Origin of the sequence: Pseudomonas sp. BRM28 (assembly GCF_002939405.1) — a bacterium.
Lineage (GTDB): Bacteria > Pseudomonadota > Gammaproteobacteria > Pseudomonadales > Pseudomonadaceae > Aquipseudomonas > Aquipseudomonas palmensis.
In genome coordinates, this window is the sequence record NZ_PEFV01000001.1 from 508346 (window position 1) to 566016 (window position 57671).

The following is a 57671-nucleotide window of genomic DNA, read 5'->3' on the forward strand; positions in this document are numbered from 1 at the left end:
AGGCGCTCGTAGGCATCCGGAATGCGTGCGCTGTGCCAGGTATCGGAAAAATTCAGCTGCAACGGGCCGCTGCGCAGTTGCATGCCCTTGTCCAGGCCCTGCTCCTTGGTCATCACCCGCAACGAAATGCCTTCGTCCGGCTGCAGGCGGATGATCAGCTTGTTGCCGATCTGCAAACGTTGTTCCGCCGCGAAGATGTAGTGCTGCGGCTCCTTGAAATGGATGACGATCTGCGACAGTTTCTGCGGCATGCGCTTGCCGGTGCGCAGGTAGAACGGCACCCCGGCCCAGCGCCAGTTGCGGATATCGGCCCGCAGCGCGACGAAGGTTTCGGTGTCGCTCTGGGTATTGGAGTTGTCTTCCTCGAGGTAGCCGGGCACAGCCCGCCCCTCGCTGTAGCCCGCTATGTACTGGCCACGCACCACCTGGGTGCTCAGGCCCTCGCCGCTGATCGGTGCCAGTGCCTTGAGCACCTTGACCTTCTCGTCGCGAATGCTGTCGGCCGAGAGGTCGCTGGGCGGGTCCATGGCGATCAGGCACAGCAACTGCAGCAGGTGGTTCTGGATCATGTCGCGCAGTTGCCCGGCCTTGTCGAAGTAGCCCCAGCGGCCCTCGATGCCGACCTTCTCGGCCACGGTGATTTCCACATGGGAGATGGAGTTCTGGTTCCACTGGGTTTCGAACAGGCTGTTGGCAAAGCGCAGGGCAATGAGGTTCTGCACCGTCTCCTTGCCCAGGTAATGGTCGATGCGATACACGCGGTTTTCGGGGAAGTACTGCGCCACCGCGTCATTGACCCTGCGCGACGACTCCAGGTCATGGCCGATGGGCTTCTCCAGCACCACGCGGGTGCGCTCGCTCAGGCCGACCTTGTCGAGGTTCTCGCAGATGCCGCCGTACACCGCCGCGGCGGTGGCGAAATAGGCGATCAGTGGCGCGTCGGGTTGTACCTGTTCGAGCAGCGCCGGGTAGTCCTGAGCCTGAAGAAAATCCACATGCAGGTAGCTCAGGCGCGCCATGAAGCGCTGCAGGGCCAGGGCCTCGATATCGCTGCCCACATGCTTGTGCAGGTGCGCCTCGATCGTCGCCAGGTGCTCCTGGGGGCTGCCGGCTTCGCGGGCCAGTGCCAGCACGCGGGTCTGCTCATTCAGCAGGCCCGCGCGATCGAGCTGGTACAGCGCCGGGAACAGCTTGCGCAACGCCAGGTCGCCGAGGGCGCCGAACAGGGCAAAGGTGCAGGGTTCAACGGTGATCGAAGCCATGATGTTGGTTCTTTTATCAAGTTGACGTAGAAATACCGGTTTCAATCGCAGTTTTCAAGGACTAATGTAGTAAAACTAACAACATATTGCCGTGTATACAGAATCAAGTGGTGCGCCAACCGTGCCATCAGTACGATAGGCCACCGCGTAAAAAGCCGTCTGCCCGTGGCAGCCGGCGGCCTCCCCGACCCAAGGACATACCCCCATGGACCGCGTGCGAAACCTCCTGGAGCAGATCCAGGGCCGCCTCGACGAGCTGAACAAGGCTGAGCGCAAAGTCGCCGAAGTCATCCTGGCCAACCCGCAGCAAGCCACGCGCTTCAGCATCGCGGCGCTGGCCCAGGCAGCCAAGGTCAGCGAACCCACCGTCAACCGCTTCTGCCGTTCGTTCGGCGTCAGCGGCTACCCCGAGCTCAAGCTGCAACTGGCGCAGAGCCTGGCCAGCGGCGCCGCCTATGTCAGCCGTGCGGTAGAAGCCGACGACGACCCTGCATCCTATACCCAGAAGATCTTCGGCAGCGCCATCGCCTCGCTCGACAGTGCCTGCCAGCAGCTCGACCCGCAACTGGTCAGCCGCGCCGTCGACATGCTGATCCAGGCGCGTCAGATCCACTTCTTCGGCCTGGGCGCCTCGGCCCCGGTGGCACTGGACGCACAGCACAAGTTCTTCCGCTTCAACCTCGCCGTGTCGGCGCATGCCGACGTGCTGATGCAGCGCATGCTGGCCTCGGTGGCCCATACCGGCGAGCTGTTCGTGATCATCTCCTACACCGGGCGCACCCGCGAACTGGTCGAAGTGGCGCGCCTGGCGCGGGAAAACGGCGCTTCGGTGCTCGGCCTCACCGCTGCCGACTCGCCACTGGCCAAGGCCAGCAGCCTGAGCCTGAACATCCCGCTGCCTGAAGACACCGACATCTACATGCCGATGACCTCGCGCATCATCCAGCTGACCGTGCTCGACGTGCTGGCCACCGGCATGACCCTGCGCCGTGGCGTGGACTTCCAGCCGCACCTGCGCAAGATCAAGGAAAGCCTCAACGCCAGCCGCTACCCGATCGACGACGAACTCAATTGAGCGAATGCGCCTGCAACTGCAGATGCGCCCGCTCCCCCGGCGCCAGGCTGAGGCTGTCGCTGCTGCCACTGGCGGCCTCGACGCAGATGAAGCCCTGGGTCTCGCTGCCGCTCACGCCCATCAGCGGCCGGCTGCCCGGATGCCACACCACGGTGTCGTCGCTGTCGCCGGTATCGATGCACAGCTGACGCTGCCAGGCCGGGTCGTTGACCTGCAGGGTCGCAGCATTCTGGAACACCCGCTGACAGCCGCCCTGCACTTTCAAGGCGCCCTTCTGCTGGCATGCCTGACGCCTCAGATGATCGTACCCCCTCGCATTCTCGAGCCCAGATAGCGCTATCTCGGAAACGTCACTAATACGCCAGTAGGCCAGCAGAGCATGACTCAACTGGCATGGCAGGCTGTCCTGGTGCTCGGTGCTCAGTTGCAACTGCATGCGCTGGCCCAGGTTGGCCACCAGGTCGACCTGCCAGTCGCACAGTTGCAGGCGCCACGTGAGGGTCACACCCTCGTCGCTTTCGCTGCTGTCGATCAGTTTCCAGTCGAGCAGGCGCGCCCAGCCGTGGGCCGGCCACATGTCTTCACTGGGGTGACGGCCGTACCAGGGCCAGCACACCGGCACACCGCCACGAATGGCGCCGACCTGCGGCCACTGCGCCGCGCACCACAGCCACGGGCGTTCGCCACGGGGCTGGAAGTGCAGCAGTTGCGCGCCCTGGCGACTGAACACCGCCTGGCACTGGGGGTGATCGATGATCAGCACGTCGCGCTGCTGGTAACGCTCCCACTCGAAGGTCGGTCGCGGCCGCTGCGAGGTGAAGAAGCGTTGAAGCGGGTGCTCGGACATGTTTCGGGACTCTTGTTGTTAGGGGGGCCTGTTCGCCGGCAACGCCGGCTCCTACAGAAGTCGACCTTGCCGGCAAAACGCCGAATTGGCGTAAATTTACAACATATCCCCTCAGAACGACGACTGAATCTTCAGCCCGGCGACGACCGCGTTGTCCACCTCGCTCACCCCGCCCGGGTGACGGATGTACTGAAGGTTGGGGCGCACGGTCAGCCAGTTGGTCACGTGCACGCCGTAGTACAGCTCGGCGTTGTACTCGGTACGCTGGATCGGCACGAAGCCCATGTCGTTGTAGTCATCGATACCGCTGACCCCATTGAGCTGCTGCGCACGCTTCTTCACGTCATCGTTGACATGAATGCGCGCCACGCCGAAGCCGATGTCGTCCTTGGGCCGCGAATCGAAGGCGCCCTTGTACACCATGCCCACCTGCTGGTAGTTGTCGACCACGTTGGTGGCCTTGTCGTGCACGGTAAAGTTGGCGAACAGGCTCAGGCCGCGATTGGCATCGCCGTTGTGCGCAGTAACCTGCTGCTGCGCCACCACCCACCAGCCATGCTTGCTCGAATGCGACTTGGGGTCTGCGCCAGTCAGGCCCTGGGGTTGGCCATTGACGTCCTCGTAGATGTCATCGGCCTTGGCAGTGCTGTAGTAGTAACCCAGGCGGTACTCGCCGGGCAGGCCGTTGACCCTGGGGGCCCACACCAGCTCCACCGGCAGGATCATGCCCTTGGTGCCGCTGCCGCTGAGCTTGAAGCCATTGCCCGTCTCAAGGTTCGAAGGGTTCTGCTCGAACACCCCGACCTGGGCGAAGAACTCCGGCGTGAGGTTGTACTTGGCGCGCAACGCCCACTGGCTGACCGGCCAGTTGTACCAGATGCTGCCCACCCAGTTGCCCACCTGCGAGCCGCAGAAGGCCAGGTTCTGGAAATCGCAGGGGAAGCTGTTGAACTCCTCGCCCGGGCCGAAGCGCCCCGCCTTGAGGTCGAGCTTGCCGTCGAAGTAGGTCTGCTTGACCCACATCTGGGTCAGGCGCCAGGTCTGCCCGCGGCCCCACACCTCCTGCACCGAGCTGAACTGCCCGGCCCGAGGGTCGCTGATGCGGTCGTTGGACAGGTTGCGCCCGCTGCGCTCGGTGATCGCCAGCTTGAACTCGGCGTCGTGCCAACCCAGGATCTTCTCCAGGTCCATCTTCACGCCCAGGGCGAACTGGTCGCTGTAGCGCGCCGTCTTGTCGTTGTTGTAGCCACCCTTCAGGTTGCCGGCAACCTCGCCCACGTAATCCAGCGAAAAATCGTAGCCCTTGTCCAGCAACTCGGTGCGCGTGCCGCCCCAGTCGCCACTCATCCACTTCGACTCCGGGTCGAAGGCGCCGGCAGCGTGCGCCCCGCAACTGACCCCGAAGGCCGCCAGCAGGGTCATGCAGCCCCGCGGCAAAACACGTTTGAAATGATCCATCCCCTGTGTCCTCGTCTTATTGTTTTCGATGGTGTCCATGCTTTACAACGAATTCAGCGGCCCCTGAATTGGGCAATGTTGTCGGTGCCGACCGTATCGAGCGGTGCACGCCCGCGCCCCAGCCGTTCGCCCGTTTCTGCATCGAACAGCAGCACCCGCGCAGGATCGAACTGCAAGCTCAGGCTTTCGCCGACCTGCGGCGCGAACTCCGGTGCCAGTCGGCAGCACACCTTGGTCTGGTTGAGGGTCACGAACACCAGGGTGTCCGGCCCGGTCGGCTCGGTGACCTGCACCTGGGCGCGAATGCTCGGCAGGCCATTGCCTTCGACCGCCGCCAGGCTGATCTGCTCCGGGCGAATGCCCAGGATTACCTCGCGCGCCTCCAGCCCCGCCTCGCCGATGCCCAGTGGTAGCTCGCAGCGCCCCTGGCCGCTGTCGAGCAGGGCCAGCAGGCGACCCTCCTGGCGTTGCAGGCGCAAGGGTATGAAGTTCATCGGCGGCGAGCCGATGAAACTCGCCACGAACAGGTTGGCCGGGTCGTTGTAGATCTGCTGCGGGGTGCCGAACTGCTGGATCAGCCCATCCTTCATCACCGCCACCTTGTCGCCCAGGGTCATGGCCTCGATCTGGTCGTGGGTCACGTACACCGTGGTGGTCTTCAGGCGCTGGTGCATCAGCTTGATCTCGGTGCGCATCTCCACCCGCAGCTTGGCGTCGAGGTTGGACAGCGGTTCGTCGAACAGGTAGATCCTGGGCCGACGCGCCAGCGCCCGGCCCATGGCCACGCGCTGCTGCTGCCCACCGGACAGCTGGCCGGGCTTGCGCCCCAGCAGGTGCTCGATCTGCAGCAGCTTGGCCACCCGCGCCACCTCCTCGTCGATGGCCGCCGGGGTCATCTTGCGAATCTTCAGGCCGAAGGCGATGTTGTCGCGCACGTTCATGGTCGGGTACAGCGCATACGACTGGAACACCATGGCGATGTCGCGATCCTTGGGGCTCATGCCACTGATGTCGGCGTCGTCCACCAGAATCGCCCCGCCGCTGATCTGCTCCAGCCCCGCAATGCAGTTCATGAGGGTGGATTTGCCGCAGCCCGAAGGGCCCACCAGGATCAGGAACTCGCCCGAGCCGATCTTCAGCTCGATGTTCTTCAGCGTGTCCGGCAGGCCGCTGCCGTAGGTCTTGTTGACGTTGCGCAATTCAAGCGTTGCCATGTTCTACCCCTTGACCGCGCCGGCGGTGAGCCCACGCAGGAAATACTTGCCAGCCAGCACATAGACCAACAGGGTCGGTAACCCGGCGATCATCGCCGCCGCCATGTCGACGTTGTATTCCTTGGCCCCGGTGCTGGTGTTGACCAGGTTGTTGAGGGCCACGGTGATCGGTTGCGCGTCGCCACTGGCGAACACCACGCCGAACAGAAAGTCGTTCCAGATCTGGGTGAACTGCCAGATCAGGCACACCATGATGATCGGGATCGACATGGGCAGCAGGATGCGCCCGAAGATGGTGAAGAACCCCGCGCCATCCAGCCGCGCCGCCTGCACCAGGGCCTGGGGCACGCTGGTGTAGTAGTTGCGGAAAAACAGCGTGGTGAAGGCCAGGCCGTACACGATGTGCACCAGCACCAGGCCGGTGGTGGTACTGGCCAGGCCCAGCTTGCCGAGGGTGAACGAGGCCGGCAGCAGCACCGTCTGGAACGGCAGGAAGCAGCCGAACAGCAGCAGCCCGAAGAACAGCTGCGAGCCGCGAAAGCGCCACATCGACAGCACGTAGCCGTTGAGCGCTCCCACCAGGGTGGAGATCAGCACCGCCGGCACGGTGATCTTCACCGAGTTCCAGAAATAACCGCCCACCGCGTCCCAGGCCTTCACCCAGCCGATGCCGGTGATCACCTCGGGCCAGCTCAGCAGGTTGCCGGTGCGGATGTCGTCGGGGCTCTTGAAGCTGGTCAGCAGCATCACGATCAGCGGCACCAGGTACACCAGGCAGGCCGCGATCAGGGTGGCGTAGACCGCCAGGCGGCTCAGGCTCGGTCGACGAGCAGCAAGTGAATTACTCATGGCGCTTGCTCCTGAGTTCCGAATACAGGTACGGCACCAGGATCGCCAGGATCGCACCCAGCATCAGGATCGCGCTGGCCGAGCCCATGCCCATCTGGCCGCGGCTGAAGGTGAACGAATACATGAACATCGCCGGCAGGTCCGAAGCGTAGCCCGGGCCACCGGCGGTCATTGCCGCCACCAGGTCGAAGCTCTTGATCGCGATGTGCGCCAGGATCATCAATGCACTGAAGAACACCGGGCGCAGGCTGGGCAGCACGATGCGCAGGTAGATGGTCGGCAGGCTCGCGCCATCGACCTGGGCGGCGCGGATGATCGACGGGTCGACCCCGCGCAGCCCGGCCAGAAACAGCGCCATGACGAACCCCGAGGCCTGCCACACGGCAGCAATCACCAGGCAGTACACCACGCGATCGGGGTCGACCAGCCAGTCCAGGCGAAAGCCTTCCCAGCCCCAGTCGCGCAGCATCTTGTCCAGGCCAAGGCCGGGGTTGAGCAGCCATTTCCAGGCGGTGCCGGTGACGATCATCGACAGTGCCATGGGGTACAGGTATACGGTGCGGATAAAGCCTTCGCGGCGGATACGCTGGTCGAGCAGCACCGCCAGCAGCACGCCGACCACCAGGCTGATGCCGATGAACATGCCGCCGAACAGCAGCAGGTTCTTGCTGGCGACCCACCAGCGGTCGTTGTCCATCAGGCGGGCGTACTGGGCCAGGCCCACCCACTTGTAGCTGGGCATGAAGCTTGAATTGGTGAATGACAGGACGAAGGTCCACAGGATGTAGCCGTAGAAGCCCACCAGCACGATCAGCATGCTCGGCGCCAGTACCAGTCGGGGCAGCCAGCGCTGCAATGCGTCGAGGGGTGAGGCCTTGTTGAGGACGGCGATAGTGCTCATCGGAAGGTTCTCGGTTGGAAAGGCGGCGCGTTGCGCCGCATCGCGGGACAAGCCCGCTCCCACAAAGTCATCGCAGTACCTGTGGGAGCGGGCTTGACCCGCGATGAGGCCCGAAAGATTCAGCGGATCATTTAGCCGACTTGATCGCCGAATCCAGCTGCTTGACCGCCTTGGCCGGGTCGGCCTTCGGGTCGTTGAGGAAGTTGGTCACCACATCGAAGATGGCGCCCTGCACCGCCAGGCTGGTGGCCATGTTGTGCGCCATGCTCGGTTGCAGGCCATCGCCCTGCTCGGCCGCCTTGAAGTCCGCGGCGGACTTTTGCGTGCAGGCATCGAACGGGCCCATGTCCATGTCCTGGCGTACCGGCAGCGACCCCTTGTTCTGGTTGAACACAGTCTGGAACGCCGGCTCCAGCGCCACCTTGGCCAGGTCGTTCTGGGCCTTGATGTCGTTCTCGTCCTTGAGCCTGAACATCACCAGCGAGTCGATGTTGTAGGCGAAGCTGCCCTGGGTACCGGGGAACGCTACGCACTCGTAGTCCTTGCCGGCGATCTTGCCCGCAGCGGTCCATTCGCTCTTGGCCCAGTCGCCCATGATCTGCATGCCGGCCTTGCCGTTGATGACCTCGGCGGCCGCAACGTTCCAGTCACGCCCGGCACGGTTGGGGTCCATGTAGGTGCCCAGGCGCTGCAAGGTGCTGAACGCCTTGATCATCTGCGCACCGGTCAGGGTCTTTTCATCCAGCTCGACAAAGGCGGCGTGGTAGCCCTTGGGCCCGAGAATGCTCAGCACCACGTCCTCGAACACGGTACTGTCCTGCCACGGCTGGCCGCCGTGGGCCAGGGGCACGAAGCCGGCAGCCTTGAGCTTGTCGGCGGCGGCGAACAGTTCGTCCAGGGTGGTCGGCACCTTGGCCCCGGCCTTGGCGAACACCTGCGGGTTGATCCACAGCCAGTTGACCCGGTGGATGTTCACCGGCACGGCCACGTAATGACCGTCGTATTTCATGATGTCGGCAACCTTTCTGGGCAGCAGCGCGTCCCAGTCGTTGGCCTTGGCCACATCGTCCAGGTTGGTCAGCAGGCCCAGCGCGCCCCAGTCCTGGATGTCCGGGCCCTTGACCTGGGCAGCGGCTGGCGGGTTGCCGGCCACCGCGCGGCTCTTGAGCACGGTCATGGCGGCCGCGCCGCCGCCCCCGGCCACAGCGTTGTCCTTCCACACAAAGCCGTCCTGTTCGATCTGCTTGCGCAGCGTGTCCACGGCCGCCTTCTCGCCACCGGACGTCCACCAGTGGGTCACCTCGACCGTGCCGGGCTCGGCAGCCAGGGCGCTCAATGGCAACAGGGAAGCAAGGGAAACAACGGCGGCGAGGCGATTGATCGCATTCATCAAGGGAAACCTTTCTTGTTGTTATGCCGGTGCAAGTCATGCTGCTTGCGCGTGAATCGAAGTCTAGCCACCCCCTGGGGCGGCAGAAGTAACGAAGGGATGCGCGAATGTCACCGACCTGTGACATTCACCCGCTGGCCCGCACTGCGCGGCAGGCTCAGGGTGACCCGCAGGCCGCCTTCGCGCAGGTTGCGCAGGCTCACCTCGCCGCCGTGGCTGTGGGCGATGTTGCGCGCGATGCCCAGCCCCAGCCCGTAGCCCTGCTGCTGGCCGGCCAGGCGCACATGTGGCTCGAACACCTGTTCCTGGCGCTGCTCCGGCACGCCGGGGCCCTCGTCGTCCACCTGCAGCACGAAGCCGGTAGCACTGTCGATGATGCGCAGGTGCGCACGCTCGCCGTACTTGAGCGCGTTGTCGATCAGGTTGCCGATGCAGCGCTTGAGCGCCAGCGGCTTGCCCGGATACGCCGCCAGCGCCCTGCCCTGCACGGTGACGCGCGCACTGGCCAGGTAGGGCTCCACCAGGCAGTCGAGCACCTGGTTGAGGTCGATGGGTTCGATGTTCTCGTGGATGTCGGTGTCCTTCACGCACTGCAGCGCGCCCTTGACCAGCAGCTCCAGCTCGTCCAGGTCACGGCCGAACTTGTGTTGCAGCTGTTCATCCTCCAGCAGCTCGACGCGCAGGCGCAGGCGCGTGATCGGCGTGCGCAGGTCGTGGGAGATCGCGCTGAACAGTTGGCTGCGCTCGATCAGGTAGCGGCTGATGCGTTCGCGCATGGCATTGAAGGCGCGCCCCACCTCCACCACTTCGCTGCCGCCGCCCTCCACCTCCGGCGGCGCGTCGGCGCCCAGCGACAGCTCCCGCGCCGCGCGTGCCAGGCGCTTGAGCGGACGGGTCTGCCAATGCACCAGCAGGCCGATGAACAGCAGCAGAAAGAAACTGGTCAGTGCGATGAACCCCACCTGCTGGCGCGGCAGGCCCTCGGCCTCGAGGCTGGTGTAGGGCTCGGGCAGCAGCGAGGCGATGTACAGCCACTCGCCCTCGCCCAGGCGGATCTGGGTCACCAGCACCGGCGGGTTGACCGGCTCCAGGGTCAGCGAGTAGTGCGCCCAGGAGCGCGGCAGTTCATCGAGCTTGAGCCCGCTGTTGAACAGACGCAGTTGCTCGGGGCCGACGAACTCCACCAAGATTTCCATCTGCTCGCCCAGGCGCTCGTGCAGTACCTGCTCGAACGCCTCGATCACCGCCTGCTTGCGCGGGGTCACCGGCAGCACCTGCATGTCCAGCGGCCGGTCGTTGAGCGACACCACGAAGCGCGTGCCCCCCATGCTGCGCAGCTGGTCCAGCACCAGCGGCCGGTAGGCCAGCGGCAGCGAACGAAAGTAACTGACACTGGCGGTCATCGAATGCGCCAGGCTGCGCGCGCTGGCCAGCAGCCCTTCGAGCTGGCTGGCACGCAACTGCGACACCCAGATCACGCTGGACAACCCCTGGGCCGCCGTCACCACCAGCAGGGTCAGCAGCAGCATGCGCCCCAGCAGCGAGCGTGGCAGCGGCAGGCGCCAGCGCCGCTCAGTGAGCGGGCGCAACACTGGCCGCCAGCAGGTAGCCGCTGCCGCGTACGGTGCGGATCAGTCGCGGAGGTTTTTCGGTATCGCGCAGACGCTGGCGCAGGCGGCTGACCGCCATGTCGACGATACGGTCAAGCGGCATCGGCTCGCGACCACGGGTGGCATTGCCGATGGTGTCGCGGTCGAGGATCTGTTGCGGGTGGTCGAGGAACAGCTTGAGCAGGGCGAAATCGGCGCCAGACAGGATCACCTCTTCGCCGTCGCGGTGGAACAGGCGGTGGCTGACCGTATCCAGGCGCCACTCGTCGAAGGTCAGCACGTCACCGCCGGGGCGTTCATGCATGAAGCCGGCGCGGCGCAGCAGGGCCTTGATGCGGGCTTGCAGCTCGCGGGGGCTGAAGGGTTTGCCCAGGTAATCGTCGGCGCCCAGTTCCAGGCCGATGACGCGATCGGTTTCGTCGGAACTGGCGGTGAGCATGATGATCGGCACCCGCGCCTGACGCGGATGCTGTCGCACCCAGCGGCACAGGCTGAAACCGTCTTCGTCGGGCAGCATCACATCGAGGATCACAAGGTCGGCGCCGTGTGTGTCCAGAGCCTGGCGAAAACCCTGGCCATCGGCCTGGGCCTGCACCTGGAAGCCGCATTTGCTCAGGTAGGCCTGCAGCAGTTCACGGATGTCCTGGTCGTCATCGACCAGCAGAATCGACTTGGTCACGGTTGTTGTCCTTGTCAGTGCATTCCTTGGCGGCCCCATCGCGGGTCAAGCCCGCTCCCACAGGTACGGCATCGAACCTGGTGGGAGCGGGCTTGACCCGCGACAGGGACCGGCCAGTCACTCCAACTCAGGCGTGCTGGGCCAGTGCCTGCTGCAACGCCACTCCCGCCCCTTCCAACCCGGAATACTCCGCCGTCACCAGCCACACCGGCACCCCTTCAAGGTAGGCGCTCATGCAGCCCTTGTCGGCAAAACTCGCGGCAAAGCCGCTGCGCAGGAACAGCTCGGCAAAGCGCGGAATCACCCCGCCCACGATGAACACCCCGCCACGCCCGCCCAGGGTCAGCACATTGTTGCCGGCCACCCGCCCCAGAAAACGGCAGAACTGCTCGATCACCTCCAGCGCCACCGGGTCGCCGTGCAACGCCGCGTCGGTGATCTGGGCCGGCGTGCCCAGCGTGGGGGCATGCCCGTCCAGTGCACAGATGGCGTGGTACAGGCGCAGCAGCCCGCCGCCACTGAGCACGGTTTCGGCGCTGACGTGGCCGGTGTCCAGCGCGATCGCCTGGCGAATCGCCGCCTCGCGCGCACTGCCCACCGGCAGGTCGACATGCCCGCCCTCACCCGGCAGCGCCAGCCAGCGCTGCTCGCCCAGGCCAAGCAAGGTCCCGACACCCAGGCCGGTACCCGGCCCGATCACCACCGCCGGACGGGTGGTGTCCGGCGTGCCGGCGCACACATTGCGCACTTCATCCGGCTGCAGGCGGGTCATGCCCAGCGCCATGGCGGTGAAGTCGTTGATCAGCAGCAGGTGCTCGACCTGCAGGTTGGCGCAGAATGCCTTGCGGCTCAGGCGCCAATGGCTGTTGGTGAAACGAAATTCATCGCCGCTGACCGGCCCGGCCACCGCCAGGCACACCGCCGCCACCTCGCCCTTGGCCAGGCCCTGCGCGGCCAGGTACACGCCGATGGCCTGCTCGGGGCTGGTGTAGTCAGCCGTGGGGAACACCTGCACCGCGTGCAGCGCGTTGTCGCGCCACAACGCGAAGCGGGCATTGGTGCCGCCTATGTCACCGACCAGTGCGACCTTCATTTGAAGTTCTCCAGGGCCGAGGTGAAGGCGCTGGCGCCCTGCTCGGCCGAGCTCAGCGCCACGCGCAGGAAGCCGAACAGCTCGCGCCCGCAGCCCAGGTCATTGCCCAGCGGCGCTGCCGGCAGCTCGCGAGCGGCCAGTTCGGCCGGCTCGACGCGCACCTGCAAGGTGCCGGCCACGCCGTCCACGCGCACGATGTCGCCATCGCGCACCCGCGCCAGCGGGCCGCCATCGAACGCTTCCGGGCACACATGAATGGCCGCCGGAATCTTGCCCGAAGCTCCCGACATGCGCCCGTCGGTCACCAACGCGACCTTGAAGCCGCGGTCCTGCAGCACACCCAGGAACGGGGTCATCTTGTGCAGTTCGGGCATGCCGTTGCAGCGCGGGCCCTGGAAGCGCACCACGGCGACGAAATCGCGCTCCAGCTCGCCGGCCTTGAACGCATCGGCCAGTTCCTGCTGATCGTGGAACACCCGCGCCGGGGCTTCGACCACCTGGTGCTCGGCCGCCACCGCAGACACCTTCATCACCCCACGGCCAAGGTTGCCTTGCATCACCCGCAGGCCGCCCTCGGCGGAGAACGGTTTGGCCACCGGACGCAGGATGCTTTCGTCAAGGCTGGCCTCGGGGCCTTCGCGCCACACCAGCCTGCCGTTGTCCAGGAACGGCTCCTGGGTATAACGGCGCAGGCCGGGGCCAGCCACGGTGTTCACGTCTTCGTGCAGCAACCCGGCATCGAGCAGCTCGCGGATCAGGAAGGCCATGCCGCCCGCCGCCTGGAAGTGGTTGATGTCGGCCTTGCCGTTGGGGTACACGTGCGACAGCGTTGGCACCACCTCGGACAGGTCGGCCATGTCCTGCCAGGTCAGCTGGATGCCGGCCGCCTGGGCAATCGCCGGCATGTGCAGGGTATGGTTGGTGGAGCCGCCGGTGGCGTGCAGCGCGACGATGGAGTTGACCAGCGACTTCTCGTCGACGATCTCGCCCAGCGGCATGAAGTTGCCACTGGCCCTGGTCAGGCGCGTGACCTGCTGCGCGGCCTCGACGGTGAGCGCATCGCGCAGCGGCGTGTACGGGTTGACGAACGAGGCACCGGGCAGGTGCAGGCCCATCACTTCCATCAGCAACTGGTTGGTATTGGCCGTGCCGTAGAAAGTGCAGGTGCCGGGGCTGTGGTAGGACTTCATTTCCGACTCCAGCAGCTCTTCGCGACTGGCCTTGCCCTCGGCGTAGCGCTGGCGCACGTCGGCCTTTTCCTTGTTGGAGATACCCGAGGGCATCGGCCCGCCCGGCACGAACAGCTGGGGCAGATGGCCAAAGCGCAGCGCCCCCATCAACAGGCCCGGCACGATCTTGTCGCAGATACCCAGCAGCAGCGCCGCGTCGAACATGTTGTGCGACAGCGCAATCGCGGTAGACATGGCGATCACTTCACGGCTGGCGATGCCCAGCTCCATGCCCGGTTCACCCTGGGTGACGCCGTCGCACATGGCCGGCACCCCGCCGGCAAACTGGCCCACCGAGCCGATTTCGCGCAGCGCCTGCTTGATCTGCTGGGGGAAGTGCTCGTAGGGCTGGTGCGCCGAGAGCATGTCGTTGTAGGCCGAGACGATGGCGACGTTGGCCGCGTTCATCATGCGCAGGCTGTGCTTGTCGTCGCTGCCGCAGCCGGCCACGCCATGGGCGAAGTTGGCGCATTGCAGCTTGGCGCGCATCGGGCCGTCGCTGGCCGCCCCGCGAATCAACTGAAGGTAGCGCTCGCGGGTAGGACGGCTACGGGCGATCAGCCGTTCGGTGACCTCAAGAATGCGCGGATGCATGTACTGGACTCCAGGCTAAGGGGCAGCAACCTCTGCGGCGGTTTCCCTTACAAACGATTGCGACCTAGGCTCAAGGCAGGGGCGCGAATGTCGGTGGGTAACGGCTTGGCCGGTCACTCGTTGTAGATTGAACAAAATACTGCCAGCAAAAAGGCTTGTTTTCTATTTTTTTACGAATAATCTTGTAATTCCAACAACAAAATCAGATTCAGGCTCTTTCCGGGGCTCAGACAGTCTGCCAGAGGTAGCTCTATGACATTACGTATCGCAATCAATGGTTTTGGCCGCATCGGCCGCAACATTCTTCGCGCACTGTATACCCAAGGCTACCGTCAGGACCTGCAGGTCGTCGCCATCAACGACCTGGGCGACAGCTCGATCAATGCGCACCTGCTCAAGTACGACAGCGTGCACGGGGCATTCGATGCACAGGTTCACAGCGATGGCGAGAGCATCACGGTCAACGGCGACCGAATTGCCGTCAGCGCGATTCGCAACCCCGCCGAGCTGCCGTGGCAGGCGCTGGGTGTGGACGTGGTGTTCGAATGCACGGGCCTGTTCACCGAGCGCACCCGGGCCGCGGCCCATCTTACTGCCGGGGCACGCAAAGTCATCATCTCGGCCCCCGGCAAGGGCGTGGACGCAACGGTGGTGTACGGGGTCAACCACGACATCCTGCGCCCCTCGCACCAGATCATCTCCAGTGCTTCGTGCACCACCAACTGCCTGGCGCCGGTGGCGCAGGTACTGCACCGCGAACTGGGCATCGAACAGGGCCTGATGACCACCATCCATGCCTACACCAACGACCAGAGCCTGACCGACGTGTACCACAGCGACCCGTACCGGGCGCGGGCGGCCACCCAGTCGATGATCCCGAGCAAGACCGGCGCAGCCGAGGCCGTGGGCCTGGTGTTGCCGGAACTGGCCGGCAAGCTGACCGGCATGGCCGTGCGGGTGCCGGTGATCAACGTGTCGCTGGTGGACCTGACCCTGAACGTGACACGCGAGGCCAGCGTGGAAGAGGTCAATGCGCTGATGAAAGAGGCCAGCCAGCACTCGAAGATCCTCGGTTACAACACCCTGCCGCTGGTGTCGTGCGACTTCAACCACAACCCGCTTTCGTCGATCTTCGACGCCAATCACACCAAGGTGGCCGGCAAGATGCTCAAGGTGATGGCCTGGTACGACAACGAATGGGGCTTTTCCAACCGCATGCTGGACAACTGCCTGGCGCTATGGGAGGCGCGATAGTCTCAAGCCGCAAGCTTCAGGCGGCAGGCAAGCAGGGGGTAAGCCTGCTTTTCCTCCTGCCGCCTGGCACTAAAAGCTTGCCGCTGCTTTTCCCCCTTGACCAACAGCATTGATGATAAGCATTATCATTCGCTGAAATCCCGGTCAGGTATCGCTGTGAGTCAGTCCCACTTCAACGCCGTCTTCCTCGCCCAGCGGGTCACCCTGCTACGCACCCTGCAGCGCATGGTCGACAACCCCAGCACCGCCGAAGACCTGCTTCAGGAAACCTACCTGCGCGTCACCCGCGCCCTGGGCGAACGCCCCATCGAGCACCTCGAACCCTTCGTGTTCCAGACCGCCCGCAACCTCGCCCTGGACCACCTGCGCGCCCGCCGCGTGCAAGCCCGCACCCTGCTCGACGATGTGCCCGAGGCGGTGCTGCACAACGTGGCCGCCAGCCACGGCAGCGCCGAGGACGCCACCCACGCGGAGCAGTTGCTGCGCCGCCTGAGCACCTCGCTGGGCGAGCTCAGCGCCCGCCAGCAGCGCATCTTCATCCTCAGCCGATTGCACGGCGCCAGCTATCTGGAAATCGCCGAACAACTGAAGGTGTCCGCCAGCACGGTTCAGAAGGAACTGAAACTGATCATGGCCATCTGTGTAGGCGTAGCCGATCGTCTCAATCGCGATTGAGCCTGCTTGCCTCACATGCCGATACACTTGATCATTACCTGATACACAAGCATGCCAAGGACCCTCCGTGACCGACAGTGCCCCTGACCGCCCTGCGCCGCCAGACCCGGCTGCCTGCGACAGCGCCATGGACCAGGCGCTGGACTGGCTGATACGCCTGCAATGCGCCACGCCCGAAGACACCCGGGCCTTCGAGGCCTGGCTCGAGGCCGACCCGGCCAATGCCCCGGCCTACGTGCAGGCCGAAGCCCTGTGGCACGGCGACAGCGTGCGCGCCGCCGCGCTGCAGCTGCAGCAACGTCAGCGCCCCTCACGCCTGGCCCGCCTGCGCCCGCACTGGAAGCCGCTGGCCACCGCCGCGGTGCTGCTGGTGGGTGTGTTCACGGTCGGCAACCTGCCCATGCGCCTGCAGGCCGATCACCTGACCGTGGTCGGCGAGCGCCAGCGCCTGGAACTGCAGGACGGCTCCAAGGTACTGCTCAATACCAATTCGGCGTTCTCCAGCAACATCAACGACCGCCAGCGCATCGCCCGGCTGTACCAGGGCGAAGCCTACTTCCAGGTCCCCGGCGGGCAGCAGCCCTTCGAGCTGCGCGCCGGGCCGTTGCGCGCCAGCGTGCGCGACACCGATTTCGCCGTGCGCTACCTCGACGGCCAGGCACAGGTGCGGGTGCAGCGCGGCGACGTCGACCTGCTGGGCAACAGCGACCAGCGCATCCGCCTGTCGGCCGGCGACAGCATCAGCCTCGGCCCCAACGGTTTCAGCCAGCGCGAGCGCCTGGACGGGCAAAAGGATCTGGCCTGGATCGAGGGCCGGCTGGTGTTCGAGAACTGCCCCCTGAGCCAGGTGCTGGCCGAGTTGGGGCGCTACTACCCGGGCTGGATCATCAATACCAGCGAGCGCCTGCAGAACGTCGCCGTCACCGGCAACTACCGCCTCGACCAACCCCTCGAAGCGGTGCGCTCGCTGGCCCACATCACCTCCGCACGCCTGCAGGAGTACCCGGCGCTGGTGATTCTGAACTGAATCGGAATCTTTTTTTACGCGATGCCCCGTGGTCACACGTCTCGTTATAGCCAATGCAACTGATTCTTATTTTTGAATCGGCCGCACCTATAACATTCGCGCGACAGGGAGCGCTTTCGATGTCCAGAGGTTTCACTCGCCGGTCTACCGTCTCCACCCGCACAGCGGGCCTGCAACGTTGCACGCTGTCGCTGCTGACCCTGGCCATGCTGGCCGGCGGCGTCTGCAGCCTGCCGGCGCTGGCCGCCGAGCCCGCCCAGGCAGCCAACCCGCGCATGGGTGACTACCGCTTCGCCATTGCCCAGCAGCCGCTGGTGTCGGCGCTCAACGCGTTTACCGCCGTCACCGGCTGGCAGGTGGGGTTGTCCGCCGAGCTGGCCGAAGGTGTCGCCTCGCCAGGCGTGCGCGGCTCGATGCCGCCCGAGCAGGCCCTGCGCCAGATGCTCGCCGGCACCCAGCTGAACTACCGCAAGCTCAGTGCCGGCAATGTGGTGATCGAGCGCGCCGCCTCCAATGCCATCACCCTGCAGCAGGTGACCGTCAGCGCCACCCGTACCGCGCAGGACGTGAACCAGGTGCCAAGCACGGTGAGCGTGCAGACCCGCGAGCAGCTGGACCGCAGCAACGTCAACACCATCAAGGACCTGGTGCGCTACGAGCCAGGCGTCTCGGTCAGCGGCGTCGGCCAGCGCAGCGGCCTCAACGGCTACAACATCCGCGGCATCGATGGCGAGCGCGTACTGACCCAGATCGATGGCGTGTCGATCCCCGACAGCTACTTCTACGGCCCCTACGCCCAGACCCAGCGCAACTACGTCGACCCCGAGATCGTCAAGCGCGTGGAGATCCTGCGCGGCCCGGCCTCGGTGCTGTACGGCAGCAACGCCATCGGCGGCGCGGTCAGCTACTTCACCCTCGACCCGGACGACATCATCAAGCCGGGCAAGGACGTGGGCGCACGCCTCAAGGCCGGCTACAGCTCGGCCGACGAGAGCTGGCTGACCTCGGCCACCGTGGCCGGGCGCGAGGGCGACTTCGACGGCCTGCTGCACCTGAGCCAGCGCAACGGCCACGAGACCGAGTCCTACGGCAGCCACAGCGGCGATGGCCTGGCGCGCACCGAGGCCAACCCGCAGGATGCGCGCACCACAAACGTGCTGGCCAAGCTGGGCTGGAACTACGCCGACGACGCGCGGCTGGGCCTGACCTACGAGCGCTACAAGGATGATCGCGATACCAACCAACTGAGCGCAGTGGGTGGGCCGTTCATTCCCGGCTTTGGTGCCTCCAACTCCTACCGCGTACGTACCGGCAACGACACCGTCACCCGCGAGCGATTTGCCATCAACCACGAATTTGCCCTGGGCAGCCTACTGGCCGACAACATGAAGTGGAGCCTGAACTACCAGATCGGCAAGACCGACCAGCGCACCGAAGAGGTGTATGCGGCCAGAGGGCGCGAGGTGTTCCGTGATCGCCAGACCCTCTACCAGGACCGTCAGTGGGTACTCGACGCCCAGCTCGACAAAGCCTTCAGCCTTGGCGATACCGAACACCTGCTGACCTACGGCACCACGCTCAAGCAGCAGAAGGTCACCGGTTCGCGCAGCGGCACGGCAACCTGTCTGAATGTGGGCGGTACCTGCCGCGCCGTTGGCGATGCCAGCCCTGGGGACGCCCAGGTCAAGGTCAGCGACTTCCCGGACCCGACCATCAACACATACAGCCTGTTCGCCCAGGACGAGATCCGCTGGAACGACTGGACTTTCCTGCCGGGTGCACGCTATGACTACACCCGCCTCAAGCCCGACATGACCGACGAGTACCTCGGTGCACTGGGCAGCGCCAACAGCGTCAATGACGCCGAGAAGAAATGGCACCGCGTCTCGCCCAAGCTGGGTGTGACCTACGCCTTCAACGACAACTACACCTGGTACGGGCAATACGCTGAAGGCTTCCGCACGCCGACGGCCAAGTCGCTGTATGGTCGCTTCGTGAACCTGGCAGGCGGGTATACCGTGGAGCCGAACCCGAACCTGGAGCCGGAAAAGAGCAAAAGCTACGAAACCGGCCTGCGCGGCAACTTCGATGCGGGGCACTTCGATGTGGCGGTGTTCTATAACAAGTACCGCGACTTCATCAACGAAGACGCCGTGCAGTCGTCCGACCTGGGCAACACCTTCGCCGCCAACAACATCAAGCACGCGACCATCAAGGGCGTCGAGTTCAAGGGCCGCCTGAGCCTGGCGCCTTTTGGCGCGCCAGAGGGCCTGTATGCTCAGACCTCCCTGGCCTATGCCAATGGCCGCAACGACGACACCGGCCAACCGCTCAACAGCGTCAACCCGCTGACCGGGGTGTTCGGCCTGGGCTACGAACAACGCGACTACGGCACCCTGCTCAGTTGGACCGTGGTCAAGCGCAAGAACCGCGTCGATGACACCAACTTCTTCGCCCCCGACGGCAGCAGCGGCCGCTTCCGCACCCCGGGCTACGGCACGCTGGATCTGAGCGGGTTCTACAAGGTTACAGACGACATCACCATCAATGCCGGGGTGTACAACCTTGCCGACAAGAAGTACTGGCAATGGGATGACGTGCGCAGCTACGCCACCGTGGGCAAGGATGGCCTGGGTGAAGCGGCGGTTACCCAGCCGGCCAATCTGGACCGCCTGACCACACCGGGGCGCAACTTCGCCATCAACCTGGTGTGGGATATCTAGACGCTACGCCGGCAAGGCCGGCTCCCACAGGGAGCTGGCCTGCCGGCGAATGGCGCGCAACCTTTTTTACTATTTCCACGCCCCTCATTCGTCTAGTTACTAACGTCTAGTCACCCGCTCACCATTTCCCAAGGATGCCCCATGACCGCAACCGCCGAACGCCCTGCCCTGCGCTCGCAGCGCCTCAACCAGCTCACCCATGCGCCGCACAGCGAGCTCGATGCGCTGGTCAAGTCCCATGCCCCCTTCGACACCCGCGAAAGCTTCGCCCGTTTCGTGGTCGCCCAGTACCTGTTCCAGTCCGAACTCCAGGCGCTGTACAACGACCCGCAACTGATCGCCATCGTGCCCGACCTGGCCGAGCGCTGCCGCGCCGAACAGGCCCGCCTCGACCTCGCCGACCTCGACACCGCAGTACCGGCCGCCTTCCCCGGCGCCGTGCACAAGCCGAGCCTGGGCGCCGCCATGGGCTGGATATTCGTCTCCGAAGGCTCCAAACTCGGCGCCGCGTTCCTGATCAAGCGCGCCGTCGGCCTGGGCCTGTCGGACAGCTTCGGTGCCCGTCACCTGGGCGAGCCGGCCGGTGGTCGCGCCGAGGGCTGGAAGCAGTTCACCCGCATCCTCGACGGTCTGGAGCTCAGCGCCGAAGAAGAAGCGGCCGCTGAACAAGGCGCCGTGGCTGCGTTCGAACGTTTTACCGAGTTGCTCAAACACGCCTACGCCACCGCGCCCAAGGCCGAGCTGGCCTGATGCGTGCCGGGCCGGCCAGCCGCGCTGGCAGCCGGCCCTCACCTGTGCAGTCAATGGACCCCATGACCCGCCCATCCACCTCCAAGCTGTCCCGCGTGCTGTTCGGCCTGCTTGCCTATGTAAGCCTGGGCATCGGCCTGGTGGCCATCGTGATCCCCGGCCTGCCGACCACCGAGTTCATCCTGCTCGCGGCCTGGGCTGCCACGCGCAGCTCGCCGCGCCTGAGCGCCTGGTTGGAAAACCACCGGTTGTTCGGGCCGATCCTGCACAACTGGCGCAACGGCAAGGTGATTCAGCGCCGGGCCAAGGTCAGCGCCACGCTCAGCATGCTGCTGTGCGCCGGCCTGATGCTGGTGTTCATCGGCCTGCGCTGGCCGGTAGGGCTCGCCATCGGCGGCATGGCCCTGGGCAACCTGTGGATCTGGTCGCGCCCCGAGCGCGTGCCTGCCGCCCCGCATTTGACCAATCAGCCCTGATGGTCTGCAATGGCCCACCAACGGGAGGGCCAACCATGAGTCATGTTCTCAACAGCATCGTCAGCGCCCTGGGGCTTGCCCAGGATGCGCTTGAGCACCTGCACCTGCACACTGCAGGAGCCCTGCCATCGACCTTCGAAGTCACCGAACTGGCCAGTGCCAGCATTGCCGCCACGGGCCTGGCCATTGCCGACCTGCTCGCCGGCCAGACCGGCACGCGCCCCGGGGTGCAGGTGGACCGACGTCTGAGTTCCCTGTGGTTCGCCACCAGCATTCGCCCCCAGGGCTGGAGCCTGCCGCCGCTGTGGGACGCCGTGGCAGGCGATTACCCGACCCGCGATGGCTGGATCCGGCTGCACACCAACGCCGCGCATCACCGCGCCGCTGCCGAACGGGTGCTGGGAGCGGTACACGACCGCGATCAGATGGCCCGGCGGGTTGCCGGGTGGGAGGCAGAGGCGCTGGAAACTGCCGTGGTGGCTGCGGGCGGATGTGCCGCGCAGATGCGCAGCTGGCAGCAATGGTCGGCGCACCCGCAGGGCATGGCGGTCAATGCCGAGCCGCTGATCGATCGCAAGGTTGGGCCGGCTGGCGAACTCAAGGGCTGGACCGGCACCGCGGCGCAGCCGCTCAAGGACGTACGCGTGCTGGACCTGACGCGCATTCTTGCCGGGCCCGTTGCCAGCCGCCTGCTGGCGGGGTTCGGTGCCGACGTGTTGCGCATCGATCCGCCGGGCTGGGAGGAGCCCTCGGTGGTGGCCGAGGTGACCTTGGGCAAGCGCTGCGCGCGCCTGGACCTGCATGCTGCAGAGGACCGCGCGGTGTTCGAAGGCCTGCTGGCAGGTGCCGATATCCTCCTGCACGGCTACCGCGCCGACGCGCTGGAGCGCCTCGGCTATGGCGCCGAACAACGGCGCAGGCTCAACCCCGGGCTGATCGATGTCAGCCTCAATGCCTATGGCTGGAGCGGCCCGTGGCAGCATCGTCGCGGCTTCGACAGCCTGGTGCAGATGAGCAGCGGGATCGCTCGCGAGGGCATGCGCTGGCGTCAGGGCGAGCGGCCGGTGCCGTTGCCGGTGCAGGCCCTGGACCATGCCACCGGCTACCTGATGGCGGCTGCCGCGATCCGTGCACTGGATGAGCGGCTGCGCAGCGGCTGTGGCGGCTCGGCGCGTCTGTCGCTGGCGCGCACGGCCAAGCTGCTGGTGGACCAGGGCACGGTGATCGAGGACTTGCCGTTGGCCGGCGAAACCGAGGCAGACCTGGCCCCGGCCGTGGAGCAGACGCCGTGGGGGCCGGCCAGGCGCCTGCAGGCGCCGTTGCAGGTGCAAGGCGCGCCGCTGGTATGGGCGCGGGGGGCTTGCGAGCTGGGGTCGGCCGAGCCTCGCTGGTGACCGCCAGAGGCTCTTCGCCGGCAAGGCCGGCTCCTACAGAAGGTCGCACCAACCTGTAGGAGCCGGCCTTGCCGGCGAACACCTCGACACCGCTCTAAAGCGTCAACCACCCCGCATACAACGCATACGCCGCCACCCCCGCCCCCACCAGCACCGCCGCGAAAATCAGCTTCTCCCACCCGGTGAACAGCGGCTGCCCCTGCTCGTGCTTGGCGCGGTAGAACAGGATCACCCCCGGCGCGTACAGCAGCGCCGACAGCAGCAGGTACTTCAGCCCCCCGGCGTAAAGCAGCCAGATCGCATACACCAGCGCCACCCCGGCCACCAGCAGGTCCTTGCGCCGCGCCCCGGGGTGGCGCTCATAGGTTTCCCCGCGCAGGGCCAGCAGAAACGCATAGGCCGCCGACCACAGGTACGGCACCAGGATCATCGACGACGCCAGGTAGATCAGGCTGGTGTAGGTGCCCGCCGAGAACAGCGTGATCAGCAGGAACAGCTGGATCATGCAGTTGGTCATCCACAGCGCATTGACCGGCACATGATTGGCATTCTCGCGGGTCAGAAACCGCGGCATGGTCTTGTCGCGGGCGGTGGCGAACAGGATCTCGGCACACAGCAACGCCCACGACAGCAGCGCCCCCAGCAGCGACACCGCCAGCCCCAGGCTGATCAGCAGCCCGCCCCAGGGCCCGACGATATGCTCCATCACCGAGGCCAGCGACGGGTTCTGCAAGCCGGCAAGCTCCGGCTGGGTCATCACCCCCAGCGAAAGCACGTTGACCAGCACCAGCAGCGCCAGCACCCCGAGAAAGCCGATCACCGTGGCCTTGCCCACGTCCGAACGCCTTTCGGCACGGGCCGAATACACGCTGGCGCCCTCGATGCCGATGAACACGAACACGGTCACCAGCATCATGTTGCGCACCTGGTCCAGCACCCCGCCGAACTTGGGGTTGCTCAGCCCCCAGATGTCGCGGGTGAAGATATCGGCACGAAACGCCACCGCCGCGATCACGATGAACATCACCAGCGGCACCACCTTGGCCACGGTGGTCACCAGGTTGATGAACGCCGCCTCCTTGATGCCGCGCAGTACCAGAAAGTGCACCGCCCACAGCAATAGCGAAGCGCAGGCGATGGCGATCGGCGTGTTGCCCTCCCCGAACACCGGAAAGTAGAAGCCCAGGGTGCTGAACAGCAGCACGAAGTAGCCCACATTGCCCAGCCAGGCGCTGATCCAGTAACCCCAGGCCGACGAAAAGCCCATGTACTCGCCAAACCCGGCCTTGGCATAGGCATATACACCCGAATCGAGCTCGGGCTTGCGGTTGGCCAGGGTCTGGAACACGAACGCCAGCGCCAGCATGCCCACGGCGGTGATGCCCCAGCCGATCAGCACGGCGCCGACGTCGGCCCGCGCGGCCATGTTCTGCGGCAGCGAGAAGATACCGCCACCGATCATCGAGCCCACCACCAGCGCGACGAGCGCACCCAAGCGCAGTTTCTGTCCTGGTTCGGACATGCAGTTCCCCTTTTCGTCCCGCGTTGTCATGGTGCTGTTACACACTAGGCCTAAATATAAGCACAGCCCTGACGTTTATAGTGGATTGTCTTCAAAACTATAACCTTCATAACTAGTACGTCTATGCCGAGGCGAACTAAACAGTGAGTTTTGCGTACCCCATCTACTTCATCAAGCAAACAAGATCTTTTCTCGTCAAAAATTTGCTAAACCCGTAAAAGCGACTAGCTTCAAATCTCGCAGCCATTCAGAGCGAATGCTCTAGAAAAAGGCTGGAGGTGCCATTGCACAAGGCTTGCGGGGTGTCGGCGAGGCGCCGGCTGCAGCGCTTCAAGTCCTTCAACAACAATGGAATGTATCAATGAACTGACCTGAATCAGCTCTCGTCACGCTTGCTGGATTTATTCTGGCATCTCTCTTCTCCTGGAATGGAGTTATCCAATGTCAGACACTCCCGGAAAACTACGACTGGGTGCGTTAGTCGCACTTGTAGTGGGTTCCATGATCGGCGGCGGTATCTTCTCGCTGCCGCAGAACATGGCCGCCAGCGCCGATGTCGGCGCCGTGCTGATCGGCTGGGGCATCACCGCCATCGGCATGCTGACCCTGGCCTTCGTGTTCCAGACCCTGGCCAATCGCAAACCTGACCTGGACGGCGGCGTATACGCCTACGCCAAGGCCGGTTTTGGCGACTACATGGGCTTTTCGTCCGCCTGGGGCTACTGGATCAGTGCCTGGCTGGGCAACGTGGGCTACTTCGTACTGCTGTTCAGCACCCTGGGCTACTTCTTCCCGATCTTCGGCGAAGGCAACACCCCGGCGGCGATCATCGGTGCCTCGATCCTGCTGTGGGCAGTGCACTTTCTGGTGCTGCGCGGCATCAAGGAAGCAGCGTTCATCAACCTGGTCACCACCGTGGCCAAGGTCGTGCCACTGGCGCTGTTCATCCTGATTGCCCTGTTCGCGTTCAAGCTGGACATCTTCACCGCCGACATCTGGGGCACGATGAACCCGGACCTGGGCAGCGTGATGAACCAGGTGCGCAACATGATGCTGGTCACCGTGTGGGTGTTCATCGGCATCGAGGGCGCCAGCATCTTCTCGGCCCGCGCCGAAAAACGCTCCGACGTGGGCAAGGCCACCGTGATCGGCTTCATCACCGTGCTGCTGTTCCTGGTACTGGTGAACGTGCTGTCGCTGGGCATCATGACCCAACCGGAACTGGCCAAGCTGCAGAACCCGTCGATGGCCGCCGTGCTGGAGCACGTGGTCGGTCACTGGGGCGCGGTGCTGATCAGCGTCGGCCTGATCGTCTCGCTGCTGGGGGCCCTGCTGTCGTGGGTACTGCTGTGCGCCGAAATCATGTTCGCCGCAGCCAAGGACCACACCATGCCGGAGTTCCTGCGCCGCGAGAACGCCAACCACGTGCCGGCCAACGCCCTGTGGCTGACCAACGCCATGGTGCAGATCTTCCTGGTCATCACGCTGTTCTCGGCCAGTACCTACCTGTCGCTGATCTACCTCGCCACCTCGATGATCCTGGTGCCCTACCTGTGGTCGGCGGCCTATGCGTTCCTGCTGGCACTGCGCAGCGAAACCTATGAACAGGCCCTGGCCGAACGCAAGAAAGACCTGATCATCGGCGGTATCGCACTGCTCTATGCCATCTGGCTGCTGTACGCCGGTGGCGTCAAGTACCTGCTGCTCTCGGCCCTGCTGTATGCCCCTGGCGTGGTGCTGTTCGCCAAGGCCAAGCGCGAGGTGGGCCAACCGATCTTTACCAACGTGGAGAAGCTGATCTTCGCCGCCGTAGTCATCGGCGCCCTGGTGGCGGCCTATGGCCTGTACGACGGCTTCCTGACTCTGTAACCCCCCGTATTCGCAACTTGGAGGAAATGAACCATGTCCACGGAAAAAGCTAAGTACGGCGTACATTCCGAAGCCGGCAAACTGCGCAAAGTGATGGTTTGCTCCCCAGGCCTGGCTCACCAGCGCCTGACCCCGAACAACTGCGACGAACTGCTGTTCGACGACGTACTCTGGGTCGCCCAGGCCAAGCGCGACCACTTCGACTTCGTGACCAAGATGCGCGAGCGCGGCATCGAAGTGCTGGAAATGCACAACCTGCTGACCGACATCGTCGCGATGCCCGAAGCACTGGACTGGATTCTGGAGCGCAAGGTCACCGCCGACTCGGTGGGCCTGGGCCTGATCAACGAAGTGAAATCCTGGCTGCGCAGCCTGGAGCCGCGACACATCGCCGAGTACCTGATCGGCGGCGTCTCGGCCGATGACCTGCCCGACAGCTTCGGTGGCAAGACCATCCAGATGTTCCGCGACTTCCTGGGCCACTCCAGCTTCATCCTGCCGCCGCTGCCCAACACCCAGTTCACCCGCGACACCACCTGCTGGATCTACGGCGGCGTGACGCTGAACCCGATGTACTGGCCGGCGCGTCGCCAGGAGACCCTGCTGACCACCGCCATCTACAAGTTCCACCCGCAGTTCACCAATGCCGATTTCGAGATCTGGTACGGCGACCCGGACAAGGACCACGGCAACTCCACCCTCGAAGGCGGCGACGTGATGCCTATCGGCAACGGCGTGGTACTGATCGGCATGGGCGAACGCACGTCGCGTCAGGCCATCGGCCAACTGGCGCTGAACCTGTTCAAGAACAAGGCCGTGGAACGCGTGATCGTGGCCGGGCTGCCGAAGTCCCGCGCTGCGATGCACCTGGACACCGTGTTCAGCTTCTGCGACCGCGACCTGGTCACGATCTTCCCCGAAGTGGTGAACCAGATCGTCGCCTTCACCCTGCAACCCGACGAAAGCAAGCAGGGCGGCATCGACATCCGCCGCGAAGAAGCCAGCTTCCTCGATGTGGTGGCCAAGGCCCTCAAGCTGCCCAAGCTGCGCGTGGTTGAAACCGGTGGCAACAGCTTCGCCGCCGAACGCGAGCAGTGGGACGACGGCAACAACGTGGTGGCCGTGGAGCCGGGCGTGGTCATCGGCTACGACCGCAACACCTACACCAACACCCTGCTGCGCAAGGCCGGTGTCGAGGTCATCACCATCAGTGCCGGCGAACTGGGCCGCGGACGTGGGGGCGGCCACTGCATGACCTGCCCGATCGTGCGCGACCCAATCGACTACTAAAACGACCATCGTCCGGCCGTGCCCACAAGGCGCCGGCCGGGCCGATCAGCCCTTTGCGTTCTAAAAGAACAGGAGCAACATCATGGCGTTCAACATCCACAACCGCAGCCTGCTGAGCCTGGAACACCACACCCCGCGCGAGCTGCGCTACCTGCTGGACCTGTCCCGTGACCTCAAGCGTGCCAAGTACACCGGCACCGAGCAGCAGCACCTCAAGGGCAACAACATTGCGCTGATTTTCGAGAAGACCTCGACCCGCACCCGTTGCGCCTTCGAAGTGGCCGCCTATGACCAGGGCGCCAACGTCACCTACATCGACCCCAACTCCTCGCAGATCGGCCACAAGGAGAGCATGAAGGACACCGCCCGCGTGCTCGGGCGCATGTACGATGCCATCGAGTACCGTGGCTTCAAGCAGGAAGTGGTCGAGGAGCTGGCCAAGTTCGCCGGCGTACCGGTGTTCAACGGCCTCACCGACGAATACCACCCCACCCAGATGATCGCCGACGTGCTGACCATGCGCGAGCATGCCGACAAGCCGATCCACGACATCAGCTACGCCTACCTGGGCGATGCGCGCAACAACATGGGCAACTCGCTGCTGCTGGTCGGCTCCAAGCTGGGCATGGACGTGCGTATCTGTGCGCCCAAGGCCCTGTGGCCGCATGACGACCTGGTGGCACGCTGCAAACAGTACGCAGAGGAAAGCGGTGCCCGCATCACCCTCACCGAAGACCCGAAAGCTGCGGTCAAGGGCGTGGACTTCATCCACACCGACGTGTGGGTATCGATGGGCGAGCCGGTCGAAGCCTGGGGCGAACGCATCAAGCAACTGCTGCCATACCAGGTCAACGCCGAGCTGATGAAGGCCACCGGCAACCCACGCACCAAGTTCATGCACTGCCTGCCGGCGTTCCACAACTCCGACACCAAGGTCGGCAAGCAGATCGCCGAGCAGTACCCGCACCTGGCCAACGGCATCGAAGTGACCGATGACGTGTTCGAGTCGCCGGCCTGCATCGCCTTCGAGCAGGCGGAAAACCGCATGCACACGATCAAGGCGATCCTGGTGTCGACCCTGGCCGACCTGTAACCCCGCCGGGAGCCGGCGCTGCCGGCTCCTGCACCCTAGAAAGGACATCATCATGCGTATCGTTGTTGCATTGGGCGGCAACGCCCTGCTGCGCCGCGGCGAGCCCCTTACCGCCGACAATCAGCGCGCCAACATCCGTATCGCCGCCGAACAGATCGCCAAGATCCACCCCGGCAACGAACTGGTCATCGCCCACGGCAACGGCCCGCAGGTCGGCCTGCTGTCGCTGCAGGCGCAATCCTACAAACCCGACGAAGCCTACCCGCTGGACGTGCTCGGTGCCGAAACCGAAGGCATGATCGGCTACATCATCGAACAGGAGCTGGGCAACCTGCTGGACTTCGAGGTGCCCTTCGCCACCCTGCTGACCCAGGTGGAAGTGGACGCCAACGACCCTGCCTTCAAGGACCCGACCAAGTTCATCGGCCCGGTCTACGGCAAGGAAGAAGCCGAGCGCCTGGCCAAGGAAAAAGGCTGGGTGGTCAAGGCCGACGGCGACAAGTTCCGCCGCGTGGTGGCCAGCCCCAAACCCAAGCGCATCTTCGAGATCCGCCCGATCAAGTGGCTGCTGGAAAAGAGCAGTATCGTGATCTGTGCCGGGGGTGGCGGCATCCCCACCATGTATGGTGAGAACGGCAAACTGCAGGGCATCGAGGCGGTGATCGACAAGGACCTGTGCTCGTCGCTGCTGGCCGAACAGCTGGACGCCGACCTGCTGGTGATTGCCACGGACGTGAACGCGGCGTATGTCGACTTCAACAAGCCGACCCAGAAAGCCATCGCTCAGGCCCACCCGGACGAACTGGAGCGCCTGGGCTTTGCCGCAGGCTCCATGGGGCCGAAGGTGCAGGCCGCTTGCGACTTTGCCCGGCACACCGGCAAAGTAGCGGTTATCGGCTCGCTGGCCGATATCGAAGACATCGTCAAGGGCACTGCCGGCACTCGGGTGAGTACGTCCAAGCCGGGTATCGACTACCGTTGATGCAGTTGGGCGGATCTGCAGGTCCGCCCGTTTCAACCTTCCAGAGGAGCCGCCATGGCCATATTCGAACCCGGTCATCTGCACATCGAGCGCCATGCGCTGAACAAGGCCGATTACAGCTACAACCTGTGCATCGACTACAAGGTTGAGCAGGATCCCAAGGAAGGCAAAGGCATGAGTTTTCGCATGCATGGCACCATCGAGGACAAGCCGATGGACGAAACCTTCTTCATGCCCAAGGACCAGGCCTTCGACTTCGCGCGGCAGGCCTCAATCATCGCGCAGAAGTACGGCATGCCCAAAACCGCCAGCATCAGCTCGCTGCACAAGATCTACGACATGATGTTCGAGGATGTGCGCGCACAGCTCGATGTGAAATCGGGCGACCCGGTCAAGCCCGAGCACCTGGGCTAGCCCACCACGACCTCATCGCGGGTCAAGCCCGCTCCCACAAAAATCACCTGCGCCTGTGGGAGCGGGCTTGACCCGCGATTCGACCGCGCAGCGGTCGCAGGGCATACTTGCCATCCCGGCAAGCCAGAACATCCCCCATGCGTATCCACGTCAGCTTCATCGACCGCGTCGGCATCACCCAGGAAGTGCTGGCCCTGCTCGGTGCCCGCCACCTCAACCTGGACGCCGTGGAGATGGTGCCGCCCAACGTCTACATCGACGCCCCGACCCTGAGCCCCGACGTGCTCGAAGAGCTGCATGACGCGCTGTTCAACGTGCACGGCGTGCAAAGCGTGAAAGTGGTCGACATCCTCCCCGGCCAGCGCCGCCACCTGCAACTCGATGCCCTGCTCGCCGCCATGAGCGACCCGGTCCTGGCCCTGGACAGCGCCGGCCATGTGCTGCTGGCCAACCCCGCATTGATCGCCCTGTGCGGCCAGGACCCGGAGGGCCGCTCGGTGGGTGAGCTGTTCGGCGACCCGCAACTGCTCGATGCGCTGATCGAACAGGGTTTCCACCTGCCCCTGCGCGAAGTCACCCTCAACGGCCAGACCCTGCTGCTCGACGCCACCCCGATCACCAACGCCGGCGCCCTGCTGACGCTGTACCAGGCCAACCGCATCGGCGAACGCCTGTCGGCCCTGCACCACGACCATGCCGAAGGCTTCGACGCGCTGCTCGGCGACTCGCCGCCCATCCGTACCCTCAAGGCCCGCGCCCTGCGTGTGGCGGCGCTGGATGCGCCGCTGCTGATCCACGGCGAGACCGGCACCGGCAAGGAACTTGTAGCCCGTGCCTGCCACGCCATCAGCAGCCGCCACAACGCACCCTTCCTGGCACTGAACTGTGCGGCGCTGCCGGAGAACCTGGCCGAGAGCGAGCTGTTCGGCTACGCCCCCGGTGCCTTCACCGGCGCGCAACGCGGCGGCAAGCCGGGGCTGATGGAGCTGGCCAACCAGGGCACCGTGTTTCTCGATGAAATCGGCGAGATGTCGCCTTACCTTCAGGCCAAGCTGCTGCGGTTTCTGAGCGATGGCAGCTTTCGCCGCGTGGGCGGTGATCGCGAGGTCAAGGTCAACGTGCGCATCCTCAGCGCCACCCACCGCGACCTGGAAAAGATGGTTGCCGAAGGCAGTTTTCGCGAAGACCTGTTCTACCGCCTGAACGTGCTCAATCTGGAAGTGCCGCCGCTGCGCGAGCGTGGCCAGGACATCCTGATGCTGGCGCGTGCCTTCATGCGCCAGGCCTGCACGCAGATCCAGCGTCCGCTGTGCCGGCTGGCGCCGGGCACCTACCCGGCGTTGCTGGGCAACCGCTGGCCGGGCAACGTGCGCCAGTTGCAGAACGTGATCTTTCGCGCTGCGGCCATCTGCGAGAGCAGCCTGGTGGATATTGGTGACCTGGACATTGCCGGCACCTCGGTGGCGCGCCAAAGCGATGGTGAAGTGGCCAGCCTGGAGCAGGCCGTGGAGAACTTCGAGCGTGGCCTGCTGGAAAAGCTCTACGTCACCTACCCCTCCACCCGCCAGTTGGCCAGTCGCTTGCAGACTTCGCACACAGCTATTGCGCATCGGCTGCGCAAGTATGGCATTCCCGGAAAGGAAACCCTTCCGTAGCGAATTCGATACACCGTATCGAATTCGCTACATCGCCCGTTTGCCACTGTAATGCAAGGTTTTGATCCCTCTGCGCTTTTTCAATACTCGACAGGTGTAGCGATTTCGCTACGACCTGCATAACGAGCAGCGCCGACAAATGCATAACTAATTGATTTGTAAGCATTTTTTATAAATGGCCACGAACTTGCTAAGGAGATGTCAGTTCCGGGCTGGCCTGATGGTGAGCCCTACCGCCCCCCTGAGGAGTTCCCATGAGCGAGTTGCGTTTTACCGAAGATCACGAATGGCTGCGCGCCGAAGCCGACGGCAGCGTCACGGTCGGGATCACCGCCTTTGCCCAGAACGCACTGGGTGACGTGGTCTATGTGCAACTGCCGGAACTGCAAACCTACGAAGCCGGGGCCGAAGCCTCCACCGTCGAATCGGTCAAAGCCGCCAGCGGCGTGTACATGCCGCTGACCGGTGAAGTGGTGGCAGTCAACGAACAGCTGCAGGACAGCCCCGAGCTGGTCAACGAAGACCCGCTGGGCGAAGGCTGGTTCTTCCGCTTCATCCCGGCCGATGCCGGCGCCGTCGCGCAACTGCTCGACCAGGACGCCTACGACCGTCTGATCAAAGCCAACGCCGACGCCTGAGGAAATCACCATGACCATCAACCTCGGCACCGCCAATCAGTTCATCGCCCGTCATATCGGCCCGCGCGACACCGACGAGCAGGCCATGCTCGCCACCCTGGGCTTCGACTCGCTGGAGGCCATGAGCGCCGCCGTGATCCCCGACAGCATCAAGGGCACCAGCGTGCTCGAGCTCGGTGACGGGCAGAGCGAAGCCGATGCCCTGGCTTCGCTCAAGGCCATCGCCGGCAAGAACCAGCTGTTCAAGAGCTTCATCGGCCAGGGCTACTACAACACCCACACCCCGGCACCGATCCTGCGCAACCTGCTGGAAAACCCGGCCTGGTACACCGCCTACACCCCCTATCAGCCCGAGATTTCCCAGGGCCGCCTGGAAGCGCTGCTGAACTTCCAGACCCTGATCAGCGACCTCACCGGCTTGCCGATCGCCAACGCCTCCCTGCTCGACGAAGCCACGGCCGCCGCCGAAGCCATGACCTTCTGCAAGCGCCTGAGCAAGAACAAGGGCAGCCACGCCTTCTTCGCCTCGGTGCATTGCCACCCGCAGACCCTCGACGTGCTGCGCACCCGTGCCGAGCCGCTGGGCATCGAGGTGGTGGTGGGCGACGAGCGCGAGCTGGGCGAGGTGAGCGCCTTCTTCGGCGCCCTGCTGCAGTACCCGGCCAGCAACGGCGAGGTGTTCGACTACCGCGAACTGGTGGAGCGCCTGCACGCCGCCAACGCGCTGGTGGCGGTAGCCGCCGACCTGCTGGCGCTGACCCTGCTGACCCCGCCGGGTGAGTTCGGCGCCGACGTGGCCATCGGCAGCGCCCAGCGCTTCGGCGTGCCGCTGGGCTTCGGCGGCCCGCATGCGGCGTACTTCTCCACCCGCGATGCGTTCAAACGCGACATGCCCGGGCGCCTGGTCGGCGTGTCCATCGACCGCTTCGGCAAGACCGCCCTGCGCCTGGCCATGCAGACCCGCGAGCAGCACATCCGCCGCGAGAAGGCCACCAGCAACATCTGCACCGCCCAGGTACTGCTGGCCAACATCGCCAGCATGTACGCCGTGTACCACGGCCCGCAGGGCCTCAAGCAGATCGCCCAGCGCACCCACCAGCTGACCGCGATCCTGGCCAGCGGCCTCAAGGCACTGGGCGTGAACGTGCAGAACGCCGCGTTCTTCGACACCCTGACCCTGGCCACCGGCGGCGCGACTGCCGCGCTGCATGAACAGGCGCGCGCCCGCCAGCTCAACCTGCGCCAGATCGATGCCGACCACCTGGGCCTGTCGCTGGACGAAACCAGCACCCAGGCCGATGTCGAGGCCCTGTGGCAGCTGTTCGCCAATGGCCAGGCCGTACCGAACTTCGCCGCGCTGGCCGCTGCCACGCCAGCACGACTGCCGGCCGCCCTGCTGCGCCAGTCGGCCATCCTCGAACACCCGGTGTTCAACCGCTACCACAGCGAAACCGAACTGATGCGCTACCTGCGCAAGCTGGCCGACAAGGACCTGGCGCTGGACCGCACCATGATCCCGCTGGGCTCGTGCACCATGAAGCTCAACGCCGCCAGCGAAATGATCCCGGTGACCTGGGCCGAGTTCGGCAACCTGCACCCCTTTGCCCCCGCCGAGCAGAGCCAGGGCTACCAGCAACTGACCGACGAGCTGGAGGCCATGCTGTGCGCCGCCACTGGCTATGACGCCGTGTCGTTGCAGCCCAACGCCGGTTCGCAGGGCGAGTACGCCGGCCTGCTGGCGATCCGCGCCTACCACCAGAGCCGGGGCGATGCCCGCCGCGATATCTGCCTGATTCCCTCGTCGGCCCACGGCACCAACCCGGCCACCGCACACATGGCCGGCATGCGCGTGGTGGTCACTGCGTGCGATGCCCGTGGCAACGTCGACATCGACGACCTGCGCGCCAAGGCCATCGAGCACCGCGACCAGTTGGCCGCGCTGATGATCACCTACCCGTCCACCCACGGTGTGTTCGAGGAGGCCATCGGCGAGATCTGCGCGATCATCCACGACAACGGCGGCCAGGTGTACATCGACGGCGCCAACATGAACGCGATGGTCGGCCTGTGCGCCCCGGGCAAGTTCGGCGGCGACGTGTCCCACCTGAACCTGCACAAGACCTTCTGCATCCCCCACGGCGGTGGCGGCCCGGGCGTCGGCCCGATCGGTGTCAAGGCGCACCTGGCGCCGTTCCTGCCGGGCCATGCGCACCTGCACAACCCCCAGGGCGCGGTATGCGCGGCGCCGTTCGGCAGTGCCAGCATCCTGCCGATCACCTGGATGTACATCCGCATGATGGGCGGCGCCGGGCTCAAGCGTGCGTCGCAGATGGCGATCCTGAATGCCAACTACATCGCCCGCCGCCTGGAAGAGCACTATCCTGTGTTGTACACCGGCGGCAATGGCCTGGTGGCGCACGAGTGCATCCTGGACCTGCGCCCGCTCAAGGACAGCAGCGGCATCAGCGTCGACGACGTGGCCAAGCGCCTGATCGACTTCGGCTTCCATGCCCCGACCATGTCGTTCCCGGTGGCCGGCACGTTGATGATCGAGCCGACCGAGAGCGAGGCCAAGGAGGAACTGGACCGCTTCTGCAACGCCATGATCTGTATTCGCGAAGAGATTCGCGCAGTGGAGAACGGCAGCCTGGACAAGGACGACAACCCGCTGAAGAACGCCCCGCACACCGCGGCCGAACTGGCCGGCGAATGGCCCCACGGCTATAGCCGCCAGCAGGCGGTGTACCCGCTGCCATCGCTGGTGGAGGCCAAGTACTGGCCACCCGTGGGGCGTGTCGACAACGTGTTCGGCGACCGCAACCTGATCTGCGCCTGCCCGTCGATCGAAAGCTATCAGGACGCCTGAGGGCCTCTTCGCCGGCAAGGCCGGCTCCTGCAGAGCCCGCGCGCATCTGTAGGGGCCGGCCTTGCTGGCGAAGCTTTTCAACCTGCACGAGGGTACGACCATGTCACTCAGCGTCTTCGACCTGTTCAAGATCGGCATCGGCCCCTCCAGCTCCCATACCGTCGGGCCGATGCGCGCAGCCGCGCGTTTTGCCGAGGGCCTGCGCCGCGACGACCTGCTGGCCAGTACCGCCAGCGTCAAGGTCGAGCTGTACGGCTCGCTCGGCGCCACCGGCAAGGGCCACGGCAGCGACAAGGCGGTGCTGCTGGGGCTTGAGGGCGAACACCCCGACAGCGTCGACACCGACACCATCGCAGCGCGCCTGCAGGCGATCCGCAGCAGCGGGCAGCTCTACCTGCTGGGCGAGCACGCCATCGAGTTCAACGAAAAACAGCACCTGGCGATGATCCGCAAGCCGCTGGCCTTTCACCCCAACGGCATGATCTTTCGTGCCTTCGACGCCGCCGGCCTGCAGGTACGCAGCCGCGAGTACTACTCGGTGGGCGGCGGTTTCGTGGTCGACGAAGGCGCCGCCGGGGCCGATCGTATCGTCGAGGACAGCACCACACTGCCCTACCCGTTCAAGACGGCCCGGGAACTGCTTGGCCACTGCACCACGCATCACCTGAGCATCAGCCAGGTGATGCTGGCCAACGAATCGGCCTGGCGCCCCGAGGCCGAGACTCGCAGCGGCCTGCTGCACATCTGGCAAGTGATGCAGGACTGCGTGGCTGCCGGCTGTCGCAACGAGGGCATTCTGCCCGGCGGGCTCAAGGTCAAGCGCCGCGCTGCGGCCCTGCACCGCCAGCTGTGCGCCAACCCCGAGGCGAGCCTGCGCGATGCGCTGTCGGTACTCGACTGGGTCAACCTCTATGCCCTGGCGGTCAACGAAGAGAATGCCTCCGGCGGTCGCGTGGTCACCGCACCCACCAATGGCGCTGCCGGCATCGTGCCGGCGGTGCTGCACTACTACATGCGCTTCATCGGGGGTGCCAGCGAAGACGGCGTGGTGCGCTTTCTGCTCACCGCCGCTGCCATCGGCATCCTGTACAAGGAAAACGCCTCGATCTCGGGGGCCGAAGTGGGCTGCCAGGGTGAGGTCGGGGTGGCCTGTTCGATGGCAGCCGGGGCCCTGTGCGAGGTGCTGGGCGGCAGCGTGCAACAGGTCGAGAACGCCGCCGAAATCGGCATGGAACACAACCTGGGCCTGACCTGCGACCCGATTGGCGGGCTGGTCCAGGTGCCCTGCATCGAACGCAATGCCATGGGCTCGGTCAAGGCGATCAACGCGGTGCGCATGGCCTTGCGCGGCGACGGGCAGCACTTCGTCTCGCTCGACAAGGTGATCCGCACCATGCGCCAGACCGGCGCCGACATGAAAAGCAAATACAAGGAGACCGCCCGCGGCGGTCTGGCCGTCAACATCATCGAGTGCTGACAACCTCAAGCCTCTAGAAGGAGTCATCAATGTCCACCGACACACTGCTGCAAACACCGCTTCATGCCCTGCATCTGGAACTGGGCGCGCGCATGGTGCCGTTCGCCGGCTACGACATGCCCGTGCAGTACCCGCTGGGGGTGCTCAAGGAGCACCTGCACACCCGCGAACAGGCCGGCCTGTTCGACGTGTCGCACATGGGCCAGATCCGCCTGGTGGGCGCCGATGCCGCCAAGGCCCTGGAAACCCTGGTGCCGGTCGACATCATCGATTTGCCGGTGGGCATGCAGCGTTACGCGATGTTCACCAACGAACAGGGCGGCATCCTCGACGACCTGATGGTGGCCAACCTGGGCAACGACGAACTGTTCCTGGTGGTCAACGCCGCCTGCAAGGACCAGGACCTGGCCCACCTGCGCCAGCACATCGGCACGCTGTGCCAGGTGCAGCCGCTGTTCGAAGAGCGCGCCTTGCTGGCCCTGCAGGGCCCGGCGGCGGTCAAGGTGCTGCAGCGCCTGGCCCCCGAGGTGGCGGACATGACCTTCATGCAGTTCAAGCCCGTGGTGTTGCTGGGCGTGGACTGCTACGTGAGCCGTTCGGGCTACACCGGCGAAGACGGCTTCGAGATCAGTGTGCCCAGCGCCAGCGCCGAGGCCCTGGCCCGCCACCTGCTGGCCGAGCCGGAAGTGGCCGCCATCGGCCTGGGCGCGCGCGACTCGCTGCGCCTGGAAGCCGGCCTGTGCCTGTACGGGCATGACATGAATGCCGACACCACGCCGATCGAGGCGAGCCTGCTGTGGGCCATCTCCAAGGTACGCCGCGCCGATGGCTCGCGGGCGGGAGGCTTCCCCGGCGCTGCTGCGATCTTCGCCCAGCAGCACAGCGGCGTGGCGCGCAAGCGCGTCGGCCTGCTGCCGCAGGAGCGCACCCCGGTGCGCGAAGGGGCCGAGATCGTGGATGAGGCCGGCACGGTGGTCGGCAGCATCTGCAGCGGAGGCTTCGGGCCCACGCTGGGCGCGCCAGTGGCGATGGGATATGTGGACCAGGCCCATGCAGCGCTCGATACACCGCTGTGGGCCATCGTGCGCGGCAAACGGGTGGCGATGAAGGTCAGCAAGATGCCGTTCGTTGCCCAGCGCTACTATCGCGGCTGAAACAGAGCAATTGAAACAAGGTGTCATGGCGCGTTCGGGATATTCGTTTTCGAACGCGTTTTATAACTTTCGAACACGCCCGACAGCGGCCCGCAAACAGCCCCGGAAATCTCCCGCCAGGCCCCGTGGTGCGGCGCTCTGCGGGACTTGTTTTTGCAATCGAAATGAGTGTAGATTCACTGCACTGTGTTTGCATGGGTCGCTATGGTTCGTGACCTGGGCAGTAGCGCCGAGTTTTGCTACAACCCGTTCGACGTCTCTTACTTTCCTGCAACCCAGCCCAGTACTCTTTCAATGAAAGAAACTGTTACTAATTCTAAGTTTCAAAGGAAATAAGACAATGTCCCAACGTCAGAGCGGTACCGTCAAGTGGTTTAACGACGAGAAAGGTTTTGGTTTCATCACTCCAGAAAGCGGTCCGGATCTGTTCGTACACTTCCGCGCTATTCAGGGCAACGGCTTCAAGAGCCTGAAAGAAGGCCAGAAAGTGACCTTCGTTGCTGTGCAGGGCCAAAAAGGCATGCAAGCCGACGAAGTTCAAGCCGAAGCCTGATCTTCATCAACGAAAGAGCCCCTGCTGGCAACAGCAGGGGCTTTTTTGTGCGCGCAATTCCGTAGAATGGGCGCTTTGTCACCCGGAGCCTGAGCGCATGCCCAAGCAACTTCTTCAACCACAGGGCGAGTTCCCCGTGGTCGGCCTGGGCCGTCGCCTGGCCGCGATGTTCTATGACTTCCTGTTGTGCACCGCCCTGCTGATGGTAACCACGCTGGTGTACAAGATGGTGCAGATGGCGATCATCGGCGAGACGCGCATGCGCGCCCTGACCGAGGCGGGGGCGCTGGATGGCGATCCGTTGCTGTCGACCGTTCTGCTGTTCATGCTGTTCGGCTTCTTCGCCAAGTTCTGGACCCACGGCGGCCAGACCCTTGGCATGCAGGTATGGGGCATCCGCGTGCAGAATGCCGACGGCAGTGCCATCAGCCTGTGGCAGGCACTGCTGCGCTTTGTGGTGTCGATTGCGTCGTGGCTGTGCCTGGGCCTGGGGTTTCTGTGGTCGCTGGTGGACAAGAAAAAACGCGCCTGGCATGACATGTACTCGGAAACCCAGCTGGTGCGAATTCCCAAGCGCAAGAAGTAGAACCGCAGCGCACCGTTCGCCGGCACAGGCAACCAATGAAAAAGCCGACCCTGAGGTCGGCTTTTTGTTGGCCAGGGTAATCGCTACCCCGCCCTGCGTAGCAACCACACCCCCGCCAGCGCACAGATTGCCGCCGGGATCACCACCGCCAGCAGCGGCGGGAAGCCGAACACCTGGCTCGAAGGGCCCAGCAGGTCCTGGGCGATGCGGAACACGAAGCCCACCAGCACCCCGGTGAACACCCGCTGGCCCAGCGTCACCGAACGCAGCGGGCCGAAGATGAACGACACCGCCATCAGTACCAGCGCCGCCGTGACCACCGGTTGCAGCACCTTGGTCCAGAACGCCAGCCAGTAGCGCGCGTTGTTCAGGCCCTGGTCGGAGAGGTAGTGAATGTAGTCCCACAGCCCGCTGATCGACAGCGACTCGGGCGCCAGTACCACGGTGCTGAGCAGCTCGGGGGTCAGGGCGACGTCCCAGCGCTCCTCGGCATTGTGGATGACTTCGGTGTGGTCCCCACGGAAGTGCGTGGTGGTCACGTCGGTCAGTTCCCAGTGGCCCTGGGTGTATTGCGCCCTGCGCGCAAAGCTGGAGGTCTGCATGTGACGCTCGTTGTCGAAGCGATAACGCGTCACGCCCAGCAACAGCCCATTGGGCTGCACGGTGTTGATGTGCACGAACTCTTCGCCCTGGCGGTGCCACAGGCCGCGCTTGGAGCTTTGCGCCTCACCGCCACCCTGCGCCAGCGAACGGTCGGCCTGGGCCTTGTTCTCGGTCACGGGTGCCAGGTACTCGCCCATCAGCACGCCGATCAGCATCAGTACCAGCATCGGCTTCATGACCGCCCACACGATGCGCCCGATGGACACGCCGGCAGCGCGCATGATGGTCAGTTCGCTGCTGCTGGCCAGGCTGCCCAGGCCGATCAGGCAGCCGATCAGCGCGGCCATCGGCAGCATGTCGTACAGGCGCCGTGGCGCGGTCAGCAGCACGTAGTTGCCCGCGTCCCACAAGGTGTAGGTATCGCTGATGTCGCCCATCTCGTCGATGAAGGCGAACAGCGACGCCAGGCCGAGGATGATCCCCAGCACGGCGATGATGGCCATGAACACGCTCTGGCCGATGTAGCGATCGAGTTTAGCCACGGGCCACCTCCGCACGACGGCTGGCGCGCTTGAGGCGCAGCGGTTCCCAGAACATCAGGCCCAGGCCGATCAGCAGGAACAGCCCATGCACCGGCCACAGGCCCAGGCCGATCGGCAACTTGCCTTTCTCCAGGGCGCCGCGGGCGGCAATCAGAATCGTCAGGTAAGCCATATACAGAAGGATCGCCGGCAGCAGCTTGAGGAAACGGCCCTGGCGCGGGTTGACCCGCGACAGCGGCACCGCCATCAGGGTCACGATGAACACCAGCAGCGGCAGCGACAGGCGCCACTGCAGTTCGGCACGCTCGCGCAGCCCGGTACTGCCGATCAGTTCGGACGTCGGGATGGCCTCGCGCTCGGTGACTTCCTGGCTGACCTCCGGCTTGGGCAGCAGCACACCGTAGGTGTCGTACTTGATGGCGCGGTAATCGGCCTGGCCCGGGTTGCCGTCGTAGCGGTAGCCGTTTTCAAGGATCAGGTAGCGGTTGCCGTCGGCCTGCACTTCCTGACGGCCCTTTTCGGCCACCAGCACGGAGATGCCACGGTCCTTGCTCTTGTCCTGGGACAGTCGCTTCTCGGAAATGAACACGCCGGCCAGCTTTGAACGGTCATCCGACAGCTGCTCGGTGTAGGTGACCCGCGAACCGTCGCGCAGGTTCTGGAAGCGGCCCGGCACCAGGGTGTCGAACTCGGTCAGCGCATCCTGCTGGTTGATGATCTGCGATACCTGGGTCACGCCCTGGGGCGCCAGGCTCAGGCTCAGCCAGGCTACCAGCACCGCGATCAGTGCAGCCGGCATCAGGGTCATGCCCAGCAGGCGCTGCTGGCTCATGCCGGTTGCCGAGAGCACGGTCATCTCGCTTTCCAGGTACAGCCGGCCGTAGGCCAGCAGGATGCCCAGAAACAGGCCCAGCGGCAGGATCAGTTGCAGAAAGCCCGGCAGGCGGTAGCCCATGATCAGGAACAGTACGCCCGGATCGAGCATGCCCTGGGCCGCCTGGGCCAGGTATTTGATGAAGCGCCCGCTCATGATGATGACCAGCAGCACAGCGCTGACGGCACTCAAGGTCACCAGGACCTCGCGGGACAGATAACGGAAGACGATCAAACCAGACACTCCTGGGTTGTCAGGCTCGGACAGCCGAACAAGGGAAAACGTTGCAACCAAGATAGTCGCCCGCCCGCCAAAGGCGAACCCGGACAAAAGTGCGCGCATTATCCTGTGAATGGCCGTGCCTGTCACTTGGCGCCGTGCAAAGCTTCATCTCGGGGTTGTCAGCGCGCCCGCCGCAGGCTCAAACTGGGCGCTTTCTGACTGGCCCGCCACGGCGCGCCAGGCCGCTTCGAGCGCCTGCACCGCCAGCGCGCACTGACAGTTCATTCGGGGACCCTGACATGGAATTGGTTGTAAAAAGCGTAGCCGCAGCATCCTTGAAAACCGCCACCCTGGTACTGAGCGTGGGTGAAGGCCGCACACTGGGCGCTACCGCCAAGGCCGTGGACGACGCCAGCAACGGCGCCCTGAGCGCAGTGCTCAAGCGCGGCGACCTGGCCGGCAAGGTCGGCCAGACCCTGCTGCTGCAAGGCCTGGCCGGGGTCAAGGCCGAGCGCGTATTGCTGGTGGGGACCGGCAAGGACGCCCTTGCCGACCGCGCCTGGCGCAAGCTGGCGGGCAGCGTGCTCAACGTGCTCAAGGGCCTGGCTGGCAGCGATGCGGTGCTGGCACTGGACGACGTTGCCGTGACCGGCCGCGATGCCAACTACGGCAAGGTACGCCTGCTGGCCGAGAGCCTGCTCGATGGTCAATATGTATTCGATCATTACAAGAGCAAGAAGGCCGAGCCGATCGCCCTGAAGAAGATCACCCTGCTCAGCGACAAGGCCGGCCTGGCCGAGGTGGAGCGCGCCGTCAAGCACGCCACCGCGATCGCCAACGGCATGGGCTTCACCCGCGACCTGGGCAACCTGCCGCCGAACATCTGCCACCCAAGCTACCTGGCCGAACAGGCCAAGGCGCTGGGCAAGGAGTTCAAGGGCCTCAAGGTCGAGGTGCTGGACGAGAAGAAGATCAAGGACCTGGGCATGGGCGCGTTCTACGCCGTGGGCCAGGGCAGCGATCAGCCGCCACGCCTGATCGTGCTCAGCTACCAGGGCGCCGCCAAGAAGAGCGAGAAGCCTTACGTACTGGTGGGCAAGGGCATCACCTTCGACACCGGCGGCATCAGCCTCAAGCCCGGTGCCGGCATGGATGAAATGAAGTACGACATGGGCGGTGCAGCCAGCGTGTTCGGCACCCTGCGTGCCGTGCTCGAACTCAAGCTGCCGATCAACCTGGTGTGTGTACTGGCCTGTGCCGAGAACATGCCCAGCGGTGGCGCCAGCCGTCCGGGCGACATCGTCACCACCATGAGCGGGCAGACCGTCGAAATCCTCAACACCGACGCCGAAGGCCGCCTGGTGCTGTGCGACGCACTGACCTACGTGGAGCGCTTCAAGCCGCAGGCAGTGATCGACATCGCCACCCTGACCGGCGCCTGCATCGTCGCCCTGGGCAGCCATACCTCGGGCCTGATGGGCAACGACGACGAACTGATCGGCCAACTGCTGGACGCCGGCAAGCGTGCCGACGACCGCGCCTGGCAACTGCCGCTGTTCGACGAATACCAGGAGCAGCTCGACAGCCCGTTCGCCGACATCGCCAACATCGGCGGCCCGAAGGCGGGCAGCATTACCGCCGGCTGCTTCCTGTCGCGCTTTGCCAAGGCCTACCACTGGGCCCACCTGGACATCGCCGGCACGGCCTGGACCAGCGGCGGCAAGGACAAGGGCGCCACTGGCCGCCCGGTACCGCTGCTGACCCAATACCTGCTCGATCGCGCCAACGCCTGAGGCGCCGTCCACCGGCCGCACTGCAAGGCGTAGCCGGTGGGCCACCCCACCATGAGCAAAGTCGACTTCTATATCCTGCCCAGCCCCGCGCCTGCCGCGCGGCTGGATTTCGCCTGCAAGCTGTGCGAAAAGGCCTGGCGCCTTGGGCACCGCGTGTACCTCAACTGCAGCGATGCGGCCCAGCGCGACGAGCTGGATGCGCGGCTGTGGGCGTTCAAGGGCGAGGCCTTCGTGCCCCACAGCGCGCTCGAGGACGACCCGCACGGCGCGGTGGCGCTGGGGGTCGGTGACGACCCGGGCGATCATCAGGACCTGCTGGTCAATCTCGACCTGAAGGTACCCGGTTTTGCCGCACGCTTTGCCCGCATTGCCGAGATCGTGGTGGAGGAGCCGGCCATTCGTGCGGCGGCGCGGGAGAGTTTCCGTTTCTACCGTGAACAGGGCTATGCTCTGCAAGACCACCGTTTACAGCGACTCTGATGATGGACAAACCTGCCCCCATGCCAAAACCTGCGCATTTGCTGGACGATCTGGAGTCGATTCGCCAGTTGCTGGGTGACGATGCCCTGGAACCGCCACTGCTGACCGAGACCGTCGAGGAGCAGATACCGTTGCTGCTCGAGCCGGCCGAACCGGCAGCGCGGGCCCCGGTGGCTGCCGAGCCGGCTGCCGAGCCCGACCCGCAGGCGCGCCGCCAGGACACCCTGCTGCACCTGGACAGCGAACTGCGCGCGGCGGCGCAGTTGATCATGCAGGATGTGATCAAGGACTTTACCCCGCATATCGAGAACGAGATCAAGCGGCGCCTGGATGCCCGCCTGGAGCGGTTGTTGAACTCACGCTCGTAATCAAAAACGGGGGGCGAGCCTTTGGCTCGCTTCGCCGGCAAGGCCGGCTCCTACGCGAAGAATTCCCCACAGTTTTTTGCCCCACTCCCGCACCTCACGCTACGCCCCGGCCCTTATCCCCGCTATACTTCTCGGCTTTCCTGAATAAATGCCATAGGGTCCCGCCGCGCATGGATAAGACCTACCAGCCGCACGCCATTGAAACTTCCTGGTACAACACCTGGGAGTCAGAGAATTATTTCGCCCCGCAAGGCGCGGGCGATTCGTACACCATCATGATCCCGCCGCCGAACGTGACCGGCAGCCTGCACATGGGTCACGGCTTCAACAACGCGATCATGGACGCCCTGATCCGTTTTCGCCGCATGCAGGGTCGCAACACCCTGTGGCAACCAGGCACCGACCACGCCGGCATCGCCACGCAGATGCTGGTGGAGCGTCAACTGGAGGCCAAGGGCCAGAACCGTCACGACCTGGGCCGCGACAAATTCCTCGAGAAAGTCTGGGAATGGAAGGATCAGTCCGGTGGCAACATCAGCCGCCAGATCCGCCGCCTGGGCTCGTCGGTAGACTGGAGCCGCGAGCGCTTCACCATGGACGACGGCCTGTCCGAAGCGGTCAAGGAAGCCTTCGTGCGCCTGCATGAAGACGGCCTGATCTACCGCGGCAAGCGCCTGGTCAACTGGGACACCAAGCTGCACACGGCGATCTCCGACCTCGAAGTGGAAAGCCACGACGAGAAAGGCCATCTGTGGAACCTGCGCTACCCGCTGGCCGACGGTGCCACCACGGCCGACGGCAAGGACCACCTGGTGGTCGCCACCACCCGTCCGGAAACCCTGCTCGGCGACGCCGCCGTGGCCGTCAACCCGAACGACGAGCGCTACCAGGCGCTGATCGGCAAGTTCGTCAAGCTGCCGCTGGTCGGTCGCCTGATCCCGATCATCGCCGATGACTACTGCGACCCCGAATTCGGCACCGGCTGCGTGAAGATCACCCCGGCCCACGACTTCAACGACTACGAAGTCGGCAAGCGCCACAACCTGCCGCTGCTCAACATCTTCGACAAGAACGCTGCGGTGCTGCCGGCAGCCCAGGTGTTCAACCTCGACGGCAGCCTGAACGAAAGCCTGGACGCCAGCCTGCCTGCCGCCTACGCCGGCCTCGACCGCTTCGTGGCGCGCAAGCAGATCGTTGCCGACCTGGATGCCGCAGGCCTGCTGGTCAGCGTCGACGACCACGCCTTGAAAGTGCCCAAGGGCGACCGCTCCGGCACCATCATCGAGCCATGGCTGACCGACCAGTGGTACGTGTCGACCAAGCCGCTGGCCGAGCCTGCGATCGCCGCTGTCGAAGACGGCCGCATCCAGTTCGTGCCCAAGCAGTACGAGAACATGTACTTCTCCTGGATGCGCGACATCCAGGACTGGTGCATCAGCCGCCAGCTGTGGTGGGGCCACCGCATTCCGGCCTGGTACGACGTGTCGGGCAAGGTCTATGTGGGGCGCAGCGAAGAAGAAGTGCGCGCCAAGCACCAGCTGGGCGACGACGTGGTCCTGAACCAGGACAACGACGTGCTCGACACCTGGTTCAGCTCGGGCCTGTGGACCTTCTCCACCTTGGGCTGGCCGCAGCAGACCGAATTCCTCAAGACCTTCCACTCCACCGACGTGCTGGTGACCGGTTTCGACATCATCTTCTTCTGGGTTGCCCGGATGATCATGTTGACCATGCACCTGGTGAAGAACGAGGACGGTACCCCGCAGGTGCCGTTCAAGACCGTGTACGTGCATGGTCTGGTTCGTGATGGCCAGGGGCAGAAGATGTCCAAGTCCAAGGGCAACGTGCTCGACCCGCTGGACATCGTCGACGGCATCACCCTGGACGCGCTGCTGGAGAAACGCACCAGCGGCCTGATGCAGCCCAAGCTGGCCGACAAGATCGCCAAGCAGACCAAGGCCGAGTTCCCCGAAGGCATCGCCAGCTACGGCACCGATGCCCTGCGCTTCACCTTCTGCTCGCTGGCGTCCACCGGTCGCGACATCAAGTTCGACATGGGCCGCGTCGAAGGCTATCGCAACTTCTGCAACAAGATCTGGAACGCCGCGCGCTACGTGCTGGACAAGGGCGAGGACTGCGGCCAGAACGGCGAGGCCTACGAGCTGTCGCTGGCCGACCGCTGGATCATCTCGCAGCTGCAGCGCACCGAAGCCGAAGTGACCCGACAGCTGGACCAGTTCCGCTTCGACCTGGCCGCCCAGGCGCTGTACGAGTTCATCTGGAACCAGTACTGCGACTGGTACCTGGAGCTGTCCAAGCCGGTACTGTGGGACGAGAACGCACCGGTCGAACGCCAGCGCGGCACCCGTCGCACCCTGGTCCGCGTGCTGGAAGTGGCGCTGCGCCTGGCGCACCCGTTCATGCCGTTCATCACTGAGGAAATCTGGCAGCGCCTGGCGCCGCTGGCCGGTATCGAAGGCAAGACCATCATGCTGCAGCCGTGGCCGGTGGCCAACGAAAGCCGCATCGATGAAGCGGCCGAAGGCGATATCGAGTGGCTCAAGGAACTGATGCTGGGCGTGCGCAACATCCGTGGCGAAATGAACATCGGCCCGGGCAAGCCATTGCAGCTGTTCCTCAAGAACGCCAGTGCCGAAGACGTGCGTCGCCTGCAGGAAAACGAGGCACTGCTCAAGAAGCTGGCCAAGATCGAATCCTTCACCGTGCTGGGCGAGCAGGACGAGGCGCCGCTGAGCGCCACCGCCCTGGTCGGTGACCTGCAGGTGCTGGTGCCGATGGCCGGGCTGATCGACAAGGATGCCGAGCTGGCGCGTCTGAACAAGGAAATCCAGCGCCTGCAAGGCGAAGTGCAGCGGGTGGGCGGCAAGCTGTCCAACCCGGCGTTCGTCGACAAGGCGCCGCCTGCGGTGATCGACAAGGAGCGCGCCAAGCTGGCCGAGGCCGAACAGGCCCTGGCCAACTTCACCGAGCAGCATGCGCGGATTGCCGCCTTGTAATACTCACTGACTGTAGGAGCCGGCCTTGCCGGCGAAGCAGGCGACACTGCCCTGCTACCTGCACTGGCAAGGCTGCGCCTTGCATCGCCGGCAAGGCCGGCTCCTACAGGGGGCCCGTCTTGCCGGCGTTTTTTATGGGACTTTCATGACCACACCCAACAAACCCACCCTGCACCCGCGCAACCGCCACCAGGGTCGCTACGACTTCCCGCAACTGATCAAGAGCAGCCCGGAGCTGGGCCGCTTCATGATCACCAACCCCCACGGCAAGCCGAGCATCGATTTCGCCGACCCCGAGGCAGTGCGCGTGTTCAACCGCGCCCTGCTCAAGGCCCAGTACGGCATCCAGCACTGGGACATCCCGGCCGACTACCTGTGCCCGCCCATACCCGGCCGCGCCGACTACCTGCATGGCCTGGCCGACCTGCTGGCCACCGACAACGGTGGCGAGATTCCGCGGGGTGCGATGATCCAGGCACTGGATGTGGGGGTCGGGGCCAACTGCATCTATCCGCTGCTGGGTCACGTCGACTACCGCTGGCGCTTCCTGGGCTCGGACATCGACCCGGTGGCCCTGGGCGCCGCCAAGGCCATCGTGCAGGCCAACGGGCTGGGCAAGGTCATCAGCCTGCGCCAGCAGGGCAATGCGCGGCAGATCCTCGCCGGCCTGCTCAAGAGCGACGAACGCTTCGACGTCACCCTGTGCAACCCGCCCTTCCACGCCTCGCGTGACGAAGCCACCCGTGGCAGCCAGCGCAAATGGCGGGCGCTGGGCAAGGCCGACCCCAAGCGCAAGCTGCCGGTACTGAACTTTGGGGGGCAGAACAACGAGCTGTGGTGCGAGGGCGGTGAAATCCGCTTTGTCAGCCAGCTGGTGAATGAAAGCGTGGCCCTGGGCCAACAGGTGCTGTGGTTTAGCAGCCTGGTGTCGAAGGCATCGAACCTGCCGGGTATCGAGGCGGCCCTGAACAAGGCCGGCGCAGTAGAGCACCGCGTGCTGGAGATGGGCCAGGGGCAGAAACAGAGCCGCCTGGTGGCCTGGACCTTCCAGACACCTCAGGCGCGCGCAGCGTGGCGCCAGCTGCGCTGGACGAAACCCGCCCCCTAGGGGCATGCGCAGCACCCACAAAAAAACCGCGCCTGGCTCGCACCGGACGCGGTTTTCAGAAGCTGTTTACAATTACTTGTTTACAGCGTCGGTCAGCACTTTGGCTGGAACGAACTTGACGACTTTCTTGGCAGCGATTTCGATGGCAGCGCCAGTCGAAGGGTTACGACCGGTACGGGCAGGACGCTCGGTGATCTTCAGCTTGCCGATACCCGGCAGGGTGATTTCGCTGCCATTTTCCAGTTGATCAGCAACGATCTGGCCCAGTTGCTCCAGAGCGTTACGCGCGGTGGTTTTCGGCGCGTCGATAGCTTCGGCGATATCGGCGATCAGTTGGTCTTTGGTCAATGCCATGGTGGTGTTCCTTCCCTATCAAATTCAGTTGGTTTGCAGAGTGCAGCGTCAGCCATCGGCCCAGACCCGCGAGTCTTCGGCGGTCCGGGGTATATCCATTGCCAATCGCGTATGTAGATACACAAAAATGCGTTTGGTTCGACGTGACATCAGCGGTCTGCCAGCAATGCGCCACACGCGGTGCGCAAGACCGGGCAAAACTACCACACGAAGCGATAAATATCCGCCTCCCACAGGCCAAATGTTCTGGTTTTTCGGGGGTTTGCAGCAAATTTCGCAAAAAATCGCACAAAAAATGAACAACCCTTGCGTCGACACACATCCATACCCTGCTCAAGCCCCCGGCTGGGTTACACTTGGCCGCTTTGCAGCGCCGTATGTCGCGCCCTATTTTCAGCCGAGAATCCCATGCCGATCCGTCATTGCATCGTCCACCTGATCGACAAGAAACCCGATGGCAGCCCTGCCGTGCTGCACGCACGCGACTCGGAACTGGCCGAGTCGACCGCCATCGAGAACCTGCTGGCCGACCTCAACGACAGCTACAACGCCAAACAGGGCAAAGCCTGGGGCCTGTTCCACGCCGAGTCCGGCGCCCATCCGTTCAGCGGCTGGTTGAAGGAATACCTGGATGAAGGCAAGACCTTCACCGCCTTCAGCCGCGTGGCCGTCGAGCACCTGCAGAAACTGATGGAAGAGTCGAACCTGTCCACCGGTGGCCACGTACTGTTCGCCCACTACCAGCAAGGCATGACCGACTACCTGGCCATCGCCCTGCTGCACCACAGCGAAGGTGTGGCGGTGAACGCCGACCTGGACGTGACCCCCTCGCGCCACCTGGACCTGGGCCAGCTGCACCTGGCTGCTCGCATCAACATCTCCGAGTGGCAGAACAACAAGCAGTCCAAGCAGTACATCTCGTTCATCAAGGGCAAGAACGGCAAGAAGGTCTCGGAGTACTTCCGCGACTTCATCGGCTGCCAGGAAGGCGTCGACGGCCCGGGAGAGACCCGCACCCTGCTCAAGGCCTTCAGCGACTTCGTCGAGAGCGAGGACCTGCCCGAGGAAGCCGCCCGCGAAAAGACCCAGACCCTGGTCGAGTACGCCACCAGCCAGACCAAGGCAGGCGAGCCAGTGACCCTGAGCGAGCTGTCGGAACTGATCGACGAGGACCGCCCACGGGCCTTCTATGACCATATCCGCAACAAGGACTACGGCCTGTCGCCGGAGATCCCGGCCGACAAGCGCACCCTGAACCAGTTCCGCCGCTTCACCGGCCGCGCCGAGGGCCTGTCGATCAGCTTCGAGGCACACCTGCTGGGCTCGAAGATCGAGTACGACGAAGAGGCCGGCACCCTGATCATCAAGGGCCTGCCCACCCAGCTCACCGATCAGCTCAAGCGTCGCAAGGACTGAGCCCCGTCCAGGAGGCCACCAGTGCCTCCTTGGCCGACTTGCGCAGCTTCTTCACCAGGCGTTCCTGGCGCAGCGCCTCGGCCTTGTCCGGCCAGGCTTCCACATACACCAGCGCCACTGCCGGGCTGGTGCTGAAGTAACGCGCACCGCGGCCGCTCTGATGCGCATTGAAACGGCGCTCGGGGTTGTCACTGATGCCGCAGTACAACGAACCGTTGGCGGTGCGTACCAGATAGACATACCAGGGTTTGCGAGAGGTGGGGGTTTCGGTCACGGGCATCTGCGTACAGGGGTGAAGGCGACAGCTTACCCCGTCAACGCCCGGCCTGAAATGCGCGCAGGCCTTTTGCCGCCTGTTGGCGAATCTTGCCCTGTACCAGCGGTGTCCAGCCCAGCAGCAGGCCCTTGGTACCCAGCGCCTGGCGGGCCCAGCGCCACAGGTCGAAATGATCGTGATGCTCGACGATCAACCCGTCGCGGATCACGAAACGTGCCTGGATGTCGTTGACCACTACGCGACCGGTCTGGCTGAACAGGTAGGTGGCCACCCAGTGCGCAGTGGCGCTGCGCTCGTCGGCGCGCACGCTGTCGAAGGTCAGGGAGAAATCCTTGGCGCGACTGGCGAGCATGCGCCACATGTCGGCGGCGTCCTTGCCACGCAGGGTACCGAAGGCCGGGTCGCTGAACACCACCTCGGGGCTGTAGCAGGCGACCATGGCCTCGGCGTCGAGGCGCTGGAAGGCCTGGTAGAAACGTGTGATCAGCGCGATGTTGGCGTCGCTCATGGGCGCGGTCCATTACAGGGGAACGGACGTGAACGATAGGCCGAGTGATGGCTGAAAGCTACGGGTATATACGGTGCGAATGATGTGCCCCATCGCGGGTCAGGCCCGCTCCCACAGGTGCAGTGCAGACCCGCAATGGCAGCCACGCGAAGTCAGACCCGTTCGCTGACCACACCCACCTGCAACGCCCGCCCCGCCTTGAGCCCGAAACCGATCGCACCCACGCCCAGCACCGCGAAGATCCAGCCCACTGCGTCCCAGCCACCGGTCACGTCATGCACCAGGCCCACCGCGAACGGCCCCATCGAGGCCAGGGTATAGCCGATGCCCTGGGCCATGCTCGACAGGTTGGCAGCCACATGCGAGTCCTTCGACCGCAACACGATCAGGGTCAGCGCCAGGGCAAAGGTGCCGCCCTGCCCGATACCCAGTACCACCGCCCAGCCCCACAGCCCGCCTAACGGGGCATACAGGCAGCCGAACAGGCCGGCCAGGGTCAGCAGCATCACCAGCACGATGGCCAGGCGCTGGTCCTTGCCACGGGTGGCCAGCCACGGCGCGGTCAGGGCACTGGCCAGTTGCACGATCACCGAACCGGACAGCACCAGCCCGGCCTCGGTCGGGCTCAGGCCACGGCCGATCAGAATCGAGGGCAGCCAGCCGAACACGATGTACGCCAGCGACGACTGCAGGCCCATGTACAGGGTCACCTGCCAGGCCAGCGGATCGCGCAGCAGCCCCCTCACCCGATAAGCCACCGCATGCTTGCCATGCCCGTGGCGCGCCTGGGGCAGCCAGAACAGCGCCGCCACCACCGCCGGAATCAGCCAGACACCCAGGCCCAGCGCCCAGCTGTCGTCGAAGTGCTGGCTCAACGGCACGGTGGCGCCGGCCGCCAGGGCCGCGCCCAGGCACAGGGCCATGGTGTACACGCCGGTCAGGGCGCCGGCATGCTTGGGGAAGTCGCGCTTGACGATGCCCGGCAGCAGCACGCCAATCACGCCGATGCTGGCCCCGGCCAGGATGCTGCCGGCAAACAGCCCCACACTGCCCAGCGAGCTGCGCAGCAAGATGCCGCACGCCAGCGTGAGCAGAATGCCCAGCACCACCCGCTCGCTGCCGAAGCGACGCGCCAGGATCGGTGCCAGCGGCGCGAACAGGCCCAGGCACAGTACCGGCAGCGTGGTCAGCAGGCCGGCCTGCGAAGCACTCAGCCCCAGGCTGTCGGACACCTGCCCGAGCAACGGCGCCATGCTCGACAGCGCCGGGCGCAGGTTCAGTGCCACCAGTACCAGCCCCAGCAGCAACAGCCACGGGCGCTGCAGCACGGCGGGCGGTTGCAGCTGGGCGTCGTCGGCTTCGGCGTCGATCAGGAGTTCTTCGAGCGGCGGGTTGGGTTTGGGCATGGCTGTCTCTGCGTCAGGCTTCATTGATAAGGGTTCTGCTCAGGGCCTTGGCCCGTTCCGGGTCGCGTTGCTCGACCGCCTGCAGGATGTCGCGGTGCAGGTCGAACACGCCCTGGCAACGCGATTCGCGCATGTTGTGGTGCACGGCGCACGCCACCACGGCGGAGAAGTAGCGGTACAGCTCGCTCAATGCCGGGTTGTGTGCGGCGTCCACCAGGCGCTGGTGAAACACCAGGTCGCAGGCCACGTAGCTGTCGAGGTCGTCGTGAAAGTGCTCGGCGCTGTGCTGCAGGGCTTCATGCAGCCCCTTGAGGTCGTCGTCGGTGCGGCGCAGCGCCGCCAGCCCGATGGCCTCGGCTTCGAGGATGTGCCGGGTTTCGCGGGCCTGCTCGAGGCTGCAACGCGACAGCACCTGCACGGTGGCCAGCGGGTCGACATTGGCGCGCAGGTAGGTACCGTCGCCCTGGCGCACTTCGACCAGGCCGCTGAAGGCGAGCACGCGCATCGCTTCACGCACGGTATTGCGACTGATGCCCAGTTCCAGGGCCAGTTCGGGCTCGGTGGGCAGGCGCTGGCCGACGGCCCAGGCGCCATCGGCGACGCGCTGGCGCAGTTGTTCGACGGCCTGCTCGACAAGGGAGCGTTTGATGAGTTGAGTCATTGACGTGCTTACATCCAATCATCGGACGAATCTGAGGAGCGGAGAATAGCCTGTCGGGCCACGTCGATGCAATCGGCAGCTAGGCCGGCTCCCGCAGGAGCCCGCCTAGCTGGCGAAAGACAAGGCGCGATCAGTTCAAGGCGTCGAGCAGCGCCTGGTTCTGCTCGGGCGTACCGATGCTGATACGCAGGAACTGCGCGATGCGCTGCTGCTTGAAGTGGCGCACGATCACGCCCTGCTCGCGCAACTTGGCCGCCAGCGCAGCGGCATCCTGCTCGGGGTGACGGGCAAAGATGAAGTTGGCCGCCGACGGCAGCACCTGGAAACCGCGGTCGGTCAACTGCGCCACCAACTGCTCCCGGCTGTCGATCACCTGACGGCAGGTCTGTTCGAAATACGCCTGGTCCTCGAACGCCGCCGCCGCGCCGACGATGGCCAGGCGATCCAGCGGATAGGAGTTGAAGCTGTTCTTGATGCGCTCCAGCGCCTCGATCAGGTCCGGGTGGCCGACCGCCAGCCCGACCCGCAGGCCGGCCAGGGAACGCGACTTGGACAAGGTCTGGGTCACCAGCAGGTTCGGGTAGCGGTCCACCAGGCTGATGGCGGTCTGGCCGCCGAAGTCGATGTAGGCTTCGTCGACCACCACCACCGAATCAGGGTTGGCCTGCAGCATCTGCTCGACTGCCTCCAGCGCCAGCAGGCAGCCAGTGGGTGCGTTCGGGTTGGGGAAGATGATGCCGCCGTTGGCGCGCTGGTAATCCTCGACACGAATCTGGAACTGCTCGTCCAGCGCTACCGCCTCATACGGGATGCCGTACAGGCCGCAGTACACCGGGTAGAAGCTGTAGCTGATGTCGGGGAACAGCAGCGGCGCATCGTGCTGGAACAGGCCGTGGAAAATGTGCGCGAGCACTTCGTCCGAACCGTTGCCCAGGAACACCTGGCTGGCCTGCACGCCGTAGTAGCTGGCCACCGCCTGCTTGAGCCGGTCGCCATTGGGGTCCGGGTACAGGCGCAGGTTGTCGTTGAGCTCGCCGCGCATGGCCTCCAGCGCCTTTGGCGAAGGGCCATAGGGGTTTTCGTTGGTGTTGAGCTTGACCAGCTTGCTCAGCTTGGGCTGCTCGCCCGGCACGTAAGGCACCAGGTCCTTGACGAAGGGGCTCCAGAATTTGCTCATGCTCAGTTGCCCTCTTTATCGACAGGGGTGTGATCGCCAAGGATGCGGTATTCGGCGCTGCGTGCGTGCGCGCTCAGGGATTCGCCACGGGCCAGCACCGACGCGGTGCGACCCAGGTCCGAAGCGCCCTGCTCGGAACAGAAGATGATCGAGGAACGCTTCTGGAAGTCGTACACCCCCAGCGGCGAGGAGAACCGTGCGGTGCCGGAGGTAGGCAGCACGTGGTTGGGGCCAGCGCAGTAGTCGCCCAGCGCTTCGCTGGTGTGGCGGCCCATGAAGATAGCACCGGCATGGCGGATCTGCGGCAACCAGGCCTGCGGGTCGGCCACCGACAACTCCAGGTGCTCGGGGGCGATGCGGTTGGCCACCTCGATGGCCTGCTGCATGTCGCGCACGTGGATCAGTGCGCCACGGCCATTGATGGAGGTCTGGATGATCTCGGCGCGGTCCATGCCCGGCAGCAGCTTGTCGATGCTTGCGGCCACGCGGTCGAGGAACTCGGCATCGGGGCTGACCAGAATCGCCTGGGCGTCTTCGTCATGCTCGGCCTGGGAGAACAGGTCCATGGCGATCCAGTCCGGGTCGGTCTGGCCGTCGCACACCACAAGGATCTCCGACGGGCCGGCAATCATGTCGATGCCCACCTGGCCAAACACATGGCGCTTGGCGGTGGCCACGTAGATGTTGCCCGGGCCGACCACCTTGTCTACCTGCGGCACGCTCTCGGTGCCGTAGGCCAGTGCGGCAACCGCCTGGGCGCCACCGATGGTGAACACCCGGTCGACCCCGGCGATGCACGCCGCAGCCAGCACCAGCTCGTTGATTTCACCACGCGGGGTGGGTACCACCATGACCACTTCGGACACCCCGGCAACCTTGGCCGGAATCGCGTTCATCAGTACCGACGAAGGGTACGACGCCTTGCCACCCGGTACGTACAGCCCGGCGCGGTCCAGCGGCGTGACCTTCTGGCCCAGCACGGTGCCGTCGGCCTCGGTGTAGGTCCAGGAGTCCTGCTTCTGCCTTTCGTGGTAGCTGCGCACCCGGCGGGCGGCGGTTTCCAGCGCCTCGCGCTGCGCCGGGGTGATGCGACTCAGGGCCAGCTCCAGGCGCTCGCGCCCCAGGATCAGGTCATCGATGGAGGTGGCCTGGACGCCGTCGAAACGCTGGGTGAATTCCACCAGCGCCGCGTCGCCGCGCTCGCGCACGGCCTTGATGATGTCCAGCACCCGCTGGTTGACCGCATCGTCAGACACGCTTTCCCAGCTCAGCAGATGATCCAGATGTCGGGCGAAATCCGGGTCAGCAGCGTTGAGTCGGCGAATTGCAGTGGACGTGGTCATGGCTAAGGCCTCGGTAAATGGCGGATGCTCAGGCGCCCTAAGCTACCAGTCCATCCGCGCGGGCACCCGAGAAAATTGGCTATGACGCGGATAGACGGGCGCGACAGCGAAGGTCGCGCGCAGGGGTCAGCCGCGGTGTCGCGATTCCACGGCCAGACGCAAGGCGTCGATCAGGCTCTGGATGCGTGCGTGCTGCATCTTCATCGAGGCCTTGTTGACCACCAGCCGGGAGCTGATGGTGGCGATCAGTTCCTGGGGTTCCAGGCCGTTGGCACGCAGGGTGTTGCCGGTGTCGACCACGTCGATGATCTTGTCGGCCAGGTTGATCAGCGGTGCCAGCTCCATCGAGCCGTACAGCTTGATGATGTCGACCTGACGGCCCTGCTCGGCGTAGTAGCGCTTGGCGACGTTGACGAACTTGGTGGCCACGCGCAGGCGCCCCTTGGGTTCGGCAGCGCCGATGGCACCGGCGGTCATCAGCTTGCATTGGGCAATCTGCAGGTCCAGCGGCTCGTACAGGCCCTGGCCGCCGTACTCCATCAGCACGTCCTTGCCGGCCACGCCCAGGTCGGCGGCGCCATGCTCGACGTAGGTCGGCACGTCGGTGGCACGCACGATCAGCAGGCGCACATCGTCCTGGGTGGTCGGGATGATCAGCTTGCGGCTTTTGTCCGGATTCTCGGTAGGCACGATGCCCGCCTCTGCCAGCAATGGCAGGGTGTCGTCGAGAATGCGGCCCTTGGACAGCGCGATGGTCAACATGGGAAACGTCAATCCTTAAGCGGCTTTAGCCGCCGGACCCGTGCAGGCGCCCGACGGCAATCGATTCGTGTGGCGCGTCCCTGCGCCGAGTGCAGGGCTAGCCCGGTACGCGACGGATCTTCGCGCCCAGCATCTGCAGTTTCTCTTCGATGCACTCGTAGCCACGGTCTATGTGGTAGATGCGATCGATCAGGGTGTCGCCCTCGGCGACCAGCGCCGAAATGACCAGGCTGGCCGAAGCCCGCAGGTCGGTGGCCATGACCGGAGCACCCTTGAGGGTCTTGGTGCCGGTGACGATGGCAGTGTTGCCTTCGACCTGGATCTGCGCGCCCATGCGGTGCATCTCGTACACGTGCATGAAGCGGTTTTCGAAGATCGTCTCGATCACCGCGCCGGTGCCTTCGGCAATGGCGTTGAGGGAGATGAACTGCGCCTGCATGTCGGTAGGGAACGCCGGGTACGGGGCGGTGCGCAGGTTCACGGCTTTCGGCCGCTTGCCGTGCATGTCCAGCTCGATCCAGTCTTCACCGGTGGTGATTTCGGCACCGGCTTCCTTGAGCTTCTCCAGTACCGCCTCAAGGATGGTCGGATCGGTGTCCTTGACCTTGACGCGACCGCCGGTCACGGCAGCGGCCACCAGGTAGGTACCGGTCTCGATACGGTCGGGCATCACGCGGTATACCGCCGAACCCAGGCGCTCGACGCCGTCGATGGTGATGGTGTCGGTACCGGCACCCTGCACCTTGGCGCCCATGGCGTTGAGGAAGTTGGCCAGGTCGACCACTTCCGGCTCGCGCGCGGCGTTCTGCAGCACGCTGCGGCCCTTGGCCAGGGCAGCGGCCATCATGATGTTCTCGGTACCGGTCACGCTGACGGTGTCGAAGAAGAAGTGCGCACCGCGCAGGCCGCCTTCAGGCGCCTTGGCCTTGATGTAGCCGCCTTCGACTTCGATCTTCGCGCCCATCGCCTCGAGGCCGCGGATGTGCAGGTCGACCGGACGCGAGCCAATGGCGCAACCGCCAGGCAGGGCCACTTCGGCCTCGCCGAAACGGGCGACCATCGGGCCCAGCACCAGGATCGAGGCGCGCATGGTCTTCACCAGCTCATACGGCGCGACCAGGGTCTTGATGGTGCGTGGGTCGATCTCCACCGCGAGCTTCTCGTCGATCACAGGCTCGATGCCCATGCGACCGAACAGCTCGATCATGGTGGTGATGTCGTGCAGGTGCGGCAGGTTGCCGACGGTGACCGGGCCGTCGCACAGCAGGGTGGCCGCCAGAATCGGCAGCGCTGCGTTCTTTGCGCCGGAAATGCGGATTTCGCCATCGAGACGAACGCCGCCAGTGATAATCAGTTTGTCCATTGGAATCTCGCCGCCAAGTTGGCTCAGGTGCGCTCAGCCCAGGCTGCGCTGCTGAAAAATTTCATGGTTACCGCATGGATGCTGCCATCGGTGATCCACGGGTTCAGGTGAGCATAGATCTGCTGCTGACGCTTGACCGGGCTCAGGGCCGCCAATTCGTCACTGATTACGTTCAGCTGGAAGTTGCAGCCTTCGCCTTCAACTTCGACCCGGGTTCCCGGCAACTTTTCTTCAAGGAAGTTCTTAACTTCTACGGCCTGCATGCTCAACCTCAATCGGCGCCCTGTGCGCGCGGGTCGGCCATCATACAAAAAAGCCCCTCGCCTGCGAACCCCGTAAACGAGGACTCTGACAGAGGGGCCCGTCGCGCACCCGTATTTATTGACCGGCCAGCAGCTCGCCGAGCCCGTACACCTGAGCGATTTCGTGCATGCCATGGGGCATGCCACGCACCTCGATGGTCTTGCCCGCCGCCTGCCCGTCACGGGTGAAGGCCAGCAGCAGGGACAGACCCACGCTGCTGGAAAGCTCCACCGCCGAACAGTCCAGCACCAGCGAAGGTTCGCGACTGGCAGCAATCAGGGCCCTGCCCTGCTTGCGCAGCACCGGGCCGGTGCGGTAATCCAGTACACCGGACAGGCTCAGCACGCCGGGTGCGGCAAGGGTGACTGCCGCACTCATTGGGCCTGCTTCTCGGCCGCTTGCTCGGTGGTTTCCTTGGCCTTGGCCACTTCGCCGGCCCAGCCGTCGATGGTCTTGTCCAGGTCGTTGCCGTTGCGCTGCATGGCGTCGGCGAAC

52 protein-coding genes (2 of these 52 running past the window's edge) are annotated in these 57671 nt (G+C 64.8%); 26 read left to right on the plus strand and 26 right to left on the minus strand.

Going from position 1 to position 57671, the window contains the following annotated elements; all coding sequences use genetic code 11:
• Positions 1-1262, minus strand: partial view of a glucose-6-phosphate dehydrogenase gene (gene zwf, locus CR917_RS02395; RefSeq protein ID WP_043860395.1) — the 5' portion only. Its footprint begins 205 nt before the window's first position; the window shows 1262 of its 1467 coding nt (coding positions 1-1262); its start codon is at positions 1260-1262; its stop codon lies beyond the left edge, outside the window.
• Positions 1263-1476: 214 nt separating this feature from the next.
• On the opposite strand from zwf, the gene hexR reads away from it, so the two are divergent.
• Positions 1477-2337: a DNA-binding transcriptional regulator HexR gene (gene hexR, locus CR917_RS02400; protein WP_173925072.1), complete on the plus strand. Its 861-nt coding sequence runs from the start codon at positions 1477-1479 to the stop codon at positions 2335-2337.
• On the opposite strand, the gene CR917_RS02405 is transcribed toward hexR, so the two are convergent.
• The 10 genes from CR917_RS02405 to edd all read right to left on the minus strand — a co-directional run bounded on the left by CR917_RS02405 (position 2330) and on the right by edd (position 14201).
• Positions 2330-3184 (minus strand): D-hexose-6-phosphate mutarotase, encoded by an 855-nt coding sequence (locus CR917_RS02405; RefSeq protein ID WP_043860393.1) that lies wholly within the window; start codon positions 3182-3184, stop codon positions 2330-2332. The two genes, hexR and CR917_RS02405, sit on opposite strands and share 8 nt — an antisense overlap.
• Before the next feature lie 111 nt (positions 3185-3295).
• On the minus strand, positions 3296-4606 hold the full coding sequence (locus CR917_RS02410) for a carbohydrate porin (RefSeq protein ID WP_370409066.1): 1311 nt from the start codon (positions 4604-4606) through the stop codon (positions 3296-3298).
• An 89-nt stretch (positions 4607-4695) separates the two neighbouring features.
• On the minus strand, positions 4696-5856 hold the full coding sequence (locus tag CR917_RS02415; RefSeq protein ID WP_058541443.1) for an ABC transporter ATP-binding protein: 1161 nt from the start codon (positions 5854-5856) through the stop codon (positions 4696-4698).
• A gap of 3 nt (positions 5857-5859) precedes the next feature.
• Positions 5860-6705, minus strand: coding sequence for a carbohydrate ABC transporter permease (locus tag CR917_RS02420; RefSeq protein WP_054915077.1), 846 nt, complete (start codon positions 6703-6705; stop codon positions 5860-5862).
• On the minus strand, positions 6698-7606 hold the full coding sequence (locus CR917_RS02425) for a carbohydrate ABC transporter permease (RefSeq protein WP_043860389.1): 909 nt from the start codon (positions 7604-7606) through the stop codon (positions 6698-6700). The genes CR917_RS02420 and CR917_RS02425 overlap by 8 nt, the downstream gene beginning before the upstream one ends.
• A gap of 127 nt (positions 7607-7733) precedes the next feature.
• Positions 7734-8996, minus strand: coding sequence for an ABC transporter substrate-binding protein (locus tag CR917_RS02430; protein ID WP_043860388.1), 1263 nt, complete (start codon positions 8994-8996; stop codon positions 7734-7736).
• A gap of 110 nt (positions 8997-9106) precedes the next feature.
• Positions 9107-10549, minus strand: a complete 1443-nt coding sequence (locus CR917_RS02435; protein WP_218278988.1) for an ATP-binding protein — start codon at positions 10547-10549, stop codon at positions 9107-9109.
• 19 nt (positions 10550-10568) lie between these two features.
• Positions 10569-11324, minus strand: a complete 756-nt coding sequence (locus CR917_RS02440) for a response regulator (protein ID WP_054915080.1) — start codon at positions 11322-11324, stop codon at positions 10569-10571.
• Positions 11325-11412: 88 nt separating this feature from the next.
• Positions 11413-12378 carry a glucokinase gene (locus tag CR917_RS02445; protein ID WP_054915081.1) on the minus strand — a complete coding sequence of 322 codons (966 nt, stop codon included), beginning with the start codon at positions 12376-12378 and terminating at the stop codon, positions 11413-11415.
• Positions 12375-14201 carry a phosphogluconate dehydratase gene (edd, locus tag CR917_RS02450; protein ID WP_058541439.1) on the minus strand — a complete coding sequence of 609 codons (1827 nt, stop codon included), beginning with the start codon at positions 14199-14201 and terminating at the stop codon, positions 12375-12377. Before edd ends, CR917_RS02445 begins: the two co-directional genes overlap by 4 nt.
• 252 nt (positions 14202-14453) lie before the next feature.
• Here edd and gap point away from each other — a divergent pair, with 252 nt between their 5' ends.
• The 7 genes from gap to CR917_RS02485 all read left to right on the plus strand — a co-directional run bounded on the left by gap (position 14454) and on the right by CR917_RS02485 (position 22500).
• Positions 14454-15455 carry a type I glyceraldehyde-3-phosphate dehydrogenase gene (gap, locus tag CR917_RS02455; protein WP_043860383.1) on the plus strand — a complete coding sequence of 334 codons (1002 nt, stop codon included), beginning with the start codon at positions 14454-14456 and terminating at the stop codon, positions 15453-15455.
• 156 nt (positions 15456-15611) lie between these two features.
• Positions 15612-16130 (plus strand): RNA polymerase sigma factor, encoded by a 519-nt coding sequence (locus CR917_RS02460; RefSeq protein ID WP_043860382.1) that lies wholly within the window; start codon positions 15612-15614, stop codon positions 16128-16130.
• 67 nt (positions 16131-16197) lie between these two features.
• Positions 16198-17157, plus strand: coding sequence for a FecR domain-containing protein (locus CR917_RS02465; protein ID WP_054915084.1), 960 nt, complete (start codon positions 16198-16200; stop codon positions 17155-17157).
• Positions 17158-17276: 119 nt separating this feature from the next.
• Entirely contained in the window at positions 17277-19880 is a 2604-nt protein-coding gene (locus CR917_RS02470) for a TonB-dependent receptor (protein WP_104571858.1), read from the plus strand.
• 141 nt (positions 19881-20021) lie between these two features.
• Positions 20022-20630 carry a biliverdin-producing heme oxygenase gene (locus CR917_RS02475; protein WP_104571859.1) on the plus strand — a complete coding sequence of 203 codons (609 nt, stop codon included), beginning with the start codon at positions 20022-20024 and terminating at the stop codon, positions 20628-20630.
• 62 nt (positions 20631-20692) lie between these two features.
• Entirely contained in the window at positions 20693-21106 is a 414-nt protein-coding gene (locus CR917_RS02480) for a YbaN family protein (protein WP_043860378.1), read from the plus strand.
• A 35-nt stretch (positions 21107-21141) separates the two neighbouring features.
• The gene (locus CR917_RS02485; protein ID WP_104571860.1) at positions 21142-22500 is read left to right on the plus strand and encodes a CoA transferase; all 1359 of its coding nucleotides are present in this window, start codon (positions 21142-21144) and stop codon (positions 22498-22500) included.
• Positions 22501-22594: 94 nt separating this feature from the next.
• On the opposite strand, the gene arcD (CR917_RS02490) is transcribed toward CR917_RS02485, so the two are convergent.
• Positions 22595-24022, minus strand: coding sequence for an arginine-ornithine antiporter (gene arcD, locus CR917_RS02490; RefSeq protein ID WP_054915087.1), 1428 nt, complete (start codon positions 24020-24022; stop codon positions 22595-22597).
• A gap of 441 nt (positions 24023-24463) precedes the next feature.
• On the opposite strand from arcD (CR917_RS02490), the gene arcD (CR917_RS02495) reads away from it, so the two are divergent.
• The 12 genes from arcD (CR917_RS02495) (at position 24464) to CR917_RS02550 (ending at position 38599) form a co-directional block, all read left to right on the plus strand.
• Complete coding sequence (gene arcD / locus CR917_RS02495; protein WP_054915088.1) at positions 24464-25891, plus strand: arginine-ornithine antiporter; 1428 nt, start codon at positions 24464-24466, stop codon at positions 25889-25891.
• Positions 25892-25924: 33 nt separating this feature from the next.
• Positions 25925-27181 (plus strand): arginine deiminase, encoded by a 1257-nt coding sequence (arcA, locus tag CR917_RS02500; protein WP_043862423.1) that lies wholly within the window; start codon positions 25925-25927, stop codon positions 27179-27181.
• Between the two features lie 82 nt (positions 27182-27263).
• On the plus strand, positions 27264-28274 hold the full coding sequence (locus tag CR917_RS02505; protein WP_043862424.1) for an ornithine carbamoyltransferase: 1011 nt from the start codon (positions 27264-27266) through the stop codon (positions 28272-28274).
• A 52-nt stretch (positions 28275-28326) separates the two neighbouring features.
• Positions 28327-29256 (plus strand): carbamate kinase, encoded by a 930-nt coding sequence (arcC, locus tag CR917_RS02510; protein ID WP_043862425.1) that lies wholly within the window; start codon positions 28327-28329, stop codon positions 29254-29256.
• A gap of 54 nt (positions 29257-29310) precedes the next feature.
• Positions 29311-29670: a DUF5064 family protein gene (locus CR917_RS02515; RefSeq protein WP_043862426.1), complete on the plus strand. Its 360-nt coding sequence runs from the start codon at positions 29311-29313 to the stop codon at positions 29668-29670.
• Positions 29671-29807: 137 nt separating this feature from the next.
• On the plus strand, positions 29808-31325 hold the full coding sequence (locus CR917_RS02520) for a sigma-54-dependent transcriptional regulator (protein ID WP_100633036.1): 1518 nt from the start codon (positions 29808-29810) through the stop codon (positions 31323-31325).
• A gap of 254 nt (positions 31326-31579) precedes the next feature.
• Entirely contained in the window at positions 31580-31963 is a 384-nt protein-coding gene (gene gcvH, locus CR917_RS02525) for a glycine cleavage system protein GcvH (protein ID WP_043862428.1), read from the plus strand.
• A gap of 10 nt (positions 31964-31973) precedes the next feature.
• Complete coding sequence (gcvP, locus tag CR917_RS02530; RefSeq protein ID WP_104571861.1) at positions 31974-34829, plus strand: aminomethyl-transferring glycine dehydrogenase; 2856 nt, start codon at positions 31974-31976, stop codon at positions 34827-34829.
• Positions 34830-34929: 100 nt separating this feature from the next.
• Positions 34930-36306 carry an L-serine ammonia-lyase gene (locus tag CR917_RS02535; RefSeq protein WP_078479978.1) on the plus strand — a complete coding sequence of 459 codons (1377 nt, stop codon included), beginning with the start codon at positions 34930-34932 and terminating at the stop codon, positions 36304-36306.
• A gap of 29 nt (positions 36307-36335) precedes the next feature.
• Positions 36336-37460, plus strand: coding sequence for a glycine cleavage system aminomethyltransferase GcvT (gcvT, locus tag CR917_RS02540; RefSeq protein ID WP_058541434.1), 1125 nt, complete (start codon positions 36336-36338; stop codon positions 37458-37460).
• A 340-nt stretch (positions 37461-37800) separates the two neighbouring features.
• The gene (locus CR917_RS02545) at positions 37801-38013 is read left to right on the plus strand and encodes a cold-shock protein (RefSeq protein WP_003175786.1); all 213 of its coding nucleotides are present in this window, start codon (positions 37801-37803) and stop codon (positions 38011-38013) included.
• Between the two features lie 97 nt (positions 38014-38110).
• Positions 38111-38599: an RDD family protein gene (locus CR917_RS02550; protein ID WP_043862432.1), complete on the plus strand. Its 489-nt coding sequence runs from the start codon at positions 38111-38113 to the stop codon at positions 38597-38599.
• Positions 38600-38682: 83 nt separating this feature from the next.
• Here CR917_RS02550 and lptG read toward each other — a convergent pair whose 3' ends face one another.
• Together lptG and lptF are read right to left on the minus strand one after the other, a co-directional pair.
• Positions 38683-39744: an LPS export ABC transporter permease LptG gene (lptG, locus tag CR917_RS02555; protein WP_054916376.1), complete on the minus strand. Its 1062-nt coding sequence runs from the start codon at positions 39742-39744 to the stop codon at positions 38683-38685.
• A complete protein-coding gene (gene lptF / locus CR917_RS02560; RefSeq protein ID WP_043862434.1) occupies positions 39737-40852 on the minus strand; it encodes an LPS export ABC transporter permease LptF in 1116 nt (371 codons plus the stop codon). The genes lptG and lptF overlap by 8 nt, the downstream gene beginning before the upstream one ends.
• A 287-nt stretch (positions 40853-41139) precedes the next feature.
• Between lptF and CR917_RS02565 the strand changes: the two genes are divergently transcribed.
• The 5 genes from CR917_RS02565 (at position 41140) to rlmF (ending at position 47606) form a co-directional block, all read left to right on the plus strand.
• Positions 41140-42633, plus strand: a complete 1494-nt coding sequence (locus tag CR917_RS02565; protein ID WP_054916377.1) for a leucyl aminopeptidase — start codon at positions 41140-41142, stop codon at positions 42631-42633.
• 51 nt (positions 42634-42684) lie between these two features.
• Positions 42685-43113 (plus strand): DNA polymerase III subunit chi, encoded by a 429-nt coding sequence (locus CR917_RS02570; protein WP_043862523.1) that lies wholly within the window; start codon positions 42685-42687, stop codon positions 43111-43113.
• Positions 43114-43115: 2 nt separating this feature from the next.
• A complete protein-coding gene (locus tag CR917_RS02575) occupies positions 43116-43481 on the plus strand; it encodes a hypothetical protein (protein ID WP_043862436.1) in 366 nt (121 codons plus the stop codon).
• Positions 43482-43651: 170 nt separating this feature from the next.
• On the plus strand, positions 43652-46498 hold the full coding sequence (locus CR917_RS02580; protein WP_043862437.1) for a valine--tRNA ligase: 2847 nt from the start codon (positions 43652-43654) through the stop codon (positions 46496-46498).
• A 145-nt stretch (positions 46499-46643) separates the two neighbouring features.
• A complete protein-coding gene (gene rlmF / locus CR917_RS02585; protein ID WP_043862438.1) occupies positions 46644-47606 on the plus strand; it encodes a 23S rRNA (adenine(1618)-N(6))-methyltransferase RlmF in 963 nt (320 codons plus the stop codon).
• A gap of 72 nt (positions 47607-47678) precedes the next feature.
• Here rlmF and CR917_RS02590 read toward each other — a convergent pair whose 3' ends face one another.
• Complete coding sequence (locus CR917_RS02590; protein WP_009398256.1) at positions 47679-47960, minus strand: HU family DNA-binding protein; 282 nt, start codon at positions 47958-47960, stop codon at positions 47679-47681.
• A 408-nt stretch (positions 47961-48368) separates the two neighbouring features.
• On the opposite strand from CR917_RS02590, the gene yejK reads away from it, so the two are divergent.
• Entirely contained in the window at positions 48369-49376 is a 1008-nt protein-coding gene (gene yejK, locus CR917_RS02595) for a nucleoid-associated protein YejK (protein ID WP_043862439.1), read from the plus strand.
• Here yejK and CR917_RS02600 read toward each other — a convergent pair.
• The 11 genes from CR917_RS02600 to CR917_RS02650 form a co-directional block, all read right to left on the minus strand.
• Positions 49357-49650 carry a GIY-YIG nuclease family protein gene (locus CR917_RS02600; protein ID WP_229589547.1) on the minus strand — a complete coding sequence of 98 codons (294 nt, stop codon included), beginning with the start codon at positions 49648-49650 and terminating at the stop codon, positions 49357-49359. The genes yejK and CR917_RS02600 overlap by 20 nt on opposite strands.
• 40 nt (positions 49651-49690) lie before the next feature.
• Positions 49691-50161 carry a nuclear transport factor 2 family protein gene (locus CR917_RS02605; protein ID WP_043862441.1) on the minus strand — a complete coding sequence of 157 codons (471 nt, stop codon included), beginning with the start codon at positions 50159-50161 and terminating at the stop codon, positions 49691-49693.
• A 152-nt stretch (positions 50162-50313) separates the two neighbouring features.
• Positions 50314-51591, minus strand: a complete 1278-nt coding sequence (locus CR917_RS02610; RefSeq protein ID WP_100633030.1) for an MFS transporter — start codon at positions 51589-51591, stop codon at positions 50314-50316.
• Positions 51581-52228 (minus strand): FadR/GntR family transcriptional regulator, encoded by a 648-nt coding sequence (locus tag CR917_RS02615; RefSeq protein WP_043862443.1) that lies wholly within the window; start codon positions 52226-52228, stop codon positions 51581-51583. Before CR917_RS02615 ends, CR917_RS02610 begins: the two co-directional genes overlap by 11 nt.
• A 130-nt stretch (positions 52229-52358) precedes the next feature.
• Positions 52359-53405, minus strand: a complete 1047-nt coding sequence (hisC, locus tag CR917_RS02620) for a histidinol-phosphate transaminase (protein WP_043862444.1) — start codon at positions 53403-53405, stop codon at positions 52359-52361.
• 2 nt (positions 53406-53407) lie between these two features.
• Positions 53408-54748: a histidinol dehydrogenase gene (hisD, locus tag CR917_RS02625; RefSeq protein WP_043862445.1), complete on the minus strand. Its 1341-nt coding sequence runs from the start codon at positions 54746-54748 to the stop codon at positions 53408-53410.
• A gap of 126 nt (positions 54749-54874) precedes the next feature.
• Complete coding sequence (hisG, locus tag CR917_RS02630) at positions 54875-55510, minus strand: ATP phosphoribosyltransferase (protein ID WP_043862446.1); 636 nt, start codon at positions 55508-55510, stop codon at positions 54875-54877.
• Between the two features lie 97 nt (positions 55511-55607).
• Positions 55608-56873 carry a UDP-N-acetylglucosamine 1-carboxyvinyltransferase gene (murA, locus tag CR917_RS02635; RefSeq protein WP_043862447.1) on the minus strand — a complete coding sequence of 422 codons (1266 nt, stop codon included), beginning with the start codon at positions 56871-56873 and terminating at the stop codon, positions 55608-55610.
• Between the two features lie 23 nt (positions 56874-56896).
• Entirely contained in the window at positions 56897-57136 is a 240-nt protein-coding gene (locus tag CR917_RS02640) for a BolA family protein (protein WP_010223373.1), read from the minus strand.
• Between the two features lie 115 nt (positions 57137-57251).
• On the minus strand, positions 57252-57554 hold the full coding sequence (locus CR917_RS02645) for a lipid asymmetry maintenance protein MlaB (protein WP_054916378.1): 303 nt from the start codon (positions 57552-57554) through the stop codon (positions 57252-57254).
• Positions 57551-57671, minus strand: the 3' portion of a protein-coding gene (locus CR917_RS02650) for a phospholipid-binding protein MlaC (RefSeq protein ID WP_043862449.1). Its footprint extends 530 nt past the window's final position; 121 of the gene's 651 nt are visible here — the last part of the coding sequence; its start codon lies off the right edge, out of view — the gene reads right to left on this strand; it ends in the stop codon at positions 57551-57553. The genes CR917_RS02645 and CR917_RS02650 overlap by 4 nt, the downstream gene beginning before the upstream one ends.

What these genes read in the sequence shown, in the direction of transcription:
- CR917_RS02430 (WP_043860388.1), bottom strand. Translation starts at nt 8,996, where the DNA reads ATGAATGCGATCAATCGCCTCGCCGCCGTTGTTTCCCTTGCTTCCCTG.
- CR917_RS02480 (WP_043860378.1), top strand. Translation starts at nt 20,693, where the DNA reads ATGACCCGCCCATCCACCTCCAAGCTGTCCCGCGTGCTGTTCGGCCTG.
- CR917_RS02575 (WP_043862436.1), top strand. Translation starts at nt 43,116, where the DNA reads ATGGACAAACCTGCCCCCATGCCAAAACCTGCGCATTTGCTGGACGAT.
- arcD (WP_054915088.1), top strand. Translation starts at nt 24,464, where the DNA reads ATGTCAGACACTCCCGGAAAACTACGACTGGGTGCGTTAGTCGCACTT.
- CR917_RS02645 (WP_054916378.1), bottom strand. Translation starts at nt 57,554, where the DNA reads ATGAGTGCGGCAGTCACCCTTGCCGCACCCGGCGTGCTGAGCCTGTCC.
- CR917_RS02615 (WP_043862443.1), bottom strand. Translation starts at nt 52,228, where the DNA reads ATGACTCAACTCATCAAACGCTCCCTTGTCGAGCAGGCCGTCGAACAA.
- CR917_RS02505 (WP_043862424.1), top strand. Translation starts at nt 27,264, where the DNA reads ATGGCGTTCAACATCCACAACCGCAGCCTGCTGAGCCTGGAACACCAC.
- CR917_RS02405 (WP_043860393.1), bottom strand. Translation starts at nt 3,184, where the DNA reads ATGTCCGAGCACCCGCTTCAACGCTTCTTCACCTCGCAGCGGCCGCGA.
- CR917_RS02410 (WP_370409066.1), bottom strand. Translation starts at nt 4,606, where the DNA reads ATGACCCTGCTGGCGGCCTTCGGGGTCAGTTGCGGGGCGCACGCTGCC.
- CR917_RS02520 (WP_100633036.1), top strand. Translation starts at nt 29,808, where the DNA reads ATGCGTATCCACGTCAGCTTCATCGACCGCGTCGGCATCACCCAGGAA.
- CR917_RS02485 (WP_104571860.1), top strand. Translation starts at nt 21,142, where the DNA reads ATGAGTCATGTTCTCAACAGCATCGTCAGCGCCCTGGGGCTTGCCCAG.
- gcvH (WP_043862428.1), top strand. Translation starts at nt 31,580, where the DNA reads ATGAGCGAGTTGCGTTTTACCGAAGATCACGAATGGCTGCGCGCCGAA.
- arcC (WP_043862425.1), top strand. Translation starts at nt 28,327, where the DNA reads ATGCGTATCGTTGTTGCATTGGGCGGCAACGCCCTGCTGCGCCGCGGC.
- CR917_RS02590 (WP_009398256.1), bottom strand. Translation starts at nt 47,960, where the DNA reads ATGGCATTGACCAAAGACCAACTGATCGCCGATATCGCCGAAGCTATC.
- CR917_RS02550 (WP_043862432.1), top strand. Translation starts at nt 38,111, where the DNA reads ATGCCCAAGCAACTTCTTCAACCACAGGGCGAGTTCCCCGTGGTCGGC.
- CR917_RS02535 (WP_078479978.1), top strand. Translation starts at nt 34,930, where the DNA reads ATGTCACTCAGCGTCTTCGACCTGTTCAAGATCGGCATCGGCCCCTCC.
- CR917_RS02420 (WP_054915077.1), bottom strand. Translation starts at nt 6,705, where the DNA reads ATGAGTAATTCACTTGCTGCTCGTCGACCGAGCCTGAGCCGCCTGGCG.
- CR917_RS02470 (WP_104571858.1), top strand. Translation starts at nt 17,277, where the DNA reads ATGTCCAGAGGTTTCACTCGCCGGTCTACCGTCTCCACCCGCACAGCG.
- yejK (WP_043862439.1), top strand. Translation starts at nt 48,369, where the DNA reads ATGCCGATCCGTCATTGCATCGTCCACCTGATCGACAAGAAACCCGAT.
- hisD (WP_043862445.1), bottom strand. Translation starts at nt 54,748, where the DNA reads ATGACCACGTCCACTGCAATTCGCCGACTCAACGCTGCTGACCCGGAT.
- CR917_RS02565 (WP_054916377.1), top strand. Translation starts at nt 41,140, where the DNA reads ATGGAATTGGTTGTAAAAAGCGTAGCCGCAGCATCCTTGAAAACCGCC.
- CR917_RS02440 (WP_054915080.1), bottom strand. Translation starts at nt 11,324, where the DNA reads ATGGGGCCGCCAAGGAATGCACTGACAAGGACAACAACCGTGACCAAG.
- CR917_RS02605 (WP_043862441.1), bottom strand. Translation starts at nt 50,161, where the DNA reads ATGAGCGACGCCAACATCGCGCTGATCACACGTTTCTACCAGGCCTTC.
- gcvP (WP_104571861.1), top strand. Translation starts at nt 31,974, where the DNA reads ATGACCATCAACCTCGGCACCGCCAATCAGTTCATCGCCCGTCATATC.
- CR917_RS02475 (WP_104571859.1), top strand. Translation starts at nt 20,022, where the DNA reads ATGACCGCAACCGCCGAACGCCCTGCCCTGCGCTCGCAGCGCCTCAAC.
- edd (WP_058541439.1), bottom strand. Translation starts at nt 14,201, where the DNA reads ATGCATCCGCGCATTCTTGAGGTCACCGAACGGCTGATCGCCCGTAGC.
- CR917_RS02425 (WP_043860389.1), bottom strand. Translation starts at nt 7,606, where the DNA reads ATGAGCACTATCGCCGTCCTCAACAAGGCCTCACCCCTCGACGCATTG.
- gcvT (WP_058541434.1), top strand. Translation starts at nt 36,336, where the DNA reads ATGTCCACCGACACACTGCTGCAAACACCGCTTCATGCCCTGCATCTG.
- CR917_RS02640 (WP_010223373.1), bottom strand. Translation starts at nt 57,136, where the DNA reads ATGCAGGCCGTAGAAGTTAAGAACTTCCTTGAAGAAAAGTTGCCGGGA.
- CR917_RS02545 (WP_003175786.1), top strand. Translation starts at nt 37,801, where the DNA reads ATGTCCCAACGTCAGAGCGGTACCGTCAAGTGGTTTAACGACGAGAAA.
- CR917_RS02580 (WP_043862437.1), top strand. Translation starts at nt 43,652, where the DNA reads ATGGATAAGACCTACCAGCCGCACGCCATTGAAACTTCCTGGTACAAC.
- CR917_RS02415 (WP_058541443.1), bottom strand. Translation starts at nt 5,856, where the DNA reads ATGGCAACGCTTGAATTGCGCAACGTCAACAAGACCTACGGCAGCGGC.
- CR917_RS02515 (WP_043862426.1), top strand. Translation starts at nt 29,311, where the DNA reads ATGGCCATATTCGAACCCGGTCATCTGCACATCGAGCGCCATGCGCTG.
- gap (WP_043860383.1), top strand. Translation starts at nt 14,454, where the DNA reads ATGACATTACGTATCGCAATCAATGGTTTTGGCCGCATCGGCCGCAAC.
- hisC (WP_043862444.1), bottom strand. Translation starts at nt 53,405, where the DNA reads ATGAGCAAATTCTGGAGCCCCTTCGTCAAGGACCTGGTGCCTTACGTG.
- hisG (WP_043862446.1), bottom strand. Translation starts at nt 55,510, where the DNA reads ATGTTGACCATCGCGCTGTCCAAGGGCCGCATTCTCGACGACACCCTG.
- rlmF (WP_043862438.1), top strand. Translation starts at nt 46,644, where the DNA reads ATGACCACACCCAACAAACCCACCCTGCACCCGCGCAACCGCCACCAG.
- murA (WP_043862447.1), bottom strand. Translation starts at nt 56,873, where the DNA reads ATGGACAAACTGATTATCACTGGCGGCGTTCGTCTCGATGGCGAAATC.
- arcA (WP_043862423.1), top strand. Translation starts at nt 25,925, where the DNA reads ATGTCCACGGAAAAAGCTAAGTACGGCGTACATTCCGAAGCCGGCAAA.
- arcD (WP_054915087.1), bottom strand. Translation starts at nt 24,022, where the DNA reads ATGTCCGAACCAGGACAGAAACTGCGCTTGGGTGCGCTCGTCGCGCTG.
- CR917_RS02570 (WP_043862523.1), top strand. Translation starts at nt 42,685, where the DNA reads ATGAGCAAAGTCGACTTCTATATCCTGCCCAGCCCCGCGCCTGCCGCG.
- CR917_RS02610 (WP_100633030.1), bottom strand. Translation starts at nt 51,591, where the DNA reads ATGAAGCCTGACGCAGAGACAGCCATGCCCAAACCCAACCCGCCGCTC.
- CR917_RS02445 (WP_054915081.1), bottom strand. Translation starts at nt 12,378, where the DNA reads ATGAAGGTCGCACTGGTCGGTGACATAGGCGGCACCAATGCCCGCTTC.